This window comes from Pseudomonas sp. A1230 (genome assembly GCF_044218825.1).
Lineage (GTDB): Bacteria > Pseudomonadota > Gammaproteobacteria > Pseudomonadales > Pseudomonadaceae > Aquipseudomonas > Aquipseudomonas iridis.
Genome location: NZ_CP162582.1, coordinates 6,016,514 through 6,074,184, shown reverse-complemented (window position 1 = coordinate 6,074,184; position 57,671 = coordinate 6,016,514). Strand labels below are relative to the sequence as shown.

The 57,671-nt window shown below is 58.5% G+C and carries 48 protein-coding genes and 3 tRNA genes (2 of these 51 running past the window's edge); 13 read left to right on the top strand and 38 right to left on the bottom strand.

Features of this window, described 5'->3' with window-relative positions; genetic code table 11:
* The 4 genes from AB4P97_RS28080 to ptsP all read right to left on the bottom strand — a co-directional run.
* Positions 1–1,080, bottom strand: the 5' portion of a protein-coding gene (locus tag AB4P97_RS28080) for an alkaline phosphatase (RefSeq protein ID WP_047299746.1). The gene continues 462 nt to the left of window position 1, outside the view; only the first 1,080 of its 1,542 coding nucleotides appear in the window; the start codon lies at positions 1,078–1,080; its stop codon lies off the left edge, out of view.
* 171 nt (positions 1,081–1,251) lie between these two features.
* Positions 1,252–2,985 (bottom strand): PTS fructose-like transporter subunit IIB, encoded by a 1,734-nt coding sequence (locus AB4P97_RS28075; protein WP_395601904.1) that lies wholly within the window; start codon positions 2,983–2,985, stop codon positions 1,252–1,254.
* Positions 2,986–2,996: 11 nt separating this feature from the next.
* Complete coding sequence (gene pfkB, locus AB4P97_RS28070) at positions 2,997–3,938, bottom strand: 1-phosphofructokinase (protein WP_042557608.1); 942 nt, start codon at positions 3,936–3,938, stop codon at positions 2,997–2,999.
* The gene (ptsP, locus tag AB4P97_RS28065; protein WP_395601903.1) at positions 3,938–6,799 is read right to left on the bottom strand and encodes a phosphoenolpyruvate--protein phosphotransferase; all 2,862 of its coding nucleotides are present in this window, start codon (positions 6,797–6,799) and stop codon (positions 3,938–3,940) included. The genes pfkB and ptsP overlap by 1 nt, the downstream gene beginning before the upstream one ends.
* A 307-nt stretch (positions 6,800–7,106) precedes the next feature.
* Here ptsP and cra point away from each other — a divergent pair, with 307 nt between their 5' ends.
* Together cra and AB4P97_RS28055 are read left to right on the top strand one after the other, a co-directional pair.
* Positions 7,107–8,102 (top strand): catabolite repressor/activator, encoded by a 996-nt coding sequence (gene cra, locus AB4P97_RS28060; RefSeq protein ID WP_042557606.1) that lies wholly within the window; start codon positions 7,107–7,109, stop codon positions 8,100–8,102.
* A 3-nt stretch (positions 8,103–8,105) separates the two neighbouring features.
* A complete protein-coding gene (locus AB4P97_RS28055) occupies positions 8,106–8,882 on the top strand; it encodes a TatD family hydrolase (RefSeq protein WP_200611258.1) in 777 nt (258 codons plus the stop codon).
* A 120-nt stretch (positions 8,883–9,002) separates the two neighbouring features.
* On the opposite strand, the gene AB4P97_RS28050 is transcribed toward AB4P97_RS28055, so the two are convergent.
* The 4 genes from AB4P97_RS28050 to AB4P97_RS28035 form a co-directional block, all read right to left on the bottom strand.
* The gene (locus tag AB4P97_RS28050) at positions 9,003–11,033 is read right to left on the bottom strand and encodes a methyl-accepting chemotaxis protein (protein WP_210624785.1); all 2,031 of its coding nucleotides are present in this window, start codon (positions 11,031–11,033) and stop codon (positions 9,003–9,005) included.
* A gap of 221 nt (positions 11,034–11,254) precedes the next feature.
* Positions 11,255–12,094 (bottom strand): regulatory signaling modulator protein AmpE, encoded by an 840-nt coding sequence (gene ampE, locus AB4P97_RS28045; RefSeq protein WP_042557603.1) that lies wholly within the window; start codon positions 12,092–12,094, stop codon positions 11,255–11,257.
* The gene (gene ampD / locus AB4P97_RS28040; RefSeq protein WP_395601902.1) at positions 12,091–12,651 is read right to left on the bottom strand and encodes a 1,6-anhydro-N-acetylmuramyl-L-alanine amidase AmpD; all 561 of its coding nucleotides are present in this window, start codon (positions 12,649–12,651) and stop codon (positions 12,091–12,093) included. The genes ampE and ampD overlap by 4 nt, the downstream gene beginning before the upstream one ends.
* A gap of 64 nt (positions 12,652–12,715) precedes the next feature.
* Positions 12,716–14,902 carry a DUF1631 domain-containing protein gene (locus tag AB4P97_RS28035; RefSeq protein ID WP_395601901.1) on the bottom strand — a complete coding sequence of 729 codons (2,187 nt, stop codon included), beginning with the start codon at positions 14,900–14,902 and terminating at the stop codon, positions 12,716–12,718.
* 393 nt (positions 14,903–15,295) lie between these two features.
* Here AB4P97_RS28035 and nadC point away from each other — a divergent pair, with 393 nt between their 5' ends.
* Positions 15,296–16,144 (top strand): carboxylating nicotinate-nucleotide diphosphorylase, encoded by an 849-nt coding sequence (nadC, locus tag AB4P97_RS28030; RefSeq protein WP_395601900.1) that lies wholly within the window; start codon positions 15,296–15,298, stop codon positions 16,142–16,144.
* A gap of 88 nt (positions 16,145–16,232) precedes the next feature.
* Here nadC and AB4P97_RS28025 read toward each other — a convergent pair whose 3' ends face one another.
* The gene (locus tag AB4P97_RS28025; RefSeq protein WP_042561953.1) at positions 16,233–16,532 is read right to left on the bottom strand and encodes a DUF6388 family protein; all 300 of its coding nucleotides are present in this window, start codon (positions 16,530–16,532) and stop codon (positions 16,233–16,235) included.
* Positions 16,533–16,806: 274 nt separating this feature from the next.
* On the opposite strand from AB4P97_RS28025, the gene AB4P97_RS28020 reads away from it, so the two are divergent.
* Positions 16,807–17,301: a hypothetical protein gene (locus AB4P97_RS28020; RefSeq protein WP_047299741.1), complete on the top strand. Its 495-nt coding sequence runs from the start codon at positions 16,807–16,809 to the stop codon at positions 17,299–17,301.
* A gap of 9 nt (positions 17,302–17,310) precedes the next feature.
* Here AB4P97_RS28020 and AB4P97_RS28015 read toward each other — a convergent pair.
* The 16 genes from AB4P97_RS28015 to rlmE all read right to left on the bottom strand — a co-directional run bounded on the left by AB4P97_RS28015 (position 17,311) and on the right by rlmE (position 32,866).
* Positions 17,311–17,383: transfer RNA gene (locus tag AB4P97_RS28015), tRNA-Thr, on the bottom strand.
* 157 nt (positions 17,384–17,540) lie between these two features.
* The gene (gene pnp, locus AB4P97_RS28010; RefSeq protein ID WP_042557598.1) at positions 17,541–19,646 is read right to left on the bottom strand and encodes a polyribonucleotide nucleotidyltransferase; all 2,106 of its coding nucleotides are present in this window, start codon (positions 19,644–19,646) and stop codon (positions 17,541–17,543) included.
* Positions 19,647–19,839: 193 nt separating this feature from the next.
* Positions 19,840–20,109, bottom strand: coding sequence for a 30S ribosomal protein S15 (gene rpsO / locus AB4P97_RS28005; protein WP_003177875.1), 270 nt, complete (start codon positions 20,107–20,109; stop codon positions 19,840–19,842).
* A 142-nt stretch (positions 20,110–20,251) separates the two neighbouring features.
* Positions 20,252–21,169, bottom strand: coding sequence for a tRNA pseudouridine(55) synthase TruB (gene truB / locus AB4P97_RS28000; protein ID WP_042557597.1), 918 nt, complete (start codon positions 21,167–21,169; stop codon positions 20,252–20,254).
* 4 nt (positions 21,170–21,173) lie between these two features.
* Positions 21,174–21,575: a 30S ribosome-binding factor RbfA gene (rbfA, locus tag AB4P97_RS27995; RefSeq protein ID WP_042557596.1), complete on the bottom strand. Its 402-nt coding sequence runs from the start codon at positions 21,573–21,575 to the stop codon at positions 21,174–21,176.
* A gap of 159 nt (positions 21,576–21,734) precedes the next feature.
* Positions 21,735–24,266, bottom strand: coding sequence for a translation initiation factor IF-2 (gene infB / locus AB4P97_RS27990; protein WP_042557595.1), 2,532 nt, complete (start codon positions 24,264–24,266; stop codon positions 21,735–21,737).
* Positions 24,267–24,293: 27 nt separating this feature from the next.
* Positions 24,294–25,775, bottom strand: a complete 1,482-nt coding sequence (gene nusA / locus AB4P97_RS27985; RefSeq protein WP_042557594.1) for a transcription termination factor NusA — start codon at positions 25,773–25,775, stop codon at positions 24,294–24,296.
* A gap of 47 nt (positions 25,776–25,822) precedes the next feature.
* Positions 25,823–26,281: a ribosome maturation factor RimP gene (gene rimP, locus AB4P97_RS27980; RefSeq protein ID WP_042557593.1), complete on the bottom strand. Its 459-nt coding sequence runs from the start codon at positions 26,279–26,281 to the stop codon at positions 25,823–25,825.
* A gap of 138 nt (positions 26,282–26,419) precedes the next feature.
* Positions 26,420–26,496: transfer RNA gene (locus AB4P97_RS27975), tRNA-Met, on the bottom strand.
* 96 nt (positions 26,497–26,592) lie between these two features.
* A tRNA-Leu gene (locus tag AB4P97_RS27970) sits at positions 26,593–26,678 on the bottom strand.
* Positions 26,679–26,699: 21 nt separating this feature from the next.
* Entirely contained in the window at positions 26,700–27,086 is a 387-nt protein-coding gene (gene secG / locus AB4P97_RS27965; RefSeq protein WP_042557592.1) for a preprotein translocase subunit SecG, read from the bottom strand.
* 4 nt (positions 27,087–27,090) lie between these two features.
* Positions 27,091–27,846, bottom strand: a complete 756-nt coding sequence (gene tpiA / locus AB4P97_RS27960; protein ID WP_042557591.1) for a triose-phosphate isomerase — start codon at positions 27,844–27,846, stop codon at positions 27,091–27,093.
* 65 nt (positions 27,847–27,911) lie between these two features.
* A complete protein-coding gene (gene glmM, locus AB4P97_RS27955) occupies positions 27,912–29,249 on the bottom strand; it encodes a phosphoglucosamine mutase (RefSeq protein ID WP_042557590.1) in 1,338 nt (445 codons plus the stop codon).
* 16 nt (positions 29,250–29,265) lie between these two features.
* On the bottom strand, positions 29,266–30,117 hold the full coding sequence (gene folP / locus AB4P97_RS27950; RefSeq protein ID WP_042557589.1) for a dihydropteroate synthase: 852 nt from the start codon (positions 30,115–30,117) through the stop codon (positions 29,266–29,268).
* An 8-nt stretch (positions 30,118–30,125) separates the two neighbouring features.
* Positions 30,126–32,033 (bottom strand): ATP-dependent zinc metalloprotease FtsH, encoded by a 1,908-nt coding sequence (gene ftsH / locus AB4P97_RS27945; protein ID WP_042557588.1) that lies wholly within the window; start codon positions 32,031–32,033, stop codon positions 30,126–30,128.
* A gap of 203 nt (positions 32,034–32,236) precedes the next feature.
* A complete protein-coding gene (gene rlmE, locus AB4P97_RS27940) occupies positions 32,237–32,866 on the bottom strand; it encodes a 23S rRNA (uridine(2552)-2'-O)-methyltransferase RlmE (RefSeq protein WP_042557587.1) in 630 nt (209 codons plus the stop codon).
* 101 nt (positions 32,867–32,967) lie between these two features.
* On the opposite strand from rlmE, the gene AB4P97_RS27935 reads away from it, so the two are divergent.
* Positions 32,968–33,276, top strand: a complete 309-nt coding sequence (locus AB4P97_RS27935; RefSeq protein ID WP_042557586.1) for a YhbY family RNA-binding protein — start codon at positions 32,968–32,970, stop codon at positions 33,274–33,276.
* A 9-nt stretch (positions 33,277–33,285) separates the two neighbouring features.
* Here AB4P97_RS27935 and AB4P97_RS27930 read toward each other — a convergent pair whose 3' ends face one another.
* The 8 genes from AB4P97_RS27930 to grpE all read right to left on the bottom strand — a co-directional run bounded on the left by AB4P97_RS27930 (position 33,286) and on the right by grpE (position 43,762).
* The gene (locus AB4P97_RS27930) at positions 33,286–33,690 is read right to left on the bottom strand and encodes a hypothetical protein (RefSeq protein WP_042561952.1); all 405 of its coding nucleotides are present in this window, start codon (positions 33,688–33,690) and stop codon (positions 33,286–33,288) included.
* Positions 33,691–33,718: 28 nt separating this feature from the next.
* Complete coding sequence (gene greA, locus AB4P97_RS27925; RefSeq protein WP_042561951.1) at positions 33,719–34,195, bottom strand: transcription elongation factor GreA; 477 nt, start codon at positions 34,193–34,195, stop codon at positions 33,719–33,721.
* A gap of 2 nt (positions 34,196–34,197) precedes the next feature.
* On the bottom strand, positions 34,198–37,419 hold the full coding sequence (gene carB, locus AB4P97_RS27920) for a carbamoyl-phosphate synthase large subunit (protein ID WP_042557585.1): 3,222 nt from the start codon (positions 37,417–37,419) through the stop codon (positions 34,198–34,200).
* Between the two features lie 126 nt (positions 37,420–37,545).
* Positions 37,546–38,682: a glutamine-hydrolyzing carbamoyl-phosphate synthase small subunit gene (gene carA / locus AB4P97_RS27915; protein ID WP_047299697.1), complete on the bottom strand. Its 1,137-nt coding sequence runs from the start codon at positions 38,680–38,682 to the stop codon at positions 37,546–37,548.
* A 257-nt stretch (positions 38,683–38,939) separates the two neighbouring features.
* A complete protein-coding gene (gene dapB, locus AB4P97_RS27910) occupies positions 38,940–39,746 on the bottom strand; it encodes a 4-hydroxy-tetrahydrodipicolinate reductase (RefSeq protein ID WP_395601899.1) in 807 nt (268 codons plus the stop codon).
* A 9-nt stretch (positions 39,747–39,755) separates the two neighbouring features.
* Positions 39,756–40,880 (bottom strand): molecular chaperone DnaJ, encoded by a 1,125-nt coding sequence (gene dnaJ, locus AB4P97_RS27905; protein WP_042557582.1) that lies wholly within the window; start codon positions 40,878–40,880, stop codon positions 39,756–39,758.
* A gap of 296 nt (positions 40,881–41,176) precedes the next feature.
* Complete coding sequence (dnaK, locus tag AB4P97_RS27900) at positions 41,177–43,093, bottom strand: molecular chaperone DnaK (protein ID WP_042557581.1); 1,917 nt, start codon at positions 43,091–43,093, stop codon at positions 41,177–41,179.
* A 102-nt stretch (positions 43,094–43,195) separates the two neighbouring features.
* The gene (gene grpE / locus AB4P97_RS27895) at positions 43,196–43,762 is read right to left on the bottom strand and encodes a nucleotide exchange factor GrpE (RefSeq protein WP_042557580.1); all 567 of its coding nucleotides are present in this window, start codon (positions 43,760–43,762) and stop codon (positions 43,196–43,198) included.
* A 241-nt stretch (positions 43,763–44,003) separates the two neighbouring features.
* Between grpE and recN the strand changes: the two genes are divergently transcribed.
* The gene (gene recN / locus AB4P97_RS27890) at positions 44,004–45,677 is read left to right on the top strand and encodes a DNA repair protein RecN (RefSeq protein ID WP_042557579.1); all 1,674 of its coding nucleotides are present in this window, start codon (positions 44,004–44,006) and stop codon (positions 45,675–45,677) included.
* Between the two features lie 75 nt (positions 45,678–45,752).
* On the opposite strand, the gene fur is transcribed toward recN, so the two are convergent.
* On the bottom strand, positions 45,753–46,157 hold the full coding sequence (fur, locus tag AB4P97_RS27885; protein WP_016771770.1) for a ferric iron uptake transcriptional regulator: 405 nt from the start codon (positions 46,155–46,157) through the stop codon (positions 45,753–45,755).
* A gap of 97 nt (positions 46,158–46,254) precedes the next feature.
* Between fur and AB4P97_RS27880 the strand changes: the two genes are divergently transcribed.
* Positions 46,255–46,782, top strand: a complete 528-nt coding sequence (locus AB4P97_RS27880) for an outer membrane protein assembly factor BamE (RefSeq protein WP_042557578.1) — start codon at positions 46,255–46,257, stop codon at positions 46,780–46,782.
* 60 nt (positions 46,783–46,842) lie between these two features.
* Here the strand turns inward: AB4P97_RS27880 and AB4P97_RS27875 are convergent, their stop codons facing one another.
* Genes AB4P97_RS27875 through AB4P97_RS27865 form a run of 3 tightly spaced genes read right to left on the bottom strand, consistent with a single transcriptional unit; the run spans position 46,843 to position 48,995 of the window.
* On the bottom strand, positions 46,843–47,157 hold the full coding sequence (locus AB4P97_RS27875; protein ID WP_047299696.1) for an RnfH family protein: 315 nt from the start codon (positions 47,155–47,157) through the stop codon (positions 46,843–46,845).
* On the bottom strand, positions 47,150–47,584 hold the full coding sequence (locus AB4P97_RS27870; protein ID WP_016986510.1) for a type II toxin-antitoxin system RatA family toxin: 435 nt from the start codon (positions 47,582–47,584) through the stop codon (positions 47,150–47,152). The genes AB4P97_RS27875 and AB4P97_RS27870 overlap by 8 nt, the downstream gene beginning before the upstream one ends.
* A gap of 7 nt (positions 47,585–47,591) precedes the next feature.
* On the bottom strand, positions 47,592–48,995 hold the full coding sequence (locus AB4P97_RS27865) for a sodium-dependent transporter (RefSeq protein WP_395601898.1): 1,404 nt from the start codon (positions 48,993–48,995) through the stop codon (positions 47,592–47,594).
* Between the two features lie 119 nt (positions 48,996–49,114).
* Between AB4P97_RS27865 and smpB the strand changes: the two genes are divergently transcribed.
* A complete protein-coding gene (gene smpB / locus AB4P97_RS27860) occupies positions 49,115–49,597 on the top strand; it encodes an SsrA-binding protein SmpB (protein WP_007900551.1) in 483 nt (160 codons plus the stop codon).
* 82 nt (positions 49,598–49,679) lie between these two features.
* Here smpB and AB4P97_RS27855 read toward each other — a convergent pair whose 3' ends face one another.
* Positions 49,680–50,447: an FCD domain-containing protein gene (locus tag AB4P97_RS27855; protein ID WP_042557575.1), complete on the bottom strand. Its 768-nt coding sequence runs from the start codon at positions 50,445–50,447 to the stop codon at positions 49,680–49,682.
* Positions 50,448–50,708: 261 nt separating this feature from the next.
* Here AB4P97_RS27855 and AB4P97_RS27850 point away from each other — a divergent pair, with 261 nt between their 5' ends.
* From AB4P97_RS27850 to AB4P97_RS27830, 5 genes are all read left to right on the top strand, one after another.
* The gene (locus AB4P97_RS27850) at positions 50,709–52,403 is read left to right on the top strand and encodes a lactate permease LctP family transporter (RefSeq protein WP_047299695.1); all 1,695 of its coding nucleotides are present in this window, start codon (positions 50,709–50,711) and stop codon (positions 52,401–52,403) included.
* 161 nt (positions 52,404–52,564) lie between these two features.
* A complete protein-coding gene (locus tag AB4P97_RS27845) occupies positions 52,565–53,389 on the top strand; it encodes a (Fe-S)-binding protein (RefSeq protein WP_200611270.1) in 825 nt (274 codons plus the stop codon).
* On the top strand, positions 53,386–54,840 hold the full coding sequence (locus AB4P97_RS27840; protein WP_395601897.1) for a LutB/LldF family L-lactate oxidation iron-sulfur protein: 1,455 nt from the start codon (positions 53,386–53,388) through the stop codon (positions 54,838–54,840). The genes AB4P97_RS27845 and AB4P97_RS27840 overlap by 4 nt, the downstream gene beginning before the upstream one ends.
* A complete protein-coding gene (locus tag AB4P97_RS27835; protein ID WP_047299692.1) occupies positions 54,840–55,511 on the top strand; it encodes a lactate utilization protein in 672 nt (223 codons plus the stop codon). Before AB4P97_RS27840 ends, AB4P97_RS27835 begins: the two co-directional genes overlap by 1 nt.
* Positions 55,508–57,671, top strand: the 5' portion of a protein-coding gene (locus AB4P97_RS27830; RefSeq protein WP_042557570.1) for an FAD-binding and (Fe-S)-binding domain-containing protein. Its footprint extends 647 nt past the window's final position; the window shows 2,164 of its 2,811 coding nt (coding positions 1–2,164); it begins with the start codon at positions 55,508–55,510; its stop codon lies off the right edge, out of view. Before AB4P97_RS27835 ends, AB4P97_RS27830 begins: the two co-directional genes overlap by 4 nt.

Sequence of the window (57,671 nt, the reverse complement as noted above, 5' to 3'; positions counted from 1 at the left end):
CAGGCCAATCGGCATGTCTGCCGCGATGACCTTCCACTGCGCTTTCGAGGCCTTCAACCCGCGCTTGAGCCAATCCAGTTGCTCACGCCCCAGGAACGGTTTTGCTGCGCCGAGGTTGTCGTCGTTGGCCTCGCGATAACTGCGCATGTCGAGTACGAAAACATCCAGCATCGGCCCGTACTTGAGCTTGCGATAAATTCGCCCGCCCGCGTCAGCCGCCTGCAAGCGCATCGGCGAATATTCCAGCCAGGCCTTGCGCGCGCGGCCGACCAGGGTGTGGATGTCTTTTTCCTGATAGCGCTCGTCGAGCTGCTTGCCGGGTGACCAGTTGTTGACCACTTCATGGTCATCCCACTGCCAGATCTGCGGCACTTCGGCGTTGAAGCGGCGAATGTTTTCGTCCATCAGGTTGTAGCGATAATTACCGCGATAGTCGTCGAGGGTCTGGGCGACTTTGCTCTTGGCTTCGGTGGTGATGTTGCGCCACACCCGGCCGTTTTCAGTGGTCAGTTGCGCGGGCACCGGGCCGTCGGCGTAGATGGTGTCACCGCTGTGGATGAAGAAGTCCGGCAAACGCAGACGCATGGCTTCGTAGATGCGCATGCCGCCGATGTCCGGATTGATGCCGAAGCCCTGACCGACGGTGTCGCCGCTCCAGACGAAACGAATATCACGCCGCGCCGAGGGTGCGCTGCGCAAGTGGCCGAGCCACGGCTCGCTGGCGACGCCGCTGCGGGCGTCCTTGAAATACACGCGATAGAAAATCGCCTGATCGGCGGGTAACCCGGTGAGTTCGACACGGGCGGTGAAGTCGCTGCGGGCATCCGCCAGCGCCGAAACGATTCGCCGTGGATTGCGAAACTGGCTGCGGGTGTCCCACTCGACCACCATCCGGGCCGGGCGGTCGCTGCGGCTCCAGATCATCGCGCGGTCGCCTTGCAGGTCGCCGGACTGCACGCCATCGGTCAGTTGCGGTCGATCCTTGACCGATGCGATCACCGCCGGCGCCAGCCCCGGCATCAGCAGTCCGGCGCCGACGACTTGCATGACACGCCGGCGACCCACATTGAAATCGCTCATGCTGTTCTCCCTGAAAAAAGGAAAACTAAAGCACGCCTATATGAACTCGCCATGACACCACTAACCATTGTGGGAGCAAGCCTGCTCGCGAAAGCGGTGTGCCAGTCAACATACATGTCGCTGGCAGATTGCATTCGCGAGCAGGCTCGCTCCCACAGTTTTAGTGCGGTGTCAGGCCTTGGCGGGTTCCATTGCCAGCTCCACCGCTTCCGGGCGTTTGACCGTCGCATACACAACGGCAGTCAACAAACTCCCCGCGACAATCGCCAGCAGATACAGCAACGCGTGGTTGATCGCATTCGGAATCGCCAACACAAACAACCCACCGTGCGGCGCCATCAGCTTGCAGCCGAAGTACATCGACAGCGCGCCGGTCAATGCACCGCCGGCAATGCTCGCCGGAATCACCCGCAGCGGGTCTTTCGCGGCAAAAGGAATCGCCCCTTCGGAGATAAAGCACAGCCCCAGCACGAACGCCGCTTTACCGGCCTCGCGTTCAGTCTGAGCGAATTTGCGTCGGGCAATAAACGTCGCAATACCCAGACCAATCGGCGGCACCATCCCCGCCGCCATGGTCGCGGCCATCGGGGCATAACTCTGCGACGCCAACAGCCCCACCGAGAACGCGTAAGCCGCTTTGTTGATCGGCCCGCCGAGGTCGACGCACATCATGCCGCCGAGCAATACACCGAGCAGAATTGCGTTGGTGGTGCCCATACTGTCGAGGAAATGCGTGAGCGCCGCCAGCATGTCCGCCACCGGTTTGCCGACCACGTAAATCATCACCAGCCCGGTGAACAGGCTGGCGAACAACGGGATGATCAGAATCGGTTTCAGTGCTTCAAGGCTTTGCGGCAACGCGACATAACGACTGATCGCCTTCGCCGCGTAACCGGCAATGAATCCGGCGACGATCCCGCCGATAAACCCGGCGCCCAGGGTGCTCGCCAGTAAACCGCCGATCATCCCCGGCGCCAGGCCCGGACGGTCGGCAATCGAATAGGCGATGTACCCGGCCAGCAGCGGCACCATCAACTTGAACGCGGTTTCACCGCCGATCTGCATCAGCGCTGCCGCCAGCGTGCCTTCTTCCTTGAACGCGGTGATACCGAACACGAATGACAACGCGATCATCAAACCGCCCGCCACCACCATCGGCAGCATGAACGACACACCGGTCAGCAGATGTTTATAGACCCCGGTTTTCTCGGATTTTGCCGGTGCCTTGCCGTCACCGGCAGCGCTTTCCTGCACGCCTTCCGCCAGCGCTTTTTTCAGCGTTTCTTCCGATTTTTTGAGGGCAACTCCGGTGCCGCAGCGGTAGATTTTCTTGCCGGCGAAACGCTCGGTGGCGACTTCGATATCCGCCGCCAGCAGTACCACATCTGCCTCGGCAATTGCCGTCGCGCTCAACGGTGTTTTTGCGCCGACCGAGCCTTGGGTTTCGACCTGCAAGTCATAGCCCAGACGCTTGGCCGTTTGCTGCAACGCTTCGGCCGCCATGAAGGTGTGGGCAACGCCAGTCGGGCACGCGGTGATGGCGACGATGCGCGGTGCACGGGCCGCAACAGCCGCTGGAACGGCTTCGGCAGCGACGTAGATTTGCGCTTCTTCAGCACCACGTCGCAGTACCGCTTCGACATCCTGCAGGGCTTGCGCAGGTGCAATCTGGAAGACCCGTTTGCCGACAAAACGTGTCATGTCGACGTTGCCGGTGGCGACCAGCAACACCCACTCCGCCGCCGCGATGGTGGCTGCCGACAATTCACGTTCGGGGTGCGCAGCGTCGACCACTTCGACGCTGGTGCTCCAGCCCTGACGCTGGGCCGCTGCATCGAGCAAACGGGCGCACAGCACACTGGTGACCATGCCGTTCGGGCAGGCCGTAACAATGGCTAACTTCATGACAAACCCTCTTATTGTTCTGTCAGGGGGCGCACGCGCACGCCCTGTTCGAGCTGCGCCAGTTGCGCGGCGTCGTTGATGCCGAAACCGATCTGCGTGACCGCCAGCGCAGCAATCGCCGTGGCCGTGCGCAGGGTTTGCTCAGGCGTGTCGGCACTGAGCAAACCGTGAAGCATGCCGGCCAGCAGCGAGTCACCGGCACCGACCGTGCTGGCGACGCTGACCTTGGGCGGCGAGGCATGCAGCGCCGAGCCGACGCTGAACCAGTTCACTCCGTCGGCGCCGTGGGAGATCACCACATGGTCGATGCCCTGAGCATGCAGATGCGCCGCCGCTTGGACCTCGGCCGCGCGGGAAACCACTTCGCAACCGAGTGCATCGGCCAGCTCCTCGGTGTTCGGCTTGATCAGCCACGGCCTGGCCTGCAACGCAGCGCGCAACGCTTCGCCGCTGGTGTCGAGGGCGACTCTCAGACCAAGTTGATTCAGCCGTTCGATCAGTTCACGCAACCACTGCGCAGTCACACCACGCGGCAGACTGCCAGCGACCACCACCGCATCGTGCCCCGGTGCAATCTGCACCAGACGATCGAGCAACGCCTGTTGCGCCGCAGCATCAACTATCGGCCCCGGGCCGTTGATGTCGGTGATGCGCCCGTCGCGCTCAGCGATTTTGATGTTGCTGCGCGTCTCGCCCGGTACGCGGATGAATGCGTCAACAAAACCGCGTTTGGCGAACAGCGTTTCGAATGCTTGCAGGTTGTCTTCACCCAGAAAGCCGCTGACGGTCAGTTGATGGCCGAGGTCGGCCAGCACTTGGGCAACGTTCACGCCTTTGCCGGCAGCATGGGTGTGCATTTCGTCGCTGCGGTTGACCTGACCGGCCGTCAGCACCGACAGCTCGACCGTGAGGTCCAGCGCCGGGTTGAGGGTCAGGGTGAGAATCTTGGCCATTACAGGGCCTCCACTAATGCGCGCACTTCGTTGGCGCTGCCCACGCTGAGGGCTTGTTGAGCAACGGTTTGCGCCTGGGTCAGGCTAAGTTCGCGGATGCGCGCCTTGACCTCGGCAATGCTGCGCCCGGACACACTCAGTTCATCCACACCGAGGCCGACCAGCACAGGCACCGCCAGCGGATCGGCCGCCAATTCGCCGCACACGCCAACCCATTTGCCATGGGCATGAGCCGCACGCACGGTGATGTCGATCAGTTGCAGTACCGCCGGATGCAAGCCGTCCGCCTGTGCCGACAGCGTCGGGTGACCACGGTCGATGGCCAGGGTGTATTGCGTCAGGTCGTTGGTGCCGACGCTGAAGAAGTCGACTTCTTTGGCCAATACCGGTGCGAGCAACGCGGCGGATGGCACTTCGATCATGATCCCCAGTTGCAGATCAGCCACCGGGATTTCCAGGCGCAAGCGCTCGGTCAAGTCGCGGGCCTGACGCCATTCGTCGACGCTGCCCACCATCGGGAACATGATCCGCAGCGGCCGGTTATCCGCGGCCCGCAGCAAGGCGCGCAACTGCGCTTCCATGATCTGCGGACGCTGCAACGTCAGGCGAATCCCGCGTACACCGAGGAACGGGTTTTCTTCCTTGGCGATCGGCCAATACGGCAGCGGCTTGTCGCCGCCAACATCCAGCGTGCGCACCACCAGCGGCCGCCCGGCGAGGCCATCGAGGACGCGGCGATATTCGGCTTCCTGCGTGGCTTCGTCCGGCGCTTGCGGGTGCGCCATGAAAATCAGTTCGGTGCGCAGCAAACCAATGCCTTCGGCGCCCTGCTCCACCGCGCTGATCACGCCAGCGCTTTCGCCGATGTTGGCGAACACTTCCACGGCGTGACCATCGGTGGTGTGCGCCGGTTGATGGCGTTGTTCGGCGGCGGCTTTAAGGCGTTGCTCGCGGGTGTCGCGTTCTTCGACAGCGCGTTGCAACGTTGCCGCATCGGCGTCGACATGCAGACGACCGCGTTGTCCGTCGAGCAGCAACGGCGTGCCCGGCGCCAGCAACAGCACTGCCGCGCCAGCGCCGACCAGCGCCGGAATGCCGAGGGCACGGGCGACGATTGCGCTGTGTGCGGTCGCGCCGCCGCGCGCGGTGAGAATCCCTGCCACGCGTGCCGGATCAAGCCGTGCGACGTCGGAGGGGCCTACCTCGTCCATCACCAGAATGTACGGCTGCTCAGGCTCGCTTGGCGTCTGCACGCCGCACAGCTGCGCCAGCACGCGACGACCGATGTCGCGCAAATCCGCCGCACGTTCGGCGAGCAAGGCGTCCTGCAGCGATTCCTGTTGTTTGGCGGCCGCTTCGATCACCGCCATCCACGCCGCTTCGGCACTTTCGCCTTGCTTGAGGCGCGTGTCGACTTCATCGGTGAGTTCCGGGTCGTCGAGCATTTCCTGGTGGGTGATGAAAATCTCGCGGATCGCTTTGGCTTTGCTGCGTTCGATCAAACCTTGAATGTCGTTGCGCACGTCACTGAGCGCTTGCTTGAGACGCTCGCGCTCGACGGCGGCGGATTCGCCACGCAACGGGTATTCGATGGTTTGTTGCACTTGAATATGCGCCGGGCCGATGGCGATACCCGGCGCGGCGGGGATCGCGTGCAACTGAGTACCGGACGCCGGAGCGATCAGCACTTCGGCGATGTCGGCGAAGACTTCGCGCTGCTGGCTCACGATGGGCAGCGGCTCGACTTCTTCACCGAGGCCTTCCTCAATGGCGGCGAGCAGCGCAGGCAAGGCATCGGCGGCGATGCTCGGTTCGGCGATCAGTTCCAGCACCTGACCGCGACGGGCGCCGAGGCTGAGCAGTTTGCTGAGGCTTTTCACCGACACGGCGCTGTCGTCACCGTCGACGATGCGCACGCGAATCTCGCCGTCAAAACTCTTCGCCAGTTGCGCGAGGATCTTCGCCGGCCGCGCGTGCAAACCGTGGGCATTGGCCAGCGCGATACGAGCGCTCGGCCAGTCGGCCGGCAACTCACCGCCGAGCACTTCAAGGACTTTACGGCTGCTGGTGGCCCGACCCAACTCATGGCCGCGGCCTTCGATGAGCAACGCACACAGGCGTTCCAACAGAGCCTGATGCGCCTCGCCGAGACTGGCCAGACAAAAAAGACCGCTCAGTGGCTGACCGAGGTAACGCATCGGTTTATCCGGGGTGACAAACGCCAGGCCCGGACGCTTCACGGTTTGCTCGCTGTGCAGCCACCACAGGCCATCGCCCAATGGCAGCGCTTCGACTTGCTGCAATACCGCGGCAAAACCGTTGCTCACGCAATCTGCCTGGCGCAGCAGACGCGCACCACGCCAGACCAGTTCTTCAAAATCGTCAGCGGAAACGCCGAGGCCGATCATCTGCGCGTCGAGCGCCAGTTCCTGCGGTGCGCCTTGCAGCAGTTTGAGCAGCGCTTCAGGAGAACTGGCGCGACGCAGGGCCTGGCCCAGATCGGTCTCGCCGAGTGCACGGGTGAGCAGTTGCAGCAGACGCAAGTGTTCGTCGGATTTGGCGGCAATGCCGATGGCCAGATAAACGATCTGGCCATCGCCCCAATCGACACCCTCGGGGAACTGCATCAGCCGCACGCCGGTGGTAAAAACCAGCTCGCGGGTTTCGGGGGTGCCGTGGGGAATGGCAATACCTTGACCGAGAAAGGTCGAGCCCTGGGCCTCACGCGCCTGCAATCCTGCGAGGTATCCGTCAGCGACCAGACCATCGGCCACCAGATGACTGGCCAGCAATTGCAGAGCAGCGGGTTTATCCACAGCCGATTGGCCCATGGATATCTGCTCTATAGTGAGCTCGAGCATGCGATCTCCTTTTTGGCGTTTTATGGCGCCAGGTATTGTTTTGAATTGTTTGCAGCTTAGGCGCTGTCGGCCATCCTTTTCAGGGGCAATTTTGGCGGTTTTACGGCAGAACCGGCCAAAGGCGTCTAAAACGTAGAAAATACGCTTGCTGAAACGTTTAATCTAGATTGATCGGCACGTTACTCGATAATGTCCCATCCTTGAAGTCCAACTTGTCGGATGCGCGTAGGCAATAAGTCGTCTGCCCTTATCGGGTAGGATTGGCGAAAATCTCGCGGCATGCTCGAAATAACAAGGAAATCCCGAGTTGAAACTCAGTGATATCGCGCGGTTGGCCGGAGTATCCGTGACCACCGCGAGCTACGTCATCAACGGCAAGGCCGAACAGCAACGCATCAGCACCGCGACCGTCGAGCGAGTTCGTGCGGTGGTCGATCTGCACGGCTTTACGCCCAACCCACAAGCCGCTGGACTGCGCAGCCGGCATACCCGCACTTTGGGTTTTATCCTGCCGGATCTGGAAAACCCCAGCTACGCGCGGATCGCCAAGCTGCTGGAGCAAGGTGCGCGGGCGCGCGGCTATCAGTTGCTGATCGCCAGCTCCGACGATGCGCCGGACAGCGAGCGCAAACTGCTGCAACTGTTTCGCGCGCGGCGTTGTGATGCGCTGATTGTTGCCAGTTGCCTGCCACCCGGTGATGACAGCTATCTTCAGTTGCAGGCCAAGGGGCTGCCGATCATCGCCATCGACCGGGTCATGGAGCCGGAGCATTTCTGTTCGGTGATCAGCGACGACCGCGAGGCCAGTCTGCACCTGACCCAGAGCCTGCTCGATCCGCAGCTTAAACAGATCGTGCTGCTCGGCGCCCGCCCGGAACTGAGCATCAGCCAGGAACGTGCCGCCGGTTTCAGACAGGCCCTCGTCGATTTCAAGGGCGAAGTGCTGGTCGAGCACGCCGAGTCCTTCAGTCGTGACTGCGGCAAGCAATTGATGGAAGAACTCCTGCAACGTCTGGGGCATTTGCCGGATGCGCTGGTAACCACGTCCTACGTGTTGTTGCAGGGAGTGTTCGACGCGCTGCATGACTTCCCGCTCAAGTCGCGGCCGCTGCGCCTCGGCACGTTTGGTGACACGCAACTGCTCGACTTCCTGCCGCTACCGGTCAACGCCATGGCCCAGCAGCATCAACTGATCGCCGACAAGGCGCTGGAACTGGCATTGGCCGCCGTCGAGCAGTCGCAATACCAGCCTGGCGTGCAAGCGATTGCGCGGACCTTCAAGCAGCGTATTCACCGGGACTGATCCGTGGAGCTGATCGACAGCCACACCCACCTGGACTTCCCCGACTTCGACGCCGATCGCTCGGCGCTGCTGGCCGAAAGCCGCGCCCTTGGGGTGCGGCGGATGGTGGTGCTGGGCGTCTATGAAGGGAACTGGCAGCGGGTGTGGGATCTGGTGCAGGGCGATTCGGATCTGTACGCGGCGTTCGGTTTGCATCCGGTGTATCTGGATCAGCATCGCCCCGAGGATTTACAGACCCTCGGCGATTGGCTGACGCGATTACGCGGCCATCGGCAGTTGTGTGCAGTCGGCGAGATTGGTCTGGATTACTTTATCGAAACGCTGGACCGCGAGCGGCAGCAGGCGCTGTTCGACGCGCAACTGCAACTGGCGGCGGATTTCGATTTGCCGGCGCTGATCCATGTGCGCCGCAGTCACGCGGCGGTAATTGCCACGCTCAAGCGTTTTCGTTTGAAGCGGGCCGGGATCATCCACGCGTTCGCCGGCAGCCGTGAGGAAGCACGGGAATACATCAAACTCGGTTTCAAACTCGGCCTCGGTGGCGCCCCGACCTGGCCCCAGGCGTTGCGCATGCATCGGGTACTGGCGGATTTGCCACTGGATTCGATTGTGCTGGAAACCGATTCACCGGACATGGCGCCTGCAATGTTTCCGGGAGTGCGCAACAGCCCGGCGCACTTGCCGGCGATTTGCTCAGCGCTCGCCGATCTGATGAATATCTCCCCTCAACAACTTGCCGCGGCCAGCACCGCCAATAGCTGCGCCGTGTTCGGCTGGTAGCTGGAAACACTTTCCCTTGTGGGAGCGAGCCTGCTCACGAAGTCGGTGTGTCAGACGACAACAATCCCGCCGGCAGATTGCATTCGCGAGCAGGCTCGCTCCCACAGGTATTCGAGCGTCTCAAACCCGAAAGGCGCTGATCAGCTGTTTGAGCTCCACGACCTGGGCGGACAGTGCGCGGCTGGCGTCTTCAGTCTGGTGCGCACCTTGCGCCGTGCGCTCACCTGCGCGGTTGATCTCGACAATGTTCTGGTCAATGTCATGGGCCACCGCCGTCTGCTGCTCCACCGCAGCGGCGATTTGCTGGTTCTGATCGACGATCATTCCGACGGCGCCGAGGATGTTTTCCAGCGCCTGCTGGACCTTTTCCGACTGCCCGACCGTGCCGCTGGCCATTTGATGGCTGACACCCATCGCCTTGACCGCCGCACCCACGCCGCCGTGCAGTTTGGCGATCATCTGTTCAATTTCTTCGGTCGATTGCTGGGTGCGTTTGGCCAGCGTGCGCACTTCGTCCGCCACCACCGCAAAACCGCGTCCCTGCTCACCCGCGCGCGCCGCTTCAATCGCCGCGTTGAGCGCCAGCAGATTGGTCTGCTCGGCAATACTCTTGATCACTTCCAGAACGCGGCTGATCGCCTGGCTGTCACTGGCCAATTGGTTGATCACCAGCACTGACTGATCGATCTCGCTGGCCAACGCAGCGATGCTGCCCTGCTGCGACTCGACCAGACCACGACCGCTGATGGTTTCGTCATTCACGCTGTGGGCGCTGCTCACCGCCGCTGCGGCGCTGCGCGCCACCTCAAGGGATGTCGCCGACATCTGGTTCATCGCCGTGGCCACTTGTTCGATCTGCGAGCGTTGCCCGGCAACGGCCAGATTGCTTTGCGCCGACACACTTTCCACTTGCCCGGCCTGGCGTTCAACTTCGCCAACGGTTTGCCCGACCCGTTCAATCAAGTCGTGAATCTTCTTTACCGTGCCGTTGAACACTTCGCCCAACTCACCTAATTCATCGCGGCTGCTGGCCTTGAAGTTGACGGTCATGTCGCCAGCCGCGACCTTGTCCATCATCGCGCCGAGGCGTTTGAGTGTGGTGCGGGTCGACGCGTAAAAGCCGCCATACAGATAGAAAATCAGCACAAACACCACTGACAGCGCCACAGCCTGCAAGACCATGTGCGTGCGGTTTTGCGTCAGGCGCTGCTGTAATTGCGTGTCGAGGAATTTCAGGGTGGCTTCGTTGAGCTGATAGGTCTTGTCGATGAGCGCAGTAGTCTGGTCGTAAAACGCCTGCCACGGTGCATCGAGCGTGTCGGCCATCACCACTTGTTCTTCGAACAGTTCGCTCGCCTGCTTCAACGAGGTCTTACTAATGTCAGCCGAAGCGCTGAGCGTTTCGTGCGCGGCTTTGCTCGAGCCGAGGGCGTCCTGCAGTTTCAAGGCGTATTCGGCCTGGAGCTTTTCGATCTGCACCAATAACTCGTCAAAACGGGTGCTCGACGAACTGTTGAGGAAACCCTGCCCCAGCGAATACGAGCCCATGGCCCGGCCTTCACCGAGGGTTTGCGTCACAGTGGGCGTGATCAGGGTGACGAGTTCGCTGAGTTGACGGATGTCGCCCTGGTTGTCGCGGCTCAGACCGGCCTGACTGGTGATGATCTGGCTGAAAATCTGCGCACTGGCCAACAATTTTCCGATCAACGCACTTTTGCTTTGCAGGGAGTTTTCCGCTTGCTGGGCCTTGAACGCCGCAATCATTTCATCGCGCTTGCCGTCGAACACCTTGATCTGTTCGGGGTCGTCGGTCATTGCCGCCAAGCCTTCCAGGCGTGCCAGTACGGCTTGTTCGAGAGTGGTGATCTGCGATTCGACATTGCCAGCCTTGCCGGACTGACCGAGGGTGACGTTGATCTGCACCAGATTGTTGAGGGTTTCCAGATCGCGGCGCAGGCTCAGGCTGCTGCCGAGCAGATCAAGGCTTTGCAGCTCGACCCGGGTGCCCTGGAATTCACGATAGGAATCGCGCACCAGATAGAAATTGGTCACCAGCATCGGCACCAGAAACAGCACGCTGATCAGGCTGAACTTCATGCCGAAGCTCAGACGATTCATCAGCGAGACGGCGGGATAGAGCAAGCTCTTCACTGGAAGTCTCCCTTGGTTTTTCTTGTTTTTATTGGCAGGCGCGCGGGTACAGCAGATAGCCACTATCGGGCGCCATCTCTGTATAGCTCAAATCGAAGGGAGGTTTTGTAACTTAAGGTTAACGAAAAAAAAGATCGCAGCCTTCTGCAGCTCCTCCAGGAAACACAGACCCCAAAGTAGGAGCTGCCGCAGGCTGCGATCTTTTGATCTTCAGACAGGAATCAGTGAATCAGTACTGTCCACAAGGCGAACCCGGCATACCACAACACCGCCGCCCGCAGCAGCAATTCCCACAGGCAATCGAGGGTGTTGACGCCTTCCGGGCCGACCGTCGGCGGCGGAATCTCTCCCGCCGCCAACCCGACCTTGTTGATCAGTTGCGCAGCGCTGATGTTCCAGTTCAGCAATTCATGCAGCATCACCCGGCTGACCGCAACGAAGTTGCCGACCAAGGCAAAACTCGCCGCCAACAGACGCACCGGCACCCAGTCAAAGGCGTGGCGCAGTTGCGCGGCACGTTCGACCAGCGCCGGGTTCTGACCGTGCTCTTGGGCCAGCGCCAACAAGCGATAGGCCAATGCCGCCACCGGACCGAGCAGGAAATACCAGAAGATCACGGCGAAGAAGCTTTGATAGGCCTGCCACAACAAATGCTCCTGCACCCGATCGAGCAATTGCTCGCCGCTGTCGGCACAGATATTCAGATCGCGCTTGGCCACATGCGCCGCGGCCTGCAGATCCTCGCGCCGCCAGGCATCGCGAAACGGCCCGAGACCGCCGAGCAGGTCGCCGCGCCCCAGGCTATAAATCACCACCAGCAAATGCACCGGCAGGGCCAGCAAGCCGTACGCAACCGGCTCCAGCACCACCAGCAACAGGGCCAGCAACGCCACCGGCAGCAGCACCAGAATCGTCAGTACCAGCCATGGTTGTTTGGCCAGTCGCTCGCTGGTTTCGAGTTTGTTCAGTTCGCGAATCCATCCGCCATCGCGTTGAACCCGATGGCGCAGGGCCGAGAATTTCTCGATCCAGAGCGCCAGCAGTAACACCAGAAAACTCATTGTCCTTCCTCTTGTGCCAGGGCCGCGCGGTAACGCGCCCAGTCGAATGCCGGGCCAGGATCGGTCTTGCGCCCGGGTGCAATGTCGCTGTGCCCGCAAATGCGGGCGCCGGTGATAGCCGGAAATGCTGTCTGCAACTGACGGGTCAGCGCCGTCAACGCCTGATACTGCGCATCGGTGAACGGCAGATCATCGGTGCCTTCGAGCTCAATGCCCACGGAAAAATCGTTACAGGTTTCGCGCCCTTCAAAAATCGACACGCCGGCATGCCACGCCCGCTCAAGACAGGAGACAAACTGGGTGACCTTGCCGTCACGTTCTATCAGAAAATGCGCCGAGACCCGTAAGTCGGCAATCCCTGCAAAGTAGGGATGTTCGGTGACATCCAGACGATTCTGGAAAAATTCCTGCACCTTGCCGGTGGCGAACTGCGCAGGCGGCAGGCTGATGTTGTGGATAACCAACAGGGAAATTTCGCCCGCAGGGCGCTCATTGAAGTTGGGCGATGGGCAAATCTGCACCCCGTGACACCACCCGCTAGCGGGATCCAACTGCATACCGATTCCTTCAACGCCGACTGTGTTGGCGCCCAGTATGCCGTGATCGGCCCCCGGCGCGCGATCACTTGGCGCGATTGAGTCGCCGCAGATTGCCCAACACCGACTCCAGCGCCCGATCGAACAACAAAGTGTCGTCCAGCGCACGCACCGCTCCACGCTGGAACTCAAGAGCCAGGCCGATGCGACTGCGCTCCAGCACTTTCATGCCGGTACGGTCGACAAACACGTACTTGCCCGTCGCTTCTATGATTGCCGCGAGCTTGCAGCGCAGGGTGCTGTCCTCGTCCTCCTGAAACGCAACCCAACTGCCCAGATGCAATTGAGCCACCTGCTGCTGGCCTACGTCGTGATGGGACAGACGCGCCGAGGCTAGCGTCGTTTCACCCTCTTGCGCCATTGGCAAGACGATCTGCTGCGACACCTTGATCATCGCCGGCGCTTCGGCCTGAGCAGATCCACCGGTTCGCTCGAGCACGCGCACATGCAGCGTTTCCAGCTCAGAGAAAAATTCGCTGGTGGCAAACGGATCGAATGCGCAGCGGGTCAGGCCATCGCGCAGCGACTTCAGCAACCCCGGCACCAGCGCCAGCAGACGCATACCAGCCTCAGCATCGTCGTGGCGCTGAACACTCCAGATGAGTTGCTCCATGGTCTGCACATCAGCTTGCCATTCGGCGGACTGGTCGCCATGTTTGAGGCAGGTCAGCAGCAATACCTTGCTCCAGGCGTCCTGCACGAAGGTCACCACCGACGGCGGCAAGACTTTGCCCAACAGTGCCAGATTCAACGCATGCTCGACGCGTCGCCGCGCCAGCTCGGTTTTCGCCCGCCCCTCTTCCGCATCGCGCAGACGTTGCTCGAGGAGTTCGCTGCGCCGACGCTGATCACTGGTGAAAGCGAGAAAGTCAGCCAACAGTTCGGAGAATATCGCCGGATCATCGACAAAATCGGTCAGCAGGCGCTGCACCACTTGTTCGATGCGCAGATACAGACTGTCGCGCGCATCGCTGTCGCAATCCCCCCAGCCCATGGCCGCATCGGCGATTTCATTGAGCAGACGCCGCGCCGGGTGGCTGCTGCGACTGAAGAAACTCTTGTCGAGTACCGCGACCTTGAGCATCGGAATCTGCAATCGGGCGATCAAGGCCTTGAGCGAGTCCGGCAGATTGCGGTCTTCGAGGATGCAGTCGAAGACCATGGCGATCAGGTTGATCACATCCTCATCAGCGCCTCCGACGATCCGCGACTTGCCAGTTCTGACGCTGACCCGCGTCAGCAGTTGTTCGAGCTGGTTACGCAGGTCGAAATCGTCCTGCTCCGCCAGCGCTGGCACATATTGCTGCAAATGCGAGAGCAGGCGCAGCAGGTCGCGCGTGCTGATCGGCTGGGCAGAGGCGCCTGATTCGAGGCTCGGCGCAACACTGCCGCGCACGTTCAGCAGCAACTCCTGCAACGCAGCGAAAACTTCCTGGACACTTTCGTCCGCCGTTACGGGCTCGGCGCTTTCTTCGCGACTGATACTGGCCGCCGCACGATCAATCGCGCGTCGCGCCGGGGCCGGTTTCAGCTCGGGCAACACGCCGGTGGCGCTGAGCAACTGATTGGCTTCGGAATATAACTGTTCGGTGTCGGCCAGCACATAGCGCTCGAACAGCTTGAGCAGGATCAGCTTGACCTTGATCTCAACGCCCAGATTACGGCCGGCTTGCAAAAAGAACTCACAGAGCAGCGCCGGGCCGAGGGGGTTGTGTTGATCGGCAAAGGAATTATCCAGCAATGCGTTGAGGCGCGCGGTCAGTTGCTCCAAGGCGAAGCCATCACGCTTGAGCACGCGGCCGACCATGGTCTCCACGGCGACGGTGCGTTCCATGTCGTCGGTGCGAGGCGCGCAGTCTTCGAACAGCAACGGGTGCGGCAGCGTGTTGTGCGCGGGCTGGTATTGAGTGAGGCCGACAAAGGCTTCGCAGAACTGCTCGAGAAAACCGCGCTCGATGTTTTTGCGTTTGAGGCGCAAGTCGCGCATCGCCTCAAAAAAGATGTTCTGCTCAACGTCGTTGCGTGCCCGGTCAGCCATTTCGAACAGGGTGTCGTCGGCATTATCGAACAGCTCCTGCAACCCGTGGCGCAGTTGCTGGGCAGCCTTGTCGCGAACCTGAAGCAGAATCACAGGCAGGCGGGCGAGCGGCGAGTGATTCGCCTGATCGGCAGACGCCTTGTACAAAGGCACCACTTTCCCGTCGTTGTGCATCCAAGCCTCCTGAAACGGTGATTCTTTCGGTGAGTCAGGACACCGCCCCTGTGAGAGCGAGCTTGCTCGCGAAGGCGATCTGTCGGTGACATCGCGGGCGAGTAATACCCCACATTCGCGAGCAAGCTCGCTCCCACAGGGTTCAACCCTTCAGCAAAAAAAGACGTCAAGCCTATGACGTCAAATACAAGTCGGATTATCTTGCAAAAGATGTCCGCAGCGCCATAGCCGTCAGGGTTTCCCCTATGCCCGCCCAGTCACCCTCAACTGACCACGCCCCGCTGGGGTTTACTCAAAGAAATCGACCAGCTGCGGCCAGGCACGCAAGTTCTTGCCTTGGGTTGGCTCGCGCCATGCCCCTATAATCGAATCACTTTGTTTGTGGAGCCCGTTATGCCGAATCTACGTCTCGCCGATTTGACCGCCGAAATCGAAGCCAACGTGCGCCGTGCGTTGCTCGAAGACATCGGCAGCGGCGACATCACCGCGCAACTGATCCCGGCCGAACGTCTGGCCAAAGCCACCATCATCACCCGCGACGACGCCGTTATCTGCGGCACGGCCTGGGTCGATGCGGTGTTTCGCCAGCTCGATCCAAGGGTGGCGGTGCATTGGCAGGTAATCGATGGCCAGCGGGTCAAACCCAATCAGCCACTGTTTCATCTGGAGGGCCCGGCCCGTTCGCTATTGACCGGTGAACGCAGCGCCTTGAACTTCCTGCAATTGCTTTCCGGTGTGGCGACTCGCGCGCAGTATTTGGCAGACTTCGTGGGCGAGACTCAGGTCAAGCTGCTCGACACCCGCAAGACCCTGCCAGGCCTGCGTCTGGCGCAGAAATACGCCGTGACCTGTGGTGGTTGCCACAACCACCGCATCGGCTTGTACGACGCGTTTCTGATCAAGGAAAACCACATCGCTGCCAGCGGTGGGATCGCACAAGCCATTGCCGCCGCGCACAAGATTGCCCCGGGCAAACCTGTGGAAATTGAAGTGGAAAGTCTGCAAGAGCTGAAGGAAGCGCTGGAGGCCGGTGCCGACATCATCATGCTCGACGAACTGAGCCTGGACGACATGCGCGAAGCCGTGCGCCTGAACGGCGGCAAGGCAAAACTGGAGGCCAGCGGCGGCATCAACGAAAACACGCTGCTGCCGATCGCCGAAACCGGGGTGGATTACATCTCGATTGGCGCGATGACCAAGGATGTGAAGGCGGTGGACCTGTCGATGCGTCTCAGCCTTTAACAGTAGCGGCCAGTCCAGAAGTGCAAGCTGCAAGCCAAAGCTGTTCCGCTTTGACTTGTCGCTTGCGGCTTGGAGCTAGCAGCTCTCGTCAAACGACGAGATTGTTCATCTCGCAGTACTCTTCCCACTCGACGCCAAGCACTTCAGCCGCCTCCTTGTGTAGAACAAGACGCTGGGCCTCGAACTCCTCCGGCGTGCTTGTGTACTTGAGCGTCAGCTCCCACGGCTGCAAGCCCTGGGATTCAGCTTCGTCTTCGAACGCCCACTGGATCTGATCTTTCTGATCATCGGCACTCAAGTCCTTGATCTCCTCCTTCAGATCGGGCACGTCAAGAATGTACTTTTCCAGCGCTTGTTCGTGGCGTTGCTCTTGAGTTAATTCGGTCATGTCGTTCTCGCTGATCATAGGAATGGAAGATGGATCTGGATCATCAAGGATCTCTCTGACGCGGATTGTCCGGCCTTCGGAACCATTCGGGATCATCTGAAAACTGCAGGGCGATGCTCATGCAGGCACCGAATATAGGACGTTTGCATGAGGAATTACACGGCTCTTTACATCTCTCTCACAAAAAGCTGACCTGCGGAACATAAATGTCGATTCCAAGTCATAGCGATGTGCCACTTCGGCACTCATCCGCTGTTCACAAGGAAAACCAGTGATGCGCAGCTTCTTGAAAATTTCTTCTGTTGTGTCCACGACTGCTCTGATCGCCGCTCTGGCGTTGCCGGCAAGCGCAATGGCTGTTGAGTTGAGCAACAGCAGCCCGTCCTATGGCGACAAGGTTCCTCTGATTCACAACGATTACGGCAAAGACGTCGTCATCCGAAGTGACATCAGCATCGATGAACTGAAAAAGATGCGTGACACCGTCAGCGATCAATCGCGCCAGATCGAAGAACTCAAGCGCAGCAGCGGCTCCAGTTCCAGCTCCAGCGGCAAGGAACTCGACGAGTTGAAGAACAAGGTCAAAGAACAGGATCGTGAGCTGGATACTCTCGGCCGCCAGGTTGAAGAGCTCAAGCGCAACAGTGGCTCAAGCTCCAATTCGAGCAGCAGTGAGATTTCGAACCTGAAGCAGAAGATCAACGATCAGGACCGAGCGATGGACCAGCTCAAACGTACCGTCGAGGATCTGAGCCGCAAGGTGAAATAAAGGGGATCGTGCCCGAGACAGGAATCGAACCTGCGACCTTCGCGTTACGAGTGCGCTGCTCTACCGGCTGAGCTACACGGGCGGTGGAATAAACCTAGCACCGGTTTTCACAAACGCAAAGTTCGCAGCGCCTGCACGGCTCACCGCAGGCTGCGATTTTTTATGGTTTTCCACAGACAAAAAAATGCCCCGCCGTTTTCACGGCGGGGCATTTTTATTGCGCTAAAGCTTTGGGGTGATTAAACGCCCGAAGCCTTGGCCGCTGCCACGTCTTTGATGGACAGCTTGATACGGCCGCGGTTGTCCACGTCCAGTACCAGCACTTCCACTTCCTGGCCTTCTTTCAGGATGTCGGTCACTTTCTCAACGCGAGCGTCGCTCAGCATCGAGATGTGAACCAGACCGTCCTTGCCCGGCAGGATGTTGACGAATGCGCCGAAGTCGACGATGCGCTCAACCTTGCCGACGTAGATCTTGCCGATCTCGGCTTCAGCGGTGATGCCCAGAACGCGCTGACGTGCAGCTTCAGCAGCTTCCTTGGTTTCGCCGAAGATCTTGATCGAACCGTCGTCTTCGATGTCGATCGAAGCCTTGGTTTCTTCGCAGATCGCACGGATGGTCGCGCCACCTTTACCGATAACATCACGGATCTTGTCGGTGTCGATTTTCATCGCGATCATGGTCGGAGCATTTTCCGACAGCTCGTTACGCGACTGACCAATGATCTGGTTCATCTGGCCGAGGATGTTCAGGCGCGCTTCCAGGGCTTGGCCCAGAGCGATTTCCATGATCTCTTCGGTGATGCCCTTGATCTTGATGTCCATCTGCAGCGCGGTCACACCTTTGGCGGTACCCGCTACTTTGAAGTCCATGTCGCCCAGGTGGTCTTCGTCACCGAGGATATCGGTAAGAATGGCGAACTTCTCGCCTTCTTTAACCAGACCCATGGCGATACCGGCAACCGGCGCCTTCATCGGCACACCAGCGTCCATCAATGCCAGGGAAGCACCGCAAACGGAAGCCATCGAGCTCGAACCGTTCGATTCGGTGATTTCCGAGACAACACGGATGGTGTACGGGAATACGTCAGCGGCAGGCAGCATGGCGGCAATCGAACGACGGGCCAGACGGCCGTGACCGATTTCGCGACGACCAGCACCACCCATGCGACCACACTCGCCCACCGAGAACGGAGGGAAGTTGTAGTGCAGCATGAACGGGTCTTTTTTCTCGCCTTCCAGGGTGTCCAGCAGTTGTGCGTCACGGGCAGTACCCAGAGTCGCGACTACCAGAGCCTGGGTTTCACCACGGGTGAACAAAGCCGAACCGTGAGTCTTCGGCAGAACGCCGACTTCGATGTTCAGCGGACGTACGGTTTTGGTGTCGCGACCGTCGATACGTGGCTTGCCGTTTACGATGTTTTCGCGAACGGTGCGGTATTCGATTTCGCCGAAAGCAGCTTTGACGTCGCTGGACGAAGGCTGGCCTTCTTCACCGGACAGCTTGGCCACAACCTGATCCTTCAACTCGCCCAGGCGAGCATAACGGTCGGCCTTGACTGTGATGGTGTAGGCGTCGGAGATCGCAGTGCCGAACTCGGAGCGGATAGCGCCCAGCAGCTCAGTCGCTTCGGCTTGTGGAGCCCAGGCCCAGGTAGGCTTGGCAGCTTCAGCAGCCAGTTCTTTAACAGCGTTGATCACAACCTGGAACTCGTCGTGAGCAAACAGTACAGCGCCCAGCATCTGGTCTTCGGTCAGCTCTTTGGCTTCCGATTCAACCATCAACACGGCTTCCGAGGTACCGGCAACGACCATGTCCAGGCTCGATGCTTTCTGTTGCTCGTAAGTCGGGTTCAGCAGGTAGCCGGTGCTTTCGTGGAAAGCAACGCGAGCGGCGCCGATCGGACCGTCGAACGGGATGCCCGAGATAGCCAGGGCAGCCGAAGTACCGATCATCGCAGCGACGTCCGGATCGGTCTTTTTGCTGGTGGAAACGACGGTGCAGACAACCTGCACTTCGTTCATGAAACCTTCTGGGAACAGCGGACGGATCGGACGGTCGATCAGTCGGGAAGTCAGGGTTTCCTTCTCGGAAGGACGGCCTTCGCGCTTGAAGAAACCGCCAGGGATCTTACCGGCAGCGTAAGTCTTTTCCTGGTAGTGAACGGAAAGAGGAAAGAAGCCTTTGCTTGGGTCTGCGTGCTTGGCGCCAACAACGGTCACCAGTACGGTCACGTCGTCATCAACAGTAACCAGCACTGCGCCGGAGGCTTGACGGGCAATACGGCCTGTCTCGAGGGTAACGGTCGACTGACCGAACTGGAATTTTTTGATTACCGGGTTCACGGTGTCCTACCTTCTTTGTGGCTCTTGGGGAACTGGTTTCTTGCGAAATTCTTGGGCAATGCCGGGAATCGGCCCGACGCCTGTCCAGGGTAAAACGTGTATCCAGATAAAACTTGAGGCTGGGAGCCTGCCCGAAGCCCGCGGAAAACCGCGGACGTCTGACAAACAACCAACCTCAGAGCGCAATCGCTTATTAGCGACGCAGACCCAGGCGACCGATCAGAGTCTGATAACGACCCAGATCCTTGCCTTTCAGGTAGTCCAGCAGCTTGCGACGCTGGTTTACCATGCGGATCAGACCACGACGGGAGTGGTGATCTTTACCGTTGGCCTTGAAGTGACCCTGCAGCTTGTTGATGTTGTGGGTCAGCAGTGCAACTTGCACTTCTGGCGAACCAGTGTCACCAACAGCTTGCTGGTAGTCAGCAACGATTTGAGCTTTTTCTTGAACGTCGAGAGCCATGAGGCAATCCTTTTATCAGGAAACTGTTTCAGGGAAACAGCTTCAACAGGCCAGGGACAAATCCCTGTATCTATAAATGAGTCGTGACCGTGCCTGTTAACAGCCACACTCGCCAGCCTGCTGTTACACAGGCTGGTTTCGGTCATTCTGACCGAATCAAACGACGTGGCGCGATGCGCCCGTCTTCGCTCACTTCACCGATACCGATGAAGCGACCATTGTGATCCTGTACCCGCACCATGCCGAACTTCGGAGCATCCGGGGCACGTACCGGCTGGCCGTTGAGCCAGTAGAACGCGCTCGCTTCCGAAAAGTGCAGCAGCGGCCAATCCAGCAAGCCGCTGTCCGATGGCATCAGGAAGCGGTCAACCGCTTCGTTGCCGCCTTCGGCATGTACCGCTTCAAGCTCTTCGAGGGTAACGGTCTGCGCCAGGGTGAAAGGCCCGGCCTGGGTACGGCGCAATTCTGCGACGTACGCACCACAACCGAGTTGCTCACCAATATCCTCCACCAGGGTGCGAATATAGGTGCCCTTGCTGCAATCCACCGCAAGCCGCGCAGTATCGCCTTCGAAGGCCAGTAATTCCAAGCGCGCAATAGTAACAGAACGCGGTTCACGCTCCACTACTTCGCCTGCACGTGCCAGCTTGTACAGCGGCTGACCATCACGCTTGAGCGCTGAGTACATCGGTGGTATCTGACTGATTTGGCCGCGAAAATTCGGCAACGCAGCCTCGACATCGGCGCGACCAACGGTCACCGGGCGCTCCTGCAAAACCTCACCTTCGGCATCCGCCGTGGTGGTGGTCTTGCCCAACTGCGCCAGGGTTTCATAACCCTTGTCGGAATCGAGCAGGTACTGCGAGAACTTGGTGGCCTCACCGAAGCACAGCGGCAGTACGCCGGTGGCCAGTGGGTCGAGACTGCCAGTATGCCCGGCTTTCTCGGCGTTGAGCAGCCAGCGAACCTTCTGCAGCGCAGCGTTTGAGGTGAACCCCAGCGGCTTGTCGAGCAGGATGATGCCGCTGACGTTACGACGGATACGTTTGACCTGAGCCACCGAGTTACTCCTTGGTGTCTTCAGGTGCTGGAACGACAACGTGCTGATTGTCTTCAGCAACAGCGCGCTCGATCAGCGCCGACAGGTGCGCACCACGGACAACGGATTCGTCGTAGTGGAAGTGCAATTGCGGCACGCTGCGCAGCTTCATTTCGCGGGCCAGTTGCATACGCAGGAAACCTGCGGCGGCATTCAGTACCTTGATGCTTTGCGCGATGTCTTCTGCGTTGTCCTGCCCCATCACGGTGATGAAAATCTTGGCGTGACCGACGTCACGGCTGACTTCCACTGCGGTAATAGTCACCAGGCCGACGCGCGGATCTTTGACTTCACGACGGATCAGCTGGGCCAGCTCACGCTGCATCTGATCGCCGATACGTTGGGTACGGCTGTATTCTTTTGCCATGATTTGTTACCTGTTACTGCCCCACGGTGAAACCCGCAAGGTCTGAAAGCGGCAAACGCCCGGCCTGACAAAAGCCAGACCGGGCGTTGCGTTTAGAGTCCTGACGCCGTGCCGCGCATTTTCATGCGACGGCCCGACGTGGCCCTTGAAATGCGCGAGTTAGAGGCTGCGAGCAACCTGAACCTTCTCGAAGACTTCGATCTTGTCGCCGACTTTGACGTCGTTGTAGCTCTTCACGCCGATACCGCATTCCATGCCGGCACGTACTTCGGAAGCGTCATCCTTGAAGCGGCGCAGGGATTCCAGCTCGCCTTCGAAGATAACGATGTCTTCACGCAGTACACGGATCGGACGGTTACGGTGCACAACACCTTCGATCACCATGCAGCCTGCGATCGCGCCAAACTTCGGCGAACGGAACACGTCACGCACTTCTGCGACACCCAGAATGTTCTCGCGAACATCGCTGCCGAGCATACCGGTCAGGGCTTTCTTGACGTCTTCGATGATGTCGTAGATCACGTTGTAGTAACGCATATCCAGACCTTCCTGCTCGACGATTTTCCGTGCGCCAGCATCGGCACGCACGTTGAAGCCGAACAGTACAGCGCTCGAAGCCAGTGCCAGGTTGGCATCGGACTCGGTGATACCACCGACACCGCCGCCGACTACGCGCACTTGCACTTCGTCGTTGCCCAGGCCATTCAGAGCGCCTTGCAGAGCTTCCAACGAACCACGGACGTCAGATTTGAGGACGATGTTGAGCGTCTTCTTCTCTGCCTGACCCATGTTTTCGAAGATGTTTTCCAGCTTGCCGGCGTGAGCGCGAGCCAGTTTGACTTCGCGGAACTTGCCTTGACGGAACAGAGCCACTTCACGGGCTTTCTTCTCGTCGGCAACCACACTCATCTCGTCGCCAGCGTCCGGGGTACCGTCCAGGCCGAGAATCTCGACAGGGATGGAAGGACCGGCTTCCTTGATTGGCTTGCCGTTCTCGTCGAGCATGGCACGCACGCGGCCATAGTTCGAACCGACCAGAACCATGTCGCCTTGGCGCAGGGTACCGTCTTGCACCAGAACGGTTGCAACCGGGCCACGACCTTTGTCGAGACGCGATTCAACCACAACACCACGACCTGGAGCCGACGGAGTTGCTTTCAGTTCGAGAACTTCAGCTTGCAGCAGAACGGCTTCAAGCAGGTCGTCCACGCCAGTACCGAGTTTCGCCGAAACCGATACGAACGGCGTTTCACCGCCCCACTCTTCCGACGTCACGCCGTGAACCGACAGTTCACTACGGATGCGATCGAGGTCAGCGCCCGGCTTGTCGATCTTGTTCACTGCAACAACCAGTGGAACGCCAGCGGCTACCGCGTGCTGAACAGCTTCAATGGTCTGCGGCATCACGCCGTCGTCCGCTGCAACTACCAGGATCACGATGTCGGTCGCCTTGGCACCACGGGCACGCATTGCGGTAAACGCGGCGTGACCAGGGGTGTCGAGGAAGGTAACCATGCCGCGTTCGGTTTCAACGTGGTACGCACCGATGTGCTGGGTGATACCGCCGGCTTCGCCAGCAGCTACCTTGGCACGACGGATGTAGTCGAGCAGCGACGTCTTACCGTGGTCAACGTGGCCCATTACGGTCACAACTGGCGCACGGGAGAACGACTCACCTTCAAACTTCAGGGACTCGGCCAGGGAATCTTCCAGGGCGGTGTCGCTGACCAGGGTCACTTTGTGGCCCAGTTCTTCGGCTACCAGTTGAGCAGTTTCCTGATCAAGCACCTGGTTGATGGTCGCTGGAGTGCCCAGTTTGAACATGAACTTGATGATTTCAGCGGCCTTGACCGACATCTGATTGGCGAGATCGCCAACAGTGATGGTCTCGCCGATCTGCACATCACGCACGACAGGGCCGGTTGGGCTCTGGAAACCGTGAGCGTTGCGCTTCTTCAGCTTGGCCTTGCCGCGACCACCACGACGGAAGCCATCGCTTTCTTCGTCGGTAGTACGTGGCGCAACACGTGGCGCTGGCGCTTTCTCTTTGACCGATGCGCGATGCGGAGCGTTTTTGCGCTCGCCATCACCACCGCCACTGCGACGATTGTTGTCGTCGGCACGTGGCTTGTCCGGACGGCGCTGTTCGTTCTGCTTGTTACGAACGTCAGCAGACGGCGCTGGAGCAGCGGCAACCACCGGCGCGCTTTCACGTACCGGCTCAGCAACTGCAGCAGGAGCTGCAACGGCGGCGCTAGTCGCGGTTTGCGCAGAGCCAGGATTGCGGCGTGCTTCTTCTTCGGCGCGCTGCTTGGCTTCTTGCTCAGTCTTCTGGCGGGCAGCATTTTCTACTGCGCGACGCTCATCCAGTTCACGCTTGCGCTCGGCTTCGATTTCTTCCGGGCTGCGCTGTACGAAAACTTTCTTTTTGCGAACTTCAACGCTGATGCTCTTGCTACCAGCCACACGCAGGGTGCTGGTGGTTTTACGCTGCAGCGTGATCTTGCGTGGTTCTTCCACTTTCGCCTTGTGGCTGCTTTTCAAGTGAGTCAGCAAAGATTGCTTCTCACTGTCAGTCACATTTTCTTCGGCGGCGGTGTGCGGCAGACCTGCCTCACGCATCTGCTGCAACAGGCGCTCTACCGGTGTTTTGACCTCATCGGCCAGTTGTTTCACCGTGACTTGCGTCATGCACTTCTCTCCTCAGGCCGCGCCTAATTACTCGAACCAATGGGCTCGGGCGGCCATGATCAACTTGCCGGCACGATCATCGTCAATGCCGTCGATGTCGAGCAGGTCGTCAATAGACTGCTCGGCCAGGTCTTCGCGGGTAATTACGCCGCGCACCGCCAGTTCCATCGCCAAATCCTTGTCCATACCCTCAAGCGAGAGCAGGTCTTCGGCCGGATGGGCGTCTGCCAGCTTTTCCTCAGTAGCGATGGCTTTGGTCAACAAACGATCCTTGGCACGAGCGCGAAGCTCGTTGACGGTATCTTCGTCAAAGCCGTCGATGTTGAGCATTTCTTCCAACGGTACGTAGGCAATCTCTTCCAGGCTGGTGAAGCCTTCATCTACCAGCACCTGCGCCAGGTCTTCGTCAACTTCCAGCTCGTCGATGAAGTTGCGCAGGATGTCGCCGGTTTCTGCTTGCTGCTTAGCCTGGATGTCCGATTCGGTCATCACGTTCAGGGTCCAGCCAGTCAACTGGCTTGCCAGACGCACGTTCTGACCACCACGACCGATGGCCTGAGCCAGATTGTCTGCGCCAACGGCGATGTCCATTGCATGGGCATCTTCGTCAACGATAATTGCCGCAACCTCGGCCGGGGACATGGCGTTGATCACGAACTGAGCCGGGTTGTCGTCCCACAGGACGATATCAACACGCTCACCGCCCAACTCACCCGACACTGCCTGGACGCGCGAACCGCGCATACCGATGCAAGCGCCTTGCGGGTCGATGCGTTTGTCCTTGGAGCGGACGGCGATCTTGGCACGCGAACCCGGGTCACGGGACGCAGCCATTACTTCGATCAGACCTTCAGCAATTTCCGGCACTTCGATGCGGAACAGCTCGATCAGCATTTCCGGCGCGGTACGCGACAGGATCAGCTGCGGGCCGCGGTTCTCGGTGCGGATTTCCTTGAGCAGCGCACGCAGACGCACGCCGACACGGAAGGTTTCGCGAGAAATGATGTCTTCACGAGCCAGCAACGCCTCGGCGTTGTTGCCCAGATCGACGATCACGTTGTCGCGGGTCACTTTCTTCACGGTGCCGGAGATGATTTCTCCAAGGCGTTCGCGATAGGCGTCGACCACTTGAGCGCGCTCGGCTTCACGCACTTTCTGCACAATGACTTGCTTGGCAGTCTGTGCAGCAATGCGGCCGAACTCGATGGAATCGATTTTTTCTTCAACGACGTCGCCAACGTTGGCACCAGGATGCGTTTCGGCAACCTTGCTCGGCCAGGTTTCGATAGCCGGATCGTCAAGATCATTCTCTTCGACGACCGTCCAGCGACGGAAAGTTTCGTATGCCCCGGTGTGGCGGTTAATTTCCACACGCAGGTCAACTTCGTCTTCAAAACGCTTTTTGGTAGCAGTGGCCAGAGCCAGCTCCAGCGCTTCAAAAATTACGCTTGCCGGTACGCCCTTTTCATTGGATACCGACTCAACAACCAGCAGTACTTCTTTGCTCATCGTACGCCTCGCCTTTCGCAAGCCATTGGATCCGCGGGATCCGCGTCTCAGTCAAAACTGGGAATAATGTTGGCCTTGTCGATCATATCGATCGGCAACAGAAACTCATGGTCATCTACCTGCACCACGACATCCTGTTCTTCTACACCGCGCAGAAGGCCCTGAAAGTTGCGTCGACCTTCAAAAGGCGAGCGCAGCTTGATCTTCACTTGTGCACCGACAAACTGGGCGAACTGCTCGATAGTGAACAGTGGGCGCTCCATGCCAGGCGAGGAAACTTCGAGGGTGTATTCAACGGTGATTGGATCTTCAACATCCAGGACACCGCTGATCTGACGGCTGACAATGGCGCAATCGTCCACCAGCACACCGCCCTCTTTATCGATATAAACGCGCAACATCGAGTGACGACCTTGAGCCGAAAACTCAATACCCCAGCATTCATAGCCTAGGGCCACGACCACCGGGGCCAGCAAGGCCTGCAACTCTTCTAGCTTGCTCGACACCTGAACCCCCTAGTGCATGTATGTGCATGCTATGCAGAATAAAAAAATGGGCGAAACGCCCATCCTTGAAACGCCGTCGAACAGCGGCGTTGAAAGTGTCCAGCTAACAAAAAGCCCCTTAAAAGGGGCTCTTTAAACTGGTTGCGGGGGCCGGATTTGAACCGACGACCTTCGGGTTATGAGCCCGACGAGCTACCAGACTGCTCCACCCCGCGACAAAGCTGGGGCGGAAGTATACGACTGATCCCTTATAGGGTCAATCTACCTTCCACCTGCAAGAAAGCCCGCAACAGCGGGCTATCCTGACTAATTGGTACCGAGAAGGGGACTCGAACCCCTACACCCTATGGGCACAACCACCTCAAGGTTGCGTGTCTACCAATTCCACCACCTCGGCAAAACTACAATGAAACCCTTCTTACTTTTGCTCTTGAGCTGGAGGTACGTCAGTCGCTGGAGAAGCCGACTTTTGCTCTTGAAGCACCGGGACATCATCAGAAGCCGGTTGTTGTTGCTTAGGTACTTCCAACACTGCTGGATCTGGCAAACCTGCTTGAGTCAGCTGATGAGCTTTCTCTTTAGCAAAGTAACCTAACCCCAAGCTGGTTATGAAGAAACCGGCGGCAAGTATAGCAGTAAACTTACTAAGAAAGGTAGAGGAACCTTGGCTTCCGAAGACAGTATTTGAAGCACCTGCTCCGAAAGACGCGCCAGCGTCCGCACCCTTACCCTGCTGCAGCAAAACCAGAGCAACTACGCCCAATGCACCCAGCAGATGAAAAACGACTACGACTGTTTCCAGCATTTTTTCAGTTTCCCGCGGCGCGACAGATCGCACCGAACTCATCTGCATTCAGGGAAGCTCCACCAATGAGCCCCCCATCGATATCCGGCATGCCGAACAGTTCGACCGCATTGGCCGCCTTCACGCTGCCGCCGTATAGAAGCCGCACACCTCGTGCGACTTCAGAATTCTCTGCCGCCAACTGCTCACGAATGGCTTTATGCACATCCTGAGCCTGCTGCGGCGTTGCGGTCAGCCCGGTACCAATGGCCCAGACCGGCTCGTAAGCTATTACCGCCTTGGCAAAAGCACCTACACCCAGCTCCTCAATAATGCTGCCCAGCTGACGCCCGACAACCTCAAGAGTTTTACCGGCTTCGCGCTGCTCAAGGGTTTCCCCTATACACAACACCGGAATCAAGCCACATGCCTGTGCCGCTGCGAACTTGCGATTCAGCATTCCGTCTCGCTCGCCCATTATCTGACGGCGTTCGGAGTGCCCGACAAGCACCAGGGAACAACCTGCATCCACCAACTGACTCGGCGCAATCTCACCGGTCAACGCACCTTGCATGGATTCCACCGCAGAATTCTGCGCGCCGACCGAAATCGACTTGCCTTTCAAGCCATCAATCACTTGATTGATATGCAAGCAAGGCGGGAATACTGCGACATCAACACCGCTTGGCAAGGCCAGATGACGAAGGCCATTGATCAGCTCAGCGACGCTGGCGCGGGTACCGTGCATCTTCCAGTTACCAGCTACCATAGGGCGACGCATGCTGTACCTCGTCGGTCAAAGTGGGCGCAGATGTTACCCAACACAATCATGGCTTGCAAGCCGTATCAGGCAGAAACTTCAGTTACCAGTTTCGCCAGTTCTTCGGCATAGCCGCGAACAAGGGTTTCGTCCTCGCCTTCGACCATCACGCGCACCAGAGGCTCTGTGCCGGACTTGCGCAGGAGCACACGTCCACGCCCCGCCATTGCCTGGGTTACGCGCGCACTGGCTTCCTTGACTGCCGGATGTTCCAGAGGGCTTTCGCCACCGCCGAAACGCACATTGATCAGCACCTGAGGGCACTTGCGCAACGCTTGGCGAGCTAGCGCCAGGCCTTCGTTACGCGTTTTGAGCGCCATCAGCACTTGCAGAGCCGCAATGATCGCGTCGCCCGTCGTGGTGTGATTGAAGCAAACGACATGTCCAGAGTTTTCACCACCGACCAGCCAATTACGCTCCAGCAATTCAGCGATCACATAGCGATCGCCGACATTGGCACGAATGAATGGAATAGAAAGATCGGCGAGCGCCAATTCCAGACCAAGGTTACTCATCAGGGTGCCGACCACGCCGCCCTGCAGCTTTCCACGCTCATGCAAATCACGCGCAATGATGAACAGCAACTCGTCGCCATCGACGATGGCACCGGTGTGATCGACCATCAATACTCGATCGCCATCACCATCAAAGGCGATGCCCAGGTCAGCGTGCTCTGACAATACTGCCGCCTGCAGCTGACCCATATGGGTCGAACCGCAGTTGTCATTGATATTCAGGCCATTGGGTTGGGCCGATAGAACGACAACGTCTGCACCAAGCTCACGGAAAACGCTTGGAGCAACCTTATAGGTGGCGCCGTGGGCGCAGTCGATGACAATTTTCAGCCCGGAAAAAGTGGTGCCGGTAGGCACACTGCTCTTGCAGAATTCAATGTAACGGCCTGACGCATCGTTGATCCGCGACACCTTGCCGATCTTGCTCGACTCGACCACGGTCATCGGGGTGTCGAGCAGCTCTTCGATCATCAACTCCAGCTCGTCCGGAAGCTTGGTGCCTTTTCCGGAGAAGAATTTGATGCCGTTATCATCATGCGGGTTGTGCGAAGCACTGATCACGATACCGGCCTCAGCCTGGAACGTGCGCGCCAGGTAAGCGATGGCGGGCGTCGGCATTGGACCGAGCAACATGACATCGGCACCTGCCGATGTCAGACCAGCCTCGAGCGCCGACTCGAACATGTAGCCGGAAATTCGCGTGTCTTTGCCGACCAGTACCTTGCAGGTACCCATCTTGCGGAACGCCATGCCGGCAGCCCAGCCAAGCTTGAGCATGAAGTCAGGAGTAATCGGATATTCACCGACTCGACCACGAATGCCGTCAGTACCAAAATATTTCTTGCTCATTAGTGCTCCATCATTCTTATTCGGCTGATTCGACGGCCGCGATCATTCGCACGACATCTATCGTTTGCGCCACATCATGGACACGCAATATACGCGCACCCTTGACCGACGCCAGTGCAGCCAGAGCCAGACCACCATACAAACGTTCGCCCACTGGACGATTCAATGCATGCCCGATCATGCTCTTGCGCGAAACACCCACCAGCAAGGGGCGGCCCAGCGCATGCAGGGCTTCCATATGCTTGAACAAGCTTAGATTGTGCTGCAGGGTTTTGGCGAAGCCAAAGCCGGGATCAAGGATGATTCGATCAGCCGGAATACCTGCCAATGCACATCGCGCCATGCGCTCGGCGAGAAACTCGCCCACTTCCCGAGTGACATCATCGTATTGAGGATTGTCCTGCATATCACCCGGCTCTCCGAGCATATGCATCAGGCAGACCGGCAAACCGGTTGCCGCTGCCGCGTCCAGTGCCCCATCACGCCGTAGCGATCGCACATCGTTGATCAACCCTGCCCCAAGCCGCGCGGTTTCGCGCATCACGGCAGGTGTCGACGTATCGACCGAGATGATCACGTCGAGTTCGCGATTGATCAGCTCGACAATAGGCGCCACGCGCTCGAGCTCTTCCAGCGGTGACACCGCGCGGGCGCCAGGGCGAGTGGATTCGCCGCCAACATCAATTAACGTCGCGCCAGCCGCAACCATGGCTTCGGCGTGACGCAAGGCCTCGTCGAGCTGGTTATATCGGCCGCCATCGGAAAAGGAATCGGGAGTGACATTGAGAATGCCCATGACATGCGTCTGGGCCAAATCAAGAACCCGGTTGCCGCAAGGCAACCGGGTCAGGGACTGAACAGAAGTCATTTCAAACCTTAAACGTCAGCAGCCGGGCCGCCGATCGGTGTTTCCGGACGCTCATCCTGGACAACTGGAGGCGGCGGTGTACCGGTACCACCCGACCAATCGCGAGGCTCGCGAGGCGTACGGCCAGCCATGATGTCGTCGATCTGTTCAGCGTCGATTGTCTCGTACTTCATCAAAGCATCAGCCATCGCATCGAGCTTGTCACGGTTGTCCGTGAGGATCTGCTTGGCCGTGCCGTAGCACTGATCAATGATGCTGCGTACTTCGGAGTCGATCAGCTTGGCGGTATCACCAGAGAAGCTGGCAGCCTGGCCACCACCGCCGCGACCGAGGAACACTTCTCCCTCTTCTTCGGCATACATCAGCGGACCAAGTTTTTCCGACAAGCCCCACTTGGTCACCATGTTTCGCGCAATCTGACTTGCACGCATGATGTCGTTGGAAGCTCCGGTGGTAACACCGTCGAAGCCCAGGGTCATTTCTTCAGCGATACGGCCGCCGTACAGCGAGCAGATCTGACTGATCAACGCACGCTTGGACAGGCTATAGCGATCCTCTTCCGGCAGGAACATCGTCACACCCAGTGCACGACCGCGTGGAATGATCGAGACTTTGTAGACCGGATCATGCTCAGGCACGACGCGACCAACAATAGCGTGGCCAGCCTCGTGATAAGCGGTGTTCTGCTTTTCTTTTTCGGACATGACCATCGATTTGCGCTCGGCGCCCATCATGATCTTGTCTTTGGCCAGCTCGAATTCCTTCATCTCGACGATGCGCTTGCCGCTGCGAGCAGCGAAAAGCGAAGCTTCGTTGACCAGGTTGGCCAGATCGGCACCGGAGAAGCCCGGGGTACCACGCGCGATAACACCTGGAGCGACGTCGTCACCCATCGGCACTTTACGCATGTGAACCTTGAGAATCTGTTCGCGACCACGGATGTCCGGCAGACCAACCACAACCTGCCGGTCGAAACGGCCCGGACGCAGCAGCGCAGGGTCGAGTACGTCAGGACGGTTGGTTGCAGCGATCACGATGATGCCGTCATTCATTTCAAAGCCGTCCATCTCAACCAGCAGCTGGTTGAGAGTCTGCTCACGCTCATCGTGACCACCGCCCATGCCGGCACCACGGTGGCGACCGACAGCGTCGATTTCATCAATGAAGATGATGCAAGGAGCGTGCTTCTTGGCCTGCTCGAACATGTCACGGACGCGGCTCGCACCGACACCAACGAACATCTCGACAAAGTCGGAACCGGAAATGGTGAAGAACGGCACCTTGGCTTCGCCGGCAATTGCCTTGGCCAGCAAGGTTTTACCGGTACCCGGAGGACCGACCATCAATACACCGCGAGGAATTCGACCGCCCAGACGCTGGAACTTGCCCGGATCACGGAGGAACTCAACCAGTTCACCAACTTCTTCCTTGGCTTCATCGCAACCGGCAACGTCAGCCAAAGTGGTTTTCACCTGATCTTCGGACAGCAGGCGCGCCTTGCTCTTGCCAAAGCTCATCGGCCCGCCCTTGCCACCGGCACCGCCCTGCATCTGGCGCATGAAGAACATGAACACCGCGATGATCACCAGGATCGGGAAGCTGGCCACCAGAAGCTGGGTCCAGATGCTTTGCTGCTCAGGCTGCTTGCCTTCAACCACAACGTGGTTGTCGACCAGATCGCCGATCAGGCCATTGTCCTGAATAGCCGGACGAATGGTCTTGAAGCTGTCGCCATCGCTGCGTTTGCCGGTAATCACATAACCATCAACGGCTACGCGCTCGACCTTGCCATCCTTGACCTGCTGGATGAAGTCGGAATAGTTGAGGGTCTGCGGCTCGTTAGGGCTGGAGAAGTTGTTCATCACCGTCACCAGGACAGCCGCGATGATCAACCACAGGATCAGATTCTTTGCCATATCGTTCAATTAACTACCCTCTGAAGCAAGCTCCGCTACTGGCGCGCGCTTCGCATGATATTCACCGGCCTAACTTACTACATTACCTACAACTCTGGCAGGCGCCGTCTGTAACCCTTTGTGAAACACTTTCTACACAATATTCGTTAATGCGTCCGGAGCAAAATGCGAAAAACCTATCGCCCTGGTCGAATCACGTCACTTTACTCGCTGCGGCCGCGATATCCCCAAGCCAGCATGTATTGCTCTCTGGAGCTGCCCCGTGACGAGTCCGGCTTGATCATCTGGATCTTGTCGAACTTCTTGCGAGCGTCCTTCAGGTAAACATCGAAACCTTCGCCCTGAAAGATCTTGATAACAAAATTACCACCCGGCTTGAGTATCCGCTCCGCCAAATCAAGAGCCAGCTCGCAAAGGAACATGGCTTTGGGCATATCCACTTCAGGCGTACCACTCATATTGGGGGCCATATCGGAAATCACAAGGTCCACCTGCGAATTACCCACGGCTTCAAGGATGCGCGCGAGCACTGCGTCTTCGGTGAAGTCCCCCTGGATGAAAGTCACGTCAGGAATACTGTCCATCTCCAGGATGTCCGAGGCGATCAGACGCCCCTGACCACCGATCAGTCGGCTAGTGACCTGAGACCAGCCACCAGGCGCCGCACCCAGATCGACAACGCTCATGCCAGGACGGATCAGCTTGTATTTCTCCTGGACCTCCAGAAGTTTGTAACTCGCACGCGAACGGTAGCCATCCTTCTGTGCCTGCTTCACATAGGGATCATTGACATGTCTTTTCAGCCAACCAAGGCTTGTCTTGGAACGCGCCATTGGGCACCTCGATGATAAGGGTCGTGATTAGTTGGGCGGATCCACGAACCCTCGGGTAAAATGGCCGCCATTTTACAGAATCCAGACGAAAGGGTCAGATTATGCCGCTCACTCCAGAGCAGAAGAAACAGTACAAATCCATTGGCCACCATCTGAAACCAGTTCTGACTGTGGCTGACAACGGTTTGACTGAAGGTGTGTTAGCCGAACTTGAACGCGCTTTGGCGGATCACGAGCTGATCAAAATCAAGCTCAACATCCTCGATCGCGAGTCGCGCCTGGCGTCCATTGCAGAACTGTGCAAGGTCGGCAAGGCTGATCTGGTTCAGGTCATCGGCAAGATGGCACTGCTTTACCGCAAGAACTTCAGCGTCAACAAGCAGCTGTCGAACGTTCATCGCTTCAAGTGATGACAAGGGTCAAGGGTGTGCTTCGCGCACCCTGCCACTCCATCCCGGTACCGGTTGCATCACCAGCACCAGCCCGGAAAACCCCAGCACCAGATAACTGAACACCTGCCAGCGCTGCGCATCAGGCCAGCCGACACGCACTGCGACATACATCGCACACGCGTACAACGCCATCAACAGTACCTGCCCGCGAAAATCCCGCCATAGACTGGCAAGGCCTTCGGCCTGTAAAAGCACCAAAGCCTGAAATATCACGCATGCAGCGGAAAAACCCACCACCAGCACTTCAAATGCACTGGCAACTTCGTCGATCAACAGCGGCGCCAGGCCAATCTTGACCAACGCCGGCTGCAAACCGAAATGAATCAGCCAGAGACCGCCAACCCACAACATCTGGGTCAGCTGCCAAAGCATGGCGCCCGCATGCAGCGGGCGCCCGGTTTCAAATGTGACGGACTTCGACAATCTCGTACTCGATAACGCCGCCTGGCGTTTTCACGGCGACCGTATCGCCCTCTTCCTTGCCGATCAAGGCGCGGGCCAGAGGCGAACCGACCGAAATCTTACCGAGTTTGAAGTCAGCCTCATCCTCACCCACGATGTGGTAAGTGACGCTTTCATCCGTCTCGACGTTGGCGATTTCGACGGTGGTACCGAAGATCACTTTGCCGGTATGAGGAATGGTCGTGACATCAATGATGACCTGATTCTGAATCCGGCCTTCGATGTCACGAATCCGCGCCTCGACCATGCCCTGCTGTTCGCGGGCGGCATGGTATTCCGCGTTCTCTTTCAGGTCACCCAACTCGCGGGCCGTCCCGATGTCCTGGCTGAGCTTCGGACGGACGACCTTGGTCAGGTGAGTGTGTTCTTCTTCCAGGGCTTTCGCGCCCTGAACTGTCATTGGGTACTTGGTTATGCTCATGCCTTCAATCCTGCGTGTAGATCCTGCAAGCGACGCACGGTCTTTTCCGGACCGAATTTCAGCGCTTCACAGATAGCTTCGCCAGCAGCAATGGTGGTGGTACAGTAAATCTTGTGCTGCAAGGCATTACGACGAATGGAGTAGGAATCGGCGATCGACTGGCGACCTTCGGTGGTGTTGATGATCAGCGTGACTTCGTCATTCTTGATCATGTCGACCACGTGCGGACGACCCTCGGTCACCTTGTTCACACGACGCACTTTCAGGCCTGCGGCTTCGATCAGCTTGGCAGTACCGGCAGTGGCAACCACTTCGAAGCCCAAGTTGATCAGATCACGGGCCACGCCTGCAACCAGTGGTTTGTCATCGTCGCGCACACTGATGAATGCAGTGCCACCGGTTGGCAGCACTTCGCTCGCGCCCATCTGGGCTTTGGCGAATGCTTCACCGAAGGTGTCGCCGACGCCCATCACTTCACCGGTCGACTTCATTTCAGGGCCGAGGATCGGGTCAACGCCAGGGAATTTGGCGAATGGGAACACCGCCTCCTTCACACTGTAGAAGTTCGGGATGATTTCTTTGGTGAAGCCGATTTCTTTCAGGGTTTTACCCGCCATCACGCGAGCCGCGATCATGGCCAGGGAAACGCCGATGCACTTGGATACGAACGGCACGGTACGGGAAGCGCGCGGGTTGACTTCGATGACGTAGATGTCTTCGCCTTGCAGCGCCAACTGCACGTTCATCAGGCCGACAACGCCCAGCTCCAGGGCCATTTTCTTGACCTGTTCACGCATCTCGTCCTGGATGTGCGCCGGCAGCGAGTACGGCGGCAGCGAGCAAGCGGAGTCACCGGAGTGAACGCCAGCTTGTTCGATGTGCTGCATGATCGCGCCGATGACCACGTCTTTGCCGTCGCAGACCGCATCCACGTCCATCTCGATGGCGCAGTTGAGGAAGTGGTCGAGCAGCACCGGGCTGTCGTTGGACACTTTCACTGCATCACGCAGATAGCGCTTGAGTTCTTCTTCTTCGTAGACGATTTCCATCGCACGGCCGCCCAACACGTAGGACGGGCGAACCACCAGCGGATAACCGATCTTGGCCGCAGCGCGAATGGCTTCGTCTTCGCTGCGCACAGTAGCATTTGGCGGCTGACGCAGGTTCAGGCGCTCAACCATTTGCTGGAAGCGCTCACGGTCTTCGGCACGGTCGATGGCGTCAGGGCTGGTGCCGATGATCGGCACGCCTGCAGCTTCCAGGGCGCGAGCCAGTTTCAGCGGGGTCTGGCCGCCGTACTGGACGATGACGCCTTTCGGCTTCTCGACGCGGCAGATTTCCAGCACGTCTTCCAGGGTTACCGATTCGAAGTACAGACGGTCGGAAGTGTCGTAGTCAGTGGAAACGGTTTCCGGGTTGCAGTTGACCATGATGGTCTCGTACCCGTCTTCGCGCAGAGCGAGGGCGGCGTGTACGCAGCAGTAGTCGAACTCGATGCCCTGACCGATACGGTTTGGACCACCGCCGAGGATGATGATCTTGTCGCGACCCGACGGCGCTGCTTCGCATTCTTCCTCGTAGGTCGAATACATATAGGCGGTATCAGTGGCGAACTCGGCAGCGCAAGTGTCAACGCGCTTGTAGACCGGGAACACTTCCAGCTTGTGACGATGAGTCCGCAGGTTCTTCTCGGTAACACCCAGCAGCTTGGCCAGACGCTGATCGGAGAAGCCTTTGCGCTTGAGCTTGAACATCAGGTCGCGGTCGATCGAGGACAGACCGAGGGTCTTGACCTTCTCTTCTTCCTTGATCAGATCTTCGATCTGCACCAGGAACCACGGATCGATCATGTTCATGCCGAAGATGTCTTCGACCGACAGACCGGCGCGGAACGCGTCAGCCACGTACCAGATGCGCTCGGCGCCCGGCACGGTCAGTTCGCGCTTGAGGATGCTCATGCTTTCCGGGTTGCTCAGGTCGAGCTTCTCGTCCAGGCCGCAAACGCCCACTTCCAGACCACGCAGGGCTTTCTGCAGGGATTCCTGGAAAGTCCGGCCGATAGCCATGACCTCACCCACCGACTTCATTTGCGTGGTCAGGCGTGCGTCGGCTTTCGGGAATTTCTCGAAGGCGAAGCGTGGCAGCTTGGTGACGACGTAGTCGATCGACGGCTCAAAGGACGCCGGGGTCTTGCCGCCGGTGATGTCGTTCGACAGTTCGTCGAGGGTGTAGCCCACAGCCAGTTTGGCGGCGACTTTGGCGATCGGGAAACCAGTGGCTTTCGAGGCCAGAGCCGAGGAACGCGATACACGCGGGTTCATCTCGATCACGACCATACGGCCAGTGTTCGGGCAGATACCGAACTGCACGTTGGAACCGCCAGTCTCGACGCCGATCTCGCGCAGTACCGCCAGGGAGGCGTTACGCAGGATCTGGTATTCCTTGTCGGTCAAGGTCTGAGCCGGGGCAACAGTGATCGAGTCACCGGTGTGCACGCCCATCGGGTCGAAGTTTTCGATCGAGCAGACGATGATGCAGTTGTCCTTTTTGTCGCGGACAACTTCCATTTCATATTCTTTCCAGCCGATCAGCGATTCGTCGATCAGCAGCTCTTTGGTCGGCGACAGGTCCAGACCACGGGCGCAGATTTCTTCGAACTCTTCACGGTTGTAAGCAATACCGCCGCCGGTGCCACCCATGGTGAACGACGGGCGGATGATGCACGGGAAGCCCAGGGTTTCGAGAACCGCGTTGGCTTCTTCCATGCTGTGGGCGATACCGGAGCGCGGGCACGCCAAGCCGATGGATTTCATCGCCTTGTCGAAACGCGAACGGTCTTCAGCCTTGTCGATGGTGTCGGCGTTGGCGCCGATCATTTCCACACCGAACTTCTCCAGAACGCCTTCGCGCTCCAGGTCGAGGGCACAGTTCAGAGCGGTCTGGCCGCCCATGGTCGGCAGCAGTGCGTCTGGACGCTCTTTCTCAATGATCTTGGCAACGGTCTGCCATTTGATCGGTTCGATGTAGGTCGCGTCGGCCATCGACGGGTCGGTCATGATGGTGGCAGGGTTGGAGTTCACCAGGATGACGCGGTAACCCTCTTCGCGCAGGGCTTTGCAAGCCTGGGCACCGGAGTAGTCGAATTCGCAGGCCTGGCCGATAACGATCGGGCCAGCGCCGAGAATCAGGATGCTTTTAATGTCTGTACGTTTTGGCATGGGTTTGTCACTCAAATCCGCAGGTCAGTCGGCAAGCCGTCTTGATCGATTTCTGAAGCCTCGAAGGGGCCGCCGGTAGCGGGGCCACCCTCGAGGGGCTTCTCTCTACAGTCTCAAGGCGAACGCTTAGCGTCGCTTGGCCATCTCGTTGATGAAGCGGTCGAACAGTGGCGCCACATCGTTCGGGCCCGGGCTCGCTTCAGGGTGACCCTGGAAGCTGAACGCGCTCTTGTCGGTGCGCTCGATACCTTGCAGGGTGCCGTCGAACAGCGATTTGTGGATCGCGCGAACGTTGGCTGGCAGGGTTTCTTCGTCTACCGCAAAACCGTGGTTCTGGCTGGTGATCATCACGACGCCAGTGTCCAGATCCTGTACCGGGTGGTTGGCACCGTGGTGGCCGTGGCCCATTTTCAGGGTCTTGGCGCCGGAGGCCAAAGCCAGCAGCTGGTGACCGAGGCAGATGCCGAATACCGGAATTTCGGTTTCCAGCACTTCCTTGATCGCCTTGATGGCGTAGTCGCATGGCTCCGGGTCACCAGGGCCGTTGGACAGGAACACGCCATCCGGTTTCAGCGCCAGTACGTCGGCAGCAGGCGTTTGCGCCGGCACGACGGTGACGCGGCAGCCGCGCTCGACCAGCATGCGCAGGATGTTGACCTTGACGCCGTAGTCGTAGGCAACCACGTGGTATGGCAGCTCGGAGGCTTCGATGGTCGCGTGGCTGTCGGTTTTCAGATCCCAGACTGTCGAGCGCCATTCGTATTGCTTCTTGGTGCTGACGACTTTCGCCAGATCCATGCCTTTCAGACCCGGGAAGCCTTGCGCTGCGGCAATGGCGGCTTCTTCAGAGATGTTGTCGCCGGCCATGATGCAGCCGTTCTGGGCGCCTTTTTCCCGCAGGATGCGGGTCAGGCGACGGGTGTCGATACCGGCGATTGCCACAACATTGTTGGCTTTCAGGTAATCGTCCAGGGACATCGTGTTACGCCAGTTGCTCGCCACGAGCGGCAGGTCGCGGATGACCAGACCGGCAGACCAGACGCGATCCGACTCGGCATCTTCCGGCGTGGTGCCGGTGTTGCCAATGTGCGGGTAGGTCAGGGTAACGATCTGTTGGGCGTAGGAAGGATCGGTAAGGATTTCCTGATAGCCGGTCATTGCGGTGTTGAACACCACCTCACCAACGGTTTGACCGTCGGCACCAATGGCTTCGCCGCGAAAAATGCTGCCATCAGCAAGGGCAAGTATGGCTGGCTTAGTCAAGAAGACCTCCCGTAAATAACGCATGAAAGGGCGATCGCAGGTTGTAAAAAAGCGGAATGACGTATGGACACGTCACCCCGCTTGTTCACTGAATTATTCTGCGCGCTTTTAGTGGACACACTAAAGCTGTAGCTTACAGAAAAAGGCTTTTTTGGTCTACCGCCAATGAGCCCGAAAGGGCAGAGAATGCGACAGGGCGTCGCTTGGCGGATAAAACCGGGCTCAAACATGTGGTTTGAACCCGGTTTCTGTAGCACTTAATGCAGGTCGAGCACGTCTTGCATGTCGTAAAGACCCGGCGCGCGACCATCCAGCCACAAAGCAGCGCGCACCGCTCCCTTGGCGAACGTCATGCGACTGGAAGCCTTGTGCGTGATCTCGAGCCGCTCACCTTCACAGGCGAACAGCACCGTGTGATCACCGACTACATCCCCACCGCGCACCGTGGCAAAACCAATGGTTTCACGCTCGCGTACACCGGTGTGACCTTCACGCCCATAGACCGAAACCTTCTGCAGATCACGATCCAGCGCGCTGGCAATCACTTCACCCATGCGCAACGCCGTACCTGACGGCGCATCGATCTTGTGCCGGTGATGCGCTTCGATGATTTCGATATCCGCATCATCACCCAGCACACGCGCAGCCATATCAAGCAGCTTCAGCGACAGATTGACCCCAACACTGAAGTTGGCAGCGAACACGATGGGAATATCCTTGCCCGCCTCGGCCAACAGATGTTTCTGCGCGGCATCCAGACCGGTAGTGCCGATGACCATGGCCTTGCCTGCCTTACGACAGAAGGCCAGGTTTTTAAGCATGACTTCAGGCAGCGTGAAATCGATCAGCACATCGAACTCATCCGCTACTGATTCAACATGACCAGACAACGGCACGCCGATTCGCCCCAGCGATGCCAACTCACCGGCATCGACGCCGATCAGCGTGCTGCCCGGGCGAACGATCGCAGCAGTCAGCCCGGTCAGCGGCGCGCGCTGCTGCACGGCCTCGACCAGAATCTTACCCATGCGCCCGGCGGCGCCCATCACTGCAATACGTCGCATGCCGACTCCTTACAAATCGCCGAAGAAGCGCTTTACACCGTCGAACCAACCGGTGGTTTTCGGCGAATGACTGTTGTCATCGGCCAACGAGCTGCGGAACTCTTCCAGCAATTCACGCTGACGACGGTTCAGATTGACCGGGGTCTCGACGGCCACACGACACATCAGGTCGCCCGCACCACCGCCACGCACTGGCGCCACGCCTTTACCGCGGACGCGGAATTGTTTGCCGGTCTGCGTGCCTTCGGGGATTTTCAGTTTGACGCGACCGTCGAGGGTCGGAATCTCCAGCTCACCACCCAACGCTGCATCGACAAAGCTGATCGGTACTTCGCAGAACAGATGCTTGCCGTCACGCTGGAAGATGTCGTGTTCGCGGACATTGATGACCACGTACAGGTCGCCAGTCGGGCCACCCTGAGTCCCCGCCTCGCCTTCACCAGACAGACGGATGCGGTCGCCAGTATCAACGCCGGCCGGTACTTTGACCGACAGGGTTTTGTACTCTTCGACACGACCGTCGCCATGGCAGGAATCGCACGGATCGGAAATGATCTTGCCTTGGCCATGGCAGCGCGGACAGGTCTGCTGAACCGAAAAGAAACCCTGCTGCATGCGCACCTGACCGATGCCGCCGCACGTCGGGCACGTCGAAGGCGACGAGCCTTTCTTGGCGCCCGAACCATCGCACGGCTTGCAATTGACCAGTGTCGGCACGCGGATATTCACCGAGGTGCCGCGCACCGCTTCTTCCAGATTCAGCTCCAGGGTGTAGCGCAAATCGCTGCCACGCTGGGCGCCGCCACGGGAACCGCCGCGACCGCCGCCGAAGAAGTCACTGAAGACATCGCCAAAGATGTCAGAGAAGTTCTGACCGCCGAAACCGGCACCGCCGCCACCCATGCTCGGATCAACGCCAGCATGACCGTATTGGTCGTACGCCGCGCGCTTGCTCGAATCGGACAGCACTTCGTAGGCCTCGTTGGCCTCTTTGAACAGTTCTTCCGATGCTTTGTCATCGGGATTACGGTCCGGGTGATGCTTCATCGCCAGACGACGATAGGCCTTTTTCAGGTCCGCATCGGTTGAGCCACGCTCAACACCCAACACTTCGTAATAATCACGCTTTGCCATAAGTTCTTCGCACTCTTGAGGACGTTCGGCAAACCCCTCCTGAGGTGGCCAAACTCGTTGAGCCCCAATACAGGCCCGGACCCAACTCACGTCAATTCAACGATCCTGGTCTTTGATTCATGCGGTACTTTCGGCGCGAAAAGCAGGAGCATTCCCGGCCATACCACCAACACGCGAACCTTGTCGCATGCTGTAAAAATTCGCGTATTCCAGATACGCCAACGCGGGAGCAAGCTCCCGCGCGGCGACATCCTACCAGTCACCGCCTGAAGGCAGTCAACCGGCCGACCAACAACTTACTTGTGGTCTTTAACTTCTTCGAACTCAGCATCGACAACATCGTCGGCTTTTTCAGCTTTGTCGTCCTGCGGTGCTGCGCCTTCAGCAGGCTGAGCCTGTTCGGCGTACATCTTCTGAGCAACCGGAGCAGATACTTTCGACAGCTCTTCGACTTTCGCTTCGATGGCAGCCTTGTCGTCGCCTTTCACAGCGGCTTCCAGAGCAACCACGGCAGCTTCGATCGCGGTCTTCTCTTCGGCGGTAACTTTGTCACCCGCGTCAGCGATCATTTTGCGAGTCGAGTGAACCAGTGCATCACCCTGGTTACGGGCGCCAGCCAGCTCTTCGAACTTGCGGTCTTCCTCGGCATTCGCCTCGGCGTCACGCACCATGCGCTCGATTTCTTCGTCGGACAGGCCGGAGTTGGCCTTGATCACGATCGACTGAGTCTTGCCGGTCGCCTTGTCTTTCGCGCCAACGTGCAGGATGCCGTTTGCGTCGATGTCGAAGGTTACTTCGATCTGCGGCACGCCACGTGGTGCAGGTGGAATGTCGGCCAGGTCGAACTTGCCCAAGGACTTGTTCTGCGTGGCTTGCTTACGCTCGCCTTGCAGGACGTGGATGGTCACGGCGCCCTGGTTGTCGTCGGCAGTCGAGAACACTTGCGATTTCTTGGTAGGAATCGTGGTGTTTTTCTCGATCAGCGCGGTCATCACGCCACCCATGGTTTCAATACCCAGGGTCAGCGGGCTGACGTCGAGCAGCAGAACGTCTTTCACGTCACCAGCCAGAACGGCGCCCTGGATGGCAGCACCCATGGCAACAGCTTCGTCCGGGTTAACGTCTTTACGCGCTTCTTTACCGAAGAAATCGGTAACCAGCTTCTGTACCAGCGGCATACGGGTCTGACCACCGACCAGAATCACGTCGTTGATCGCGCCAACGTCCAGACCTGCGTCTTTCATGGCGATGCGGCAAGGTTCGATGGTGCGCTGAACCAGGTCTTCAACCAGTGCTTCGAGCTTGGAACGCGAAATTTTCACGTTCAAGTGCTTAGGACCGGTGGCATCTGCAGTGATGTACGGCAGGTTGACGTCGGTCGACTGAGCAGACGACAACTCGATCTTGGCTTTCTCAGCGGCTTCTTTCAGGCGCTGCATGGCCAGCGGGTCACCTTTAAGGTTCATGCCGCTTTCTTTCTTGAATTCGTCAACGAGGTAGTCGATCAGACGAATGTCGAAGTCTTCACCGCCCAGGAACGTGTCACCGTTGGTGGCCAACACTTCGAACTGGTGCTCGCCGTCAACTTCAGCGATCTCGATTACGGAGACGTCGAAAGTACCGCCACCCAGGTCGTAAACGATCACGGTGTGATCGCCCTTGGCCTTGTCCATACCGTAAGCCAGAGCAGCTGCGGTTGGTTCGTTGATGATGCGTTTAACGTCCAGACCCGCGATGCGGCCGGCGTCTTTGGTTGCCTGACGCTGGCTGTCGTTGAAGTAGGCCGGAACAGTGATCACTGCTTCGGTGACTTCTTCGCCGAGATAATCTTCGGCGGTCTTTTTCATCTTTTTCAGGATTTCAGCCGAGATTTGTGGCGGTGCCATTTTCTGGCCGTTCACCTCAACCCAAGCGTCGCCGTTGTCAGCCTTGGCGATCTTGTAAGGAACCATCTGGATGTCTTTCTGCACAACTTCTTCGTCGAAACGACGACCGATCAGACGCTTTACTGCGTACAGAGTGTTGTGCGGGTTGGTGACTGCCTGACGCTTGGCAGACTGACCAACCAGAATTTCGCCATCGTTGGCGTAAGCGATGATCGACGGCGTGGTACGCGCGCCTTCAGCGTTTTCAATAACTTTTGCTTTGCCGTTTTCCAGCACGGAGACGCAGGAGTTGGTAGTCCCCAGGTCGATACCGATAATTTTGCCCATGTTAACTCTCCCGAAACTTTGGATTTGGATGCCGCAGCAGTGGTGGCTGACTGCGGTAGCACTTAAACGCTTGACTTCTAAATGGGGGCCTTGCGGCTAATTTCAAGCCTGCTCATCAATAGAAGGCGAAACTGGCGCCGGCGCCTTGCTGACCACGACCATGGCCGGGCGCAGCAGGCGACCGTTGAGCTGATAGCCCTTCTGGAACACCTTCAGAACACTGTTCGGCTCGACGTCTGCGCTTTCCTGCATGGCCATTGCCTGATGCTGAACGGCGTTGAACGGTTCGCCATGCGGATCGATCGCTTCAAGCTGATAACGCTTGAGGGTGTCGTGGAACATTTTCAGGGTCAGCTCGATACCTTCGCGCATCGGACGGATGCTTTCGTCGTCCGGGTTCGACAACTCGAGGCCGCGCTCCAGGCTGTCGACGATCGGCAGCAGGTCGCTGGCGAATTTTTCCAGCGCAAACTTGTGCGCCTTCTCCACGTCCTGCTCGGCACGACGACGGACGTTCTGCAGATCGGCAGCAACACGCAGAGACTGATCCTGCGCGGCGGCCAATTGCTCTTCGAGCACTTGTACACGGGTCGCCAGGTCGTCACCCGAACCCTCGGGCGCCTGATTGGCTTCTGGGTTTTGCTTATCTACTGTCTGTTCGTCAGCCATAGAATTCTCCTTTCAATATCGTCCGCGAGTTCGACTCGCGCTTCTGCCCCGATATATGGGGCCGCAAAATCAGTCTTCAAGGGGCTCAAGCATTAACCCTACAAAAAAGTGCTGCTTTTTTTCATTCCTCGATGAGCTAAGCATTTGCATTGCTCAAGCGAAACGACCTAAGTGAGGGCATTGTCAGCCCCGAACAAAACACTGTATAAATAACCAGACCTAAAGCCTGGGAGCGGCCTTTATGCTGGTGCACCTGTCCGTACATAACTACGCCATCGTTGAACATCTCGATCTTGAACTTGATCGCGGGATGAGCGTGATCACAGGGGAAACCGGCGCCGGCAAGTCGATCATGCTTGACGCCCTGGGCCTGACCCTTGGCGATCGTGCCGACAGCGGCGTAGTCCGCCCGGGCGCCGACAAGGCCGATATCCTGGCAACCTTCGACCTGGCCGATATCCCCGAAGCCAGCGCTTGGCTGGCCGAGCGCGATCTGGACATCGACGGGCCGTGCATCCTGCGCCGCGTCATCACTTCGGAAGGACGCTCTCGTGGCTATATCAACGGTACGCCCTGCCCGCTTGGCGATTTAAAGTCCCTTGGCGAATTGCTGATCGATATCCACAGCCAGCACGAACACCAGTCTCTTCTGAAAACCGATACCCATCGTCGCCTGCTGGACGAATACGCAGGGGCGACCGACCTCGCCCGTCAGGTACAACTGGCGGCGCAGCGCTGGCGTCAGACTCGCCAGGAGCTGGAGCGTCTCTCCAACTCCGGCGACGAACAGCGCGCTCGTCATCAGCTGCTCAGCTACCAACTCGAAGAACTCGAAAACCTCGGGCTCGGCGACAACGAACTCGAACAACTGGAGCAGGAACACAAGAACCTGACCAATGCTGAAACCCTGCTCGGCATTTGCCGACAAGTGGTCGAACAATGCAGCGAAAGTGATTCCGGGAATGTGTTGAATGCGTTGACAGCCAGCCTTAATCGCCTGTCGAGCGTGAACAACTCCGTTGGCGCCCTCGGCGAGGCCAGCAGTTTGTTGACCAGCGCGCAGATTCAGGTCGAAGAGGCTGTCGGTGAACTTAATCGCTTCCTCGATAACTTCGATGCCGACCCGGCACGCCTGCAATATCTGGAAGAGCGCCTCGACGCCATTTACACGCTGGCGCGCAAGCATCGGATCCAGCCGACCGAAGTCAGTGAAATGCAGCAAAAACTGCTGGATGAAATCGAAACGCTCAATGCCAATGACGAATCCATTGAGCGATTGGGCGAAGAGTTGGCCTCCTATGCCCGCCACTACCAGGAAAAGGCACGGGAGCTGAGCGATTTGCGCCATCAGGCCGCTGACAACCTGGCCAGTGCGGTGGAACAGGAGATTCAACGGCTGGGCATGCCGGGCGGTCGATTCACCATCGAACTGCGCGCCAACAGCAGCGACGAACTCTTGCCTAACGGCCTCGAACAAGTCGAATTGCTGGTGAGCGCCAACCCCGGCCAACCGCTGAAGGCGCTGGCGAAAGTAGCATCTGGCGGTGAACTATCAAGAATCAGCCTGGCAATCCAGGTGATCACCGCACAGACCTCTCGCGTTCCAACCCTGGTGTTCGACGAAGTCGACGTGGGCATCGGCGGCCCGACGGCTGAAATTGTCGGCCAGTTATTGCGCCGACTCGGTGAGCGCGGCCAAGTATTGACCGTCACGCACTTGCCGCAAGTGGCAGCTCAGGGGCATCAGCATCTGTTCGTACACAAAGTACGCGGGGAAGAGGCAACACACACCGCCGTCTCCAAGCTGAGCAAGAACGACCGTATAGAAGAAGTCGCAAGGATGTTGGGCGGTATCGATCTGACCAAAGAGTCTTTGGCACACGCGAAGAAGATGGTCGTCACCGCGAAAGTTTAACAATGGCAAAAAGCACGAAGGCGACCCTTGGGTCGCCTTCGCTCGTTTCGCGAACCTGAAATTCGCGCGACATGCTTACTTTTTCTTGCGTACGTACAGCACCAGATTGTGATCAACCATCTCAAAGCCATGCTTCTCGACGATCGACTTCTGAAGCTTTTCGATTTCTTCGTCGAAGAACTCGATCACTTCACCGGACTCCACGTTGACCATATGGTCGTGGTGGCCACCGTCGGCCAATTCAAACACAGCGTGGCCGCCGTCGAAGTTGTGACGGACCACCAGGCCAGCGGCTTCGAACTGGGTCAGAACACGGTAAACCGTGGCCAGACCGACGTCCTCGCCCGCTTCCATCAACGCCTTGTAGACGTCCTCGGCACTCATGTGACGCTGCTCTGTAGAGTCGAGCATTTGCAGGATCTTGACCCGTGGCAGGGTCACTTTGAGGCCAGCTTTGCGTAGTTCGCTATTTTCAACCATGGTCAGCTTTCTCGCGATGCTGCTTCGCAGCTTCTCTTAATACGGGTATGATCGGCGTTTACGTTGTCCCAGCCAAGATAGTGGAAGTCGCCCACCGATGCAAAACACCAAGCTCTTGCTAACCAGTTTCACCTTTGTGGGACTGCTCGCACTCGCCGGTTGTTCATTCCCCGGGGTTTACAAAATCGACATCCAGCAGGGCAATGTCGTCACGCAGGACATGATAGACCAGTTACGCCCGGGAATGACCCGGCCGCAAGTACGGTTTATCATGGGCAACCCTCTGCTTGCCGACACGTTCCATGCCGATCGCTGGGATTATCTGTATAGCCTGCAACCTGGTGGCGGTGAACGTCAGCAGGAACGCATGAGTGTTATTTTCAACTCAAACGACCAGCTCGTCAGCCTGTCCGGTGACTTTATGCCGGGCGTAAGCCGTGACGAAGCCATTCTCGGCAAGGACAGTGGCACCAACGTGACCGCTCCTGCTGAAAACGCCGAGAAGCCAACACCGGAAAAACCGGTGAAACCAGGTTCCTTGCTGGATCAGATCCAGAAGGACGTCGATGGTGTAGAAACCGTTCCGGTTCCGACGCCAGAGCCGCTGGACACCTCGCCGCAATAATTTGCGACGCAGTAAAAAACCCGGAAATTCCGGGTTTTTTATTGCCTGCCGTTTGGCTTCTTACTGATTTCGAGCTTTCGCCTCAGCTGCCTTGGCAGCACGCAAACGCCGCACCTCTTTCGGATCGGCGAGCAACGGCCGATAAATTTCGATGCGATCCCCCGCCTGAATCAGGCGAACCTCTGGATCAGCGATTACTTTGCCGAAGATCCCTACCGGGCATTCGGCCAGATCAAGCTCAGGGAACTCATCGCCAATCCCGGACTTGAACAAGGCATCACGCACAGTCGTCCCTTCGGGGACACTGACCGCGCGCAAGACCTGACGATCAACGGCCGCATACACGACCTCTATCTCGATCACCGACTCAACCATGCATCTGTTTGGCACGCTGACAGAATGCATCCACCAGCGTGTTCGCAGCCTGATTGAACAGCGGCCCCAGCGTGGCTCGCACCAACGGCCCGGCATAGTCGAACGACAGATCCAGGCTGATCTTGCAGGCCTTCTCGTTCAGCACCTTGAATACCCAGACGCCGTGCAACTGATTGAACGGGCCTTCTTCAAGGTTCATCTCGATGGATTGCCCCGGTACCAGCGTATTGCGCGTCACGAAATGCTGACTGAGGCCACCCTTGGCCACGCCGACACTTGCACGCATATGCTCAGGCGAGCTCTCCAACACCTCGGCAGACGAGCACCACGGCAGAAATTCCGGATAACGCGCCACGTCATTGACCAGGTCGTAGAGAAATTGCGCCGGGTAAGGCAGCAGCGCCGATCGTTGAATATGTGTCGTCATGTAAGCGTTACTTCCAGAGCTGAGCGGCAAACACTACAAGAATGCCGATGGGCGCCACATAGCGCATCAAGAACAGGGACAGGGAGAACAGCGCCGGATTGCGGATCGACAACTCGTCGCGCACTGCTTCACGGCCCATCACCCAGCCTGCAAACAACACGAAACACAAACCACCGAGTGGCAACATGATCCGCGAGGTGAAGAAATCGATCACGCCGAAGAAGTCCAGACCGCTTGCCGCACCCCATTGATAGAGGTGGAACATCCCGCCTTCGTTCACGAAAAACTTGGCTTCCTTCCAGATATTGAAGGAAAACACCGTGCCCAGACCCACGAACCAGCAGGTAAAAGCCAACCAGAATGTCACCCAGGCGCGGCTGATTTTCGTGCGTTCAACCAGGTACGCGACCATCGGCTCCAGCAGGGAAATCGCCGAACTCCAGGCGGCAACCGCCACCAGCACGAAGAACACTACCCCCATCAACTGGCCGAACGCTACGTTACCAAAGGCAAATGGCAGACTGACGAACATCAGGCCAGGGCCTTCGCTCGGGTTCAGGCCCGCGGCAAACACGATAGGGAACAAGGCCAGACCGGCCACCAGCGATACAAACGTATCGAGCAGCGCCACACCGACGACCGTGCCAGAGAGCGACGAATTCTTCGGCATGTAAGCGCCGTAGATCATGATCGATCCGACGCCCACGCTCAGCGAAAAGAATGCGTGGCCCATCGCCGGGAGTAATCCGTCGAGGACTTTTTCCGGGTGGAAGTCGAACATGAAATGCACGCCTTCCATGAAATGCCCAGTGGTCATGCTGTAGCCGAGCAGCACCAGAATCATCACAAACAGTAACGGCATCATGATTCGCAAGCTGCGTTCAAGCCCGGCGACCACGCCTTTGGCGATCACCAGCGCTGAAAGCAGCATAAAAATCGTGTGCCAAAGTGTCAGGCGCCATGGATCAGCGATCACATTACCGAAGTAGGCACCGACCTGAGCGGCCGTGGCACCTTGAAAGTCGCCACGCCCCATATCGATGATGTAATCCAGCGACCAGCCGCCGACCACACTGTAGAAAGACAGGATCAACAACGCCGTGATCATCCCGGCGAACGCGCCCCACGACCACTTGCCCGAATGCCCGGCTTCTACCGCCAGCACCTTCAAAGCGTTGGCCGGACTCTGCCGCGCACGCCGCCCGATCAGGGTTTCAGCCAACATGACCGGGATCCCGATCAACGCGATACATGCCAGAAACATCAGCACAAAGGCACCGCCGCCGTAGACCCCGACCATGTACGGGAACTTCCAGATACTACCCAGTCCCACGGCCGAACCGGTCGCGGCGAGTATGAATACCCAGCGGCTAGCCCAACTGCCGTGGACAGAAACCTTGTCTGTCGACATCGTTTATCACGCCCAAGCGTTAGAAAAAGAGGCCGCATTGTCCGGGATTCACTCAACCTGCTCAAGCACGCAGCATCACCGTAGCCGACAGCCGTTTATCTCCATATAATGCCGCCCCTATGGCTAAACAGAAGAAACACCCAACAGGGACCATCGCGCAGAACAAAAAGGCGCGACACGATTACTTCATCGAGCATAAGTTCGAGGCTGGTCTGGTCCTGGCCGGCTGGGAAGTAAAAAGTCTGCGGGCAAGCAAGCTGCAACTGGTCGACAGTTACGTGCTGCTCAAGGATGGCGAAGCATGGCTGCTCGGCAGTCATATCACGCCTCTGATGACCGCCAGCACCCACGTCATCGCTGACCCGACGCGCACGCGCAAGTTGCTGCTCAACCGCCGAGAGCTGGAAAAGCTCGCCGCGGCAGTGCAGCAAAAGGGTTACGCCTGCGTATGCCTGTCCTGGTATTGGAGCAAGCACATGGTCAAGTGCGAGATTGCTCTGGGCAAGGGCAAGAAGGAATACGACAAGCGTGACACCGAGCGCGAGCGCGACGCCGGTCGTGAGTTGCAGCGTGCTGTGCGTAACAAGGGCAAGGAAGACTAGTCTTCCCCCCAAAAAGCAAAGATCGTCCGATCGCGGCCGCCGCAGGCTCGGACCGTGATCGGACGATTTTTTGCTTTAAAAATCACATCCCCTTGCGCCGCTCCGCCCGAGCCATGCGCTGAACTTCCTGCCGCACCTCTTCCAGCACTTCCTGCACATACAAAATGTGTCGGCTGGAAACTTCCCGCGCCTGCTCCGCACGCCCCTCAATAATCGCCAGATACAATTCCCGATGCTGGGTGATCAGCATGTCGCGGGTTTCCGTGCGCTGCTTGTACATGCCGCCGATGTTGGTCACAACGTTACGCTTGAGCAAATCAAACAAACCGCGAATCGTGTGCAACAACACCGCGTTATGACTGGCCTCGGCAATCGCCAGATGAAACTTCGCATCCGCCGCGCCCTCTTCCACCCGACTCACTTCGTCATGACGCGAATAGCAGTCCTGTAACTCTTCGAACGCCGCAGTCAGCCGTTCGCGATCCACATCGGTTGCGCGCAATGCAGCGTAATAGGCGCACGATGCCTCCAGGGTATGCCGGAATTCCAGCAAATCGCGCTGCGCCTCAGGATTGCTTTCGAGCAGTTGCAGCAGCGGATCGCTGAAGGTCGAACCGAGCGATTCCACCACGTAGTTGCCACCGCCCTGCTTGCTGACCAGCAACCCCTTGGCCGCCAGTTTCTGAATCGCTTCGCGCAACGATGGGCGTGAAACCCCGAACTGCTCAGCCAGCGCGCGCTCAGCCGGCAGCCGCTCACCGGACTTCAACGTGCCCTCGAGGATCATCCCCTCGAGCCGCTCGACAATATCGTCAGACAAACGGCGCTGACGTATCTGATCAAACCCCATAACTCACTTCTCCACGAGCCCGACCGCTCGCCGGGCTCTCTATTCTGGCCTATCGGCGCCATCACGACACCTACCAGACGACACCGCCCGAACCGAATCAGATGACATCTGCACCGCTCATTCGACAAAAGTTTCAGGGCGACAAATTGACACACCCACATCAAGGCTTTTACCCTAGCCAACAGCGATTGTTAATTGGTATTACCAATTAACCAAGAACGCTGACAGTGCCTGACCAACAACAATTAGGGGCCACCCCATATGCAAACCTGGCAACAGATCTACAGCCCGCTCGGCAGTCTTGGCGTTTCCGCTCTCGCGGCCGTCATTCCCATCGTTTTCTTCTTCCTCGCGTTGGCGGTGTTCCGCCTCAAAGGTCATGTGGCCGGCAGCATCACGCTTGCCTTGTCCATCGCTGTGGCTATTTTCGCCTTCCAGATGCCGGTCGACATGGCGTTTGCCGCTGCCGGGTATGGCTTCGCCTATGGTTTGTGGCCGATAGCCTGGATCATTGTCGCGGCGGTGTTCCTGTACAAGCTGACAGTCAAAAGTGGTCAGTTCGAAGTTATTCGCAGCTCCGTACTGTCGATTACTGATGACCAGCGCCTGCAGGTGCTGCTGATCGGTTTCTGCTTCGGTGCATTCCTGGAAGGTGCCGCCGGTTTCGGTGCGCCGGTCGCGATTACTGCGGCACTCCTTGTAGGCCTGGGCTTCAACCCGCTGTACGCCGCAGGCCTGTGCCTGATCGCCAACACCGCGCCGGTTGCGTTTGGCGCTCTGGGGATTCCGATCATCGTGGCCGGCCAAGTCACCGGTATCGACGCTTTCAAAATCGGCGCCATGACTGGTCGCCAGCTACCGCTGCTGTCGCTATTCGTGCCGTTCTGGCTAGTGTTCATGATGGACGGCATGCGCGGCGTACGTGAAACGTGGCCGGCCGCGCTGGTGGCGGGCCTTAGCTTTGCCATCACTCAGTACTTCACTTCGAACTTCATCGGCCCGGAACTGCCGGACATCACCTCGGCCCTGGCCAGCCTGATCTCCCTGACCCTGTTCCTGAAAATCTGGCAGCCAAAACGTACCGCTGGCGCGCAAATAGCCGGCGCGACTTCCAGCGCCGCCATCACCGGCAGCGTCGGCGGTTTTGGCCAGAAGCGCGCCACCGCGGTTTCGCCTTACAGCCTCTGGGAAATTTTCATCGCCTGGTCGCCGTTCCTGATCCTCACCGTGCTGGTGACGATCTGGACGCTCAAGCCTTTCAAAGCAATGTTCGCTGCCGGCGGCTCGATGTACGCGTGGGTGTTCAACTTCGCGATTCCGCACCTTGATCAATTGGTGATCAAGACTGCACCGATCGTGGCCGCACCGACCGCCATTCCAGCCGTGTTCAAACTTGACCCGATTTCCGCGACCGGCACGGCGATTTTCTTCTCCGCACTGATCTCGATGCTGGTGCTGAAGATCAATTTCAAAACTGGTCTGACCACTTTGAAAGAGACCTTCTACGAACTGCGCTGGCCTATTCTGTCGATTGGCATGGTGTTGGCGTTCGCGTTCGTCACTAACTATTCCGGCATGTCCTCGACCATGGCTCTGGTGCTGGCGGGTACTGGCGCAGCGTTTCCGTTCTTCTCGCCGTTCCTGGGCTGGCTGGGCGTATTCCTCACCGGTTCCGACACCTCGTCCAACGCCCTCTTCAGTTCGCTGCAAGCCACCACCGCGCACCAGATCGGCGTCAATGACACTCTGCTGGTCGCGGCAAACACCAGCGGCGGCGTCACCGGCAAGATGATCTCGCCACAATCGATCGCCGTGGCCTGCGCCGCGACCGGTCTGGTCGGCAAGGAATCGGACCTGTTCCGCTTCACCCTCAAGCACAGCCTATTCTTTGCAACGATCGTCGGCCTGATCACGCTGGCTCAGGCCTACTGGCTCACCGGCATGCTGGTGCACTAAACCTATAAGAAGACTGCAAGCGACATGGAAATAACCGACGCCGGTTCGTGATTCCGGCGTCAGCAATTCACAACCCGGTCTGTAAGGCTGCTGAAAGCAACACTCTTTATATTCAGCAGCCTCAGCGGACGGATAACCGGGACAACCCGGAGACACGCCTGATGAGCGAGCTTTTTTACAACGCCGTGCCGAACGCGACCCGCGTGGCACCGCCACTGCCCGAACCTCGGCAATACCCCAGCGAGAAACCGTCGCGGGTCTATCTGTTCGGGACGTGCGTGGTTGATCTGTTCTACCCCGAAGCCGGGATGGACGCGATCCACTTGCTGGAGCGCGAAGGGATTCGGGTCGAGTACCCGCAAGGGCAAAGTTGCTGCGGACAACCGGCCTACACCTCCGGTTACACCGAGCAAGCGCGGACGGTGGCGCGCTCGCAACTGGCACTGTTCGCCGGGGATTATCCGGTGGTGGTGCCATCGGGCTCCTGCGCTGGCATGTTGCGCGAGCACTACGCCGACTTGTTCAAGGAAGAGCCAGAAACCTTGAAACAGGTTCAGGCCCTCGCGGCACGAACCTACGAATTGGCAGAGTTTCTGCTGTTCGTCTGCAAAGTGCAGCTCAAGGACGGTGGCGAGCCGGTAAAAGTCGCGCTGCACACGTCGTGTTCTGCGCGTCGCGAGATGAACACCCACCTGCACGGTCGCGAGTTGTTGGCGCAGTTGAGCAATGTGGAACGGGTCAACCACGACCACGAAAGCGAATGCTGTGGCTTCGGCGGGACATTCAGCGTCCGAATGCCAGACATTTCCGGCGCGATGGTGGCTGACAAGACCCGGGCATTGAAGGAATCCGGCGCACACAGGATTTTGAGTGCCGACTGCGGCTGCTTGATGAACATCAACGGCTCGCTGGAGAAACAACAGGAAGCGTTGCGCGGCCAACATCTGGCCAGTTTCCTGTGGCAACGAACCGGAGGTGCGCAATGAGCACTTCCGCGATTATTCCTACGGTCGCCGTAGAAGAAGATTTCCGCACCCGGGCGCACAACGCCTTGGGTGACCCGCAGTTACGGAACAATTTCCGCACTGCCATGGATTCACTGATGACCAAGCGGGCAGCGGCTTTTGGCGATGCCCACGAAAGAGAACATTTGCGCGCACTGGGCAACTCGATCAGAGCCCGCGCGCTCTCCAAGTTGCCCGACCTGCTCGAGCAACTGGAACAGAACCTGACCCGCAACGGTGTGACAGTGCACTGGGCGGAAACGGTGGACGAGGCCAATGGCATCGTCTTATCGATCATCCGTGCTCACGAGGCGCGGCAAGTGATCAAGGGCAAATCGATGGTCAGCGAAGAGATGGAGATGAACCATTTCCTCGAGGCTCAAGACATTGAATGTCTGGAGTCCGACATGGGGGAATACATCGTCCAGCTCGACCACGAAAAGCCTTCACACATTATTATGCCGGCGATCCACAAGAATGCCGGTCAGGTCGCGTCCTTGTTCCACGACAAACTTGGCGTGGAATACACCAAGGACGTTGACCAACTCATTCAGATCGGTCGCAGAGTCCTGCGGCAGAAATTCTTCGAAGCGGACATCGGCGTTTCCGGCGTCAACTTCGCCGTGGCCGAAACCGGCACCCTGCTGCTGGTGGAAAACGAAGGCAACGGCCGGATGACTACCACCGTGCCGCCGGTGCACATCGCCGTCACCGGCATCGAAAAAGTCGTCGAAAATCTGCGCGACGTGGTGCCGCTGCTATCGCTGCTGACCCGCTCGGCGCTGGGCATTCCGATCACCACTTACGTCAACATGATCTCCGGCCCGCGCAAGGAGCATGAACTCGACGGTCCGCAAGAAGTGCATCTGGTGCTTCTCGACAACGGTCGCAGCCAGGCCTTTGCCGACAGCGAATTGCGCCAGACCCTGAACTGCATTCGCTGCGGCGCCTGTATGAATCATTGCCCGGTCTACACGCGAATCGGCGGCCACGCCTATGGGGAGGTTTACCCCGGCCCTATAGGAAAAATCATCACCCCACACTTGGTCGGCCTGGCCAAAGTGCCGGATCATCCGAGTGCGTCTTCGCTGTGCGGTGCCTGCGGTGAAGTGTGTCCGGTAAAAATTCCTATCCCCGCGCTGCTACGTCGCCTACGCGAAGAAAACGTCAAGGCCCCGGACAGTCCTCATCAAGTGATGCGCGGTCAGGGCAGCAAGTATTCGCGCAAGGAACGCTTTATCTGGAACGCCTGGGCCAAGCTCAATAGCTCGCCGACGCTGTATCGGCTGTTCGGCTTTTTCGCCACGCGCTTGCGCGCCCTCACGCCAAGCAATGTTGGCCCATGGACGCAGAATCACAGCGCGCCCAAACCCGCCGCCCGCTCACTGCACGACATGGCCCGCGAGCACTTGGCCAAACAGGGAGACCGCTGATGAGCGCCAAGCAAAACATCCTCGGCAAACTGCGCAAAAGTCTGATCGGCGCCACGCCGATTGCCGACGATTTCGACGTCGAACTGGTAACTCAGCCTTACACCTACAGCGCCGAACAGCGCATTCCGCAATTGCGCAAATTGATGGAAGCGGTCCATACCGAGATCCATCTGACGTGTGATGAGGAATGGCCTGCACTGCTCGCACAATTGCTGCACGACCGTCAGTTGCCAAGTCTGTTGATCGCACCGACGACGCCTCACGGTGCAAAAATCACCCAACACTGGGCGAACAATCCTGATCTGCCGGCGTTGAAATCCTACGACCGGCCGATGGAAGAATGGAAAGCCGAGCTGTTCAACGACACCCCGGCCAGCCTCACCGGCACCCTGGGTGCCATTGCCGCCACGGGCAGCCTGATTCTCTGGCCAACCCGCGAAGAACCGCGCCTGATGAGCCTGGTGCCGCCCGTACATTTCGCCCTGCTCAAGGCCAGCGAAATCCGCGACAACTTCTACCAGGTGCAACATGAACTCCAATGGGCCCAAGGCATGCCGACCAACGCGTTGCTGGTGTCCGGCCCGTCGAAAACCGCTGACATCGAGCAAGTGCTGGCCTATGGCGCCCACGGCCCGAAAGACCTCGTCGTGCTGATCCTGGAGGACCAATGACGCTCCCGGCGAATTTCCTGCGTGATGCGCAACAACTGATTCCGGCGGATCGCCGCTTCGACGATCCGCTGTCGACATTGGCCTTCGGCACCGACGCCAGTTTTTATCGACTGATTCCGCAACTGGTGATACGCGTTGAATCCGAAGATGAAGTGGTGAAGCTGTTGCAATTGGCACAGCGCGATCATGTGCCGGTGACCTTTCGCGCGGCCGGCACCAGTCTCTCCGGTCAGGCGATCAGCGATTCGGTGCTGATCGTGCTTGGGGATAACTGGAACGCTCGCGAAATACGTGGCCAAGGCACACAAATCCGTCTGCAGCCGGGGGTGATCGGCGCGCAGGCCAATGCGTGGCTGGCGCCATTCGGACGCAAGATCGGCCCGGACCCGGCCTCGATCAACGCTTGCAAAATCGGCGGCATCGTCGCCAACAACGCCAGCGGCATGTGCTGTGGCACCGCACAAAACACTTATCACACGCTGGCAGGCATTCGCTTGGTACTGGCCGACGGCACGCGACTTGATACTGAAGACGCCGCCAGCGTCGCGGCGTTTCGTGCAAGCCATGGTGATCTGCTAGATCGCTTGGCGACGTTGAGCCGCGAGACCCGCGCCAATGCCGAACTGGCTGCCAGAATCCGCCACAAATATCGTCTGAAAAATACCACCGGCCTGTCGCTCAACGCCCTGGTGGATTTCGACGAGCCTGTGGATATCTTGAGCCACTTGCTGGTCGGCTCCGAAGGCACACTCGGTTTTATCAGCGCGGTGACTTACGACACCGTCATCGATCATCCGCACAAGGCTTCAGCGCTGATCGTGTTCCCGGATGTGGAAACCTGCTGCAACGCGGTCACCGTGCTGAAAAGCCAGCCAGTGTCAGCGGTAGAACTGCTGGATCGCCGCAGCCTGCGCTCGGTGCAGGACAAACCGGGCATGCCCGCTTTCGTACAGCTGCTGTCGAACAATGCCTGCGCCCTGCTGATCGAATCCCGCGCCGCCTCTTCCACGTTGCTGCAGGAACAACTGGCGCAGATCATGGCGTCGATCAGCAGTTTCCCGGTAGAAAAGCAGGTCGACTTCAGCGAAGACCCCGTTGAAAACGCACGCCTCTGGGCGATCCGCAAGGACACCTTCCCCGCCGTCGGCGCCGTGCGTAAAACCGGCACCACGGTGATCATCGAGGACGTGACCTTCCCGGTTGAACAACTGGCGATCGGCGTAAACCGCTTGATCGAACTGTTCGAAAAACATTCCTACGACGAGGCGATCCTTTTCGGACATGCGCTGGAAGGCAATCTTCACTTCGTCTTCACCCAAGGCTTCAACAACCCGGAAGAAGTCGCACGCTATCAAGCGTTCATGGACGACGTCGCGCAACTGGTGGCGGTGGAGTTCGGCGGCTCGCTCAAGGCCGAACACGGCACCGGGCGCAACATGGCGCCGTTTGTTGAGCTGGAATGGGGCAGCGACGCCTACCAACTGATGTGGCAGCTCAAACGTCTGCTCGACCCTAACGGTATTCTCAACCCGGACGTGGTGCTCAGCGAAGATCCGCAGATCCACCTCAAGCACTTGAAACCGCTGCCGGCGGCTGACGAGATTATCGATAAGTGCATCGAGTGCGGCTTCTGCGAACCGGTCTGCCCGTCGAAAGGCCTGACCCTGAGCCCGCGCCAGCGCATCGTGATCTGGCGCGACATTCAGGCGAAAAAACGCGCAGGGATCGATACCACTGAACTGGAAAAAGCCTACGAGTACCAAGGCATCGAAACCTGCGCCGCAACAGGTCTCTGCGCACAACGCTGTCCTGTAGGCATCAATACCGGCGAGCTGGTGAAAAAGCTTCGCGGCCGACACGCAACGCACAAGAAAACCGCTGACTGGATCGAAGGAAATTTCGCCAAGACGCTGCAAGGCGCGCGCTTCACGCTGCATGTGGCGAACGGCGCGCGGATGCTGCTGGGGGCGCCGCGTCTGGCGAAGTTATCGGCAACGCTGACCCGCTTGTCCAAGGGCCAGGTGCCGTTGTGGACGAACGCGATGCCACAACCGGAAAGAGCCATTCGCTTCAGTCCGAATGTGTCGGACGAACGCCCTCGAGTGGTTTATCTGGCTGCGTGCGTCTCGCGGGTCATGGGGCCGGCGGCAGGTGACAAAG

What these genes read in the sequence shown, in the direction of transcription:
- AB4P97_RS28075 (WP_395601904.1), bottom strand. Translation starts at nt 2,985, where the DNA reads ATGAAGTTAGCCATTGTTACGGCCTGCCCGAACGGCATGGTCACCAGT.
- pfkB (WP_042557608.1), bottom strand. Translation starts at nt 3,938, where the DNA reads ATGGCCAAGATTCTCACCCTGACCCTCAACCCGGCGCTGGACCTCACG.
- ptsP (WP_395601903.1), bottom strand. Translation starts at nt 6,799, where the DNA reads ATGCTCGAGCTCACTATAGAGCAGATATCCATGGGCCAATCGGCTGTG.
- ampE (WP_042557603.1), bottom strand. Translation starts at nt 12,094, where the DNA reads ATGAGTTTTCTGGTGTTACTGCTGGCGCTCTGGATCGAGAAATTCTCG.
- ampD (WP_395601902.1), bottom strand. Translation starts at nt 12,651, where the DNA reads ATGCAGTTGGATCCCGCTAGCGGGTGGTGTCACGGGGTGCAGATTTGC.
- AB4P97_RS28035 (WP_395601901.1), bottom strand. Translation starts at nt 14,902, where the DNA reads ATGCACAACGACGGGAAAGTGGTGCCTTTGTACAAGGCGTCTGCCGAT.
- nadC (WP_395601900.1), top strand. Translation starts at nt 15,296, where the DNA reads ATGCCGAATCTACGTCTCGCCGATTTGACCGCCGAAATCGAAGCCAAC.
- AB4P97_RS28025 (WP_042561953.1), bottom strand. Translation starts at nt 16,532, where the DNA reads ATGACCGAATTAACTCAAGAGCAACGCCACGAACAAGCGCTGGAAAAG.
- AB4P97_RS28020 (WP_047299741.1), top strand. Translation starts at nt 16,807, where the DNA reads ATGCGCAGCTTCTTGAAAATTTCTTCTGTTGTGTCCACGACTGCTCTG.
- rpsO (WP_003177875.1), bottom strand. Translation starts at nt 20,109, where the DNA reads ATGGCTCTCGACGTTCAAGAAAAAGCTCAAATCGTTGCTGACTACCAG.
- rbfA (WP_042557596.1), bottom strand. Translation starts at nt 21,575, where the DNA reads ATGGCAAAAGAATACAGCCGTACCCAACGTATCGGCGATCAGATGCAG.
- infB (WP_042557595.1), bottom strand. Translation starts at nt 24,266, where the DNA reads ATGACGCAAGTCACGGTGAAACAACTGGCCGATGAGGTCAAAACACCG.
- nusA (WP_042557594.1), bottom strand. Translation starts at nt 25,775, where the DNA reads ATGAGCAAAGAAGTACTGCTGGTTGTTGAGTCGGTATCCAATGAAAAG.
- secG (WP_042557592.1), bottom strand. Translation starts at nt 27,086, where the DNA reads ATGCTGGAAACAGTCGTAGTCGTTTTTCATCTGCTGGGTGCATTGGGC.
- tpiA (WP_042557591.1), bottom strand. Translation starts at nt 27,846, where the DNA reads ATGCGTCGCCCTATGGTAGCTGGTAACTGGAAGATGCACGGTACCCGC.
- glmM (WP_042557590.1), bottom strand. Translation starts at nt 29,249, where the DNA reads ATGAGCAAGAAATATTTTGGTACTGACGGCATTCGTGGTCGAGTCGGT.
- folP (WP_042557589.1), bottom strand. Translation starts at nt 30,117, where the DNA reads ATGACTTCTGTTCAGTCCCTGACCCGGTTGCCTTGCGGCAACCGGGTT.
- ftsH (WP_042557588.1), bottom strand. Translation starts at nt 32,033, where the DNA reads ATGGCAAAGAATCTGATCCTGTGGTTGATCATCGCGGCTGTCCTGGTG.
- rlmE (WP_042557587.1), bottom strand. Translation starts at nt 32,866, where the DNA reads ATGGCGCGTTCCAAGACAAGCCTTGGTTGGCTGAAAAGACATGTCAAT.
- AB4P97_RS27935 (WP_042557586.1), top strand. Translation starts at nt 32,968, where the DNA reads ATGCCGCTCACTCCAGAGCAGAAGAAACAGTACAAATCCATTGGCCAC.
- AB4P97_RS27930 (WP_042561952.1), bottom strand. Translation starts at nt 33,690, where the DNA reads ATGCTTTGGCAGCTGACCCAGATGTTGTGGGTTGGCGGTCTCTGGCTG.
- carB (WP_042557585.1), bottom strand. Translation starts at nt 37,419, where the DNA reads ATGCCAAAACGTACAGACATTAAAAGCATCCTGATTCTCGGCGCTGGC.
- dapB (WP_395601899.1), bottom strand. Translation starts at nt 39,746, where the DNA reads ATGCGACGTATTGCAGTGATGGGCGCCGCCGGGCGCATGGGTAAGATT.
- dnaJ (WP_042557582.1), bottom strand. Translation starts at nt 40,880, where the DNA reads ATGGCAAAGCGTGATTATTACGAAGTGTTGGGTGTTGAGCGTGGCTCA.
- dnaK (WP_042557581.1), bottom strand. Translation starts at nt 43,093, where the DNA reads ATGGGCAAAATTATCGGTATCGACCTGGGGACTACCAACTCCTGCGTC.
- grpE (WP_042557580.1), bottom strand. Translation starts at nt 43,762, where the DNA reads ATGGCTGACGAACAGACAGTAGATAAGCAAAACCCAGAAGCCAATCAG.
- recN (WP_042557579.1), top strand. Translation starts at nt 44,004, where the DNA reads ATGCTGGTGCACCTGTCCGTACATAACTACGCCATCGTTGAACATCTC.
- fur (WP_016771770.1), bottom strand. Translation starts at nt 46,157, where the DNA reads ATGGTTGAAAATAGCGAACTACGCAAAGCTGGCCTCAAAGTGACCCTG.
- AB4P97_RS27880 (WP_042557578.1), top strand. Translation starts at nt 46,255, where the DNA reads ATGCAAAACACCAAGCTCTTGCTAACCAGTTTCACCTTTGTGGGACTG.
- AB4P97_RS27875 (WP_047299696.1), bottom strand. Translation starts at nt 47,157, where the DNA reads ATGGTTGAGTCGGTGATCGAGATAGAGGTCGTGTATGCGGCCGTTGAT.
- AB4P97_RS27870 (WP_016986510.1), bottom strand. Translation starts at nt 47,584, where the DNA reads ATGACGACACATATTCAACGATCGGCGCTGCTGCCTTACCCGGCGCAA.
- AB4P97_RS27865 (WP_395601898.1), bottom strand. Translation starts at nt 48,995, where the DNA reads ATGTCGACAGACAAGGTTTCTGTCCACGGCAGTTGGGCTAGCCGCTGG.
- smpB (WP_007900551.1), top strand. Translation starts at nt 49,115, where the DNA reads ATGGCTAAACAGAAGAAACACCCAACAGGGACCATCGCGCAGAACAAA.
- AB4P97_RS27855 (WP_042557575.1), bottom strand. Translation starts at nt 50,447, where the DNA reads ATGGGGTTTGATCAGATACGTCAGCGCCGTTTGTCTGACGATATTGTC.
- AB4P97_RS27850 (WP_047299695.1), top strand. Translation starts at nt 50,709, where the DNA reads ATGCAAACCTGGCAACAGATCTACAGCCCGCTCGGCAGTCTTGGCGTT.
- AB4P97_RS27845 (WP_200611270.1), top strand. Translation starts at nt 52,565, where the DNA reads ATGAGCGAGCTTTTTTACAACGCCGTGCCGAACGCGACCCGCGTGGCA.
- AB4P97_RS27840 (WP_395601897.1), top strand. Translation starts at nt 53,386, where the DNA reads ATGAGCACTTCCGCGATTATTCCTACGGTCGCCGTAGAAGAAGATTTC.
- AB4P97_RS27835 (WP_047299692.1), top strand. Translation starts at nt 54,840, where the DNA reads ATGAGCGCCAAGCAAAACATCCTCGGCAAACTGCGCAAAAGTCTGATC.